The following is a 55,770-nucleotide window of genomic DNA, read 5'->3' as shown; positions in this document are numbered from 1 at the left end:
CCAGGGCCTGCCACAACATCTGCAACAGCCGCGTGAACTGCTCTGGCGCAATGCGCGCGCGTGGCTCCGCCAGCAGTTCGGGGGTAATGCCCAGTTGCTGCAACAGCGTCGAGCAGTCGTAGCCGGCCCGACGCGCTCCGCCCAAGGCTGCACGGGCGTAATGACTGGCGATGGTGCGTTCGCGCATGCAGGGGCCTCGTCCATTGAGTGGCCGATGGTAGCCATCAGACCTTGGGTGGACAAGGCGGATATCCGCCAAATTGTAGGACGAGATCAGGGTGCTGGGCGGATATCCGCCACCGTTTCCAACCAGGCAAACACCCCTGAAAAGGCGTCAGCCCCCTTGGTCCAAGGGCTCCAGGGCTTTTAAGGAAAGTGGCACGCCGTTTGCGATAGGGAGTACAGACCTGCCAGCCAGCAGCTCGCCAAAACAAATCCCTCCAGTGCAGGAGGGTTCGCAATTCAAGTGTCGTGGGCAATGGCGGATATTTGCCCCACGGGACTCTTGAGGAAACTTTGCAATGACGACTCGTCAGCCGTTCTACAAAACCCTGTACTTCCAGGTAATCGTTGCCATCGTTATCGGTATCCTGCTCGGTCACTTCTACCCGCAGACCGGCGTGGCCCTCAAGCCACTGGGTGACGGCTTTATCAAGCTGATCAAAATGGTCATCGCCCCGATCATCTTCTGTACCGTTGTCAGCGGCATCGCCGGCATGCAGAGCATGAAGTCGGTGGGCAAGACCGGTGGCTACGCGCTGCTGTACTTCGAAATCGTGTCCACCATCGCCCTGTTGATCGGCCTGGTCGTGGTCAACGTGGTGCAGCCAGGCGCTGGCATGCACATCGACGTCGCTACCCTGGACGCCTCGAAAGTCGCGGCCTACGTCACCGCCGGTAAAGACCAGAGCATCGTCGGCTTTATCCTCAACGTGATCCCGAACACCATCGTCGGCGCCTTCGCCAACGGCGATATCCTGCAAGTGCTGATGTTCTCGGTGATCTTCGGTTTCGCCCTGCACCGCCTGGGTGCCTACGGCAAGCCGGTGCTGGACTTCATCGATCGCTTCGCCCACGTGATGTTCAACATCATCAACATGATCATGAAGCTCGCGCCAATCGGTGCCCTGGGCGCCATGGCGTTCACCATCGGTGCCTACGGTGTGGGCTCGCTGGTGCAACTGGGTCAGTTGATGATCTGCTTCTACATCACCTGCATCCTGTTCGTGCTGGTCGTACTGGGTGGCATCTGCCGCGCCCACGGTTTCAGCGTGCTGAAGCTGGTGCGCTACATCCGTGAAGAACTGTTGATCGTACTGGGTACTTCGTCTTCCGAATCCGCACTGCCGCGCATGCTGATCAAGATGGAGCGCCTGGGGGCGAAGAAATCGGTGGTTGGCCTGGTTATCCCGACTGGCTACTCCTTCAACCTCGACGGTACTTCGATCTACCTGACCATGGCTGCCGTGTTCATCGCCCAGGCGACTGACACTCACATGGACATCACCCACCAGATCACCCTGTTGCTGGTGCTGCTGCTGTCCTCCAAAGGCGCTGCTGGCGTGACCGGTAGTGGTTTCATCGTACTGGCCGCGACCCTGTCGGCTGTTGGCCACCTGCCGGTTGCCGGTCTGGCGCTGATCCTCGGTATTGACCGCTTCATGTCCGAAGCCCGCGCCCTGACCAACCTGGTCGGTAACGCTGTAGCGACCATCGTCGTGGCCAAGTGGGTCAAGGAACTGGACACCGACAAGCTGCAAAGCGAGCTGGCTTCCGGCGGTACCGGTATCTCCGAAACCCGCGAACTGGATGACCTGGGCGTGGCCGAAGGCCCGGCGCCAGCGATCAAGTAAACGCTGACGCGGTACTGAAAAAACCATCTTCGGATGGTTTTTTTGTGGGCGGGCGAGCGCAACGGTCACTGTCGATGATGGTTCCGGTAATTGCCGCTGGCGCCCAAGGCTGACTACTCTGTGCCCCATCGAACTGGAATCGGAGCTCCCATGTCAGGCCCCTTGGCGTCCCTCAAAGTGCTGGATTTCTCGACCTTGTTGCCGGGGCCTTTCGCTTCGCTGCTGTTGGCGGACATGGGCGCCGAAGTCTTGCGCATCGAATCCCCCACGCGCATGGACCTGCTGCGGGTGTTGCCGCCCCACGACCGTGGCGTGTCGGCCAGCCATGCCTACCTCAATCGCAACAAGCGCAGCCTGGCCCTGGACCTCAAGCAGCCCGAGGCGCTGGAGATCGTGCGGCAACTGGTGGCCGACTACGACATCGTGCTGGAGCAGTTCCGCCCCGGGGTCATGGAGCGCCTGGGCTTGGGTTATGAAGCGTTGAAGGCGATCAACCCGAAGCTGATCTACGTGTCCATCACCGGCTATGGCCAGACTGGCCCCTACAAGGACCGCGCCGGGCATGACATCAATTACCTGGCACTGTCCGGCATCGCCAGCTACACCGGGCGCCAGGACAGCGGGCCGCTCCCCTTGGGCGTGCAAGTGGCGGATGTGGGCGGTGGTTCGTTGCATGCAGTGGTCGGCTTGCTGGCGGCGGTGATTGCACGGCAGCACAGCGGGGTGGGCCAGTATCTGGATGTGAGCATGACCGACTGCGCCTTCAGCCTCAACGCCATGGCGGGCGCGGCCTACCTGGCTTGTGGCGTGGCGCCGGGGAGGGAAGACCAGGTGCTCAATGGCGGCAGTTTCTACGATTACTACCGCTCGCGGGACGGGCGCTGGTTATCCGTCGGCAGCCTCGAACCTGGGTTTATGCAGCAACTGTGCATCGCGCTGGGACGCCCTGAGTTGGCGGCCCAGGGGTTATTGCCCAAGCCCGAGCAGCAGAAGGCACTCAAGCAGGCGTTGCAGGTGGAGTTTGAGCGGCACAGTTTTGAAGAGCTGTGTGCAATGTTTGCCGGGGTCGATGCCTGCGTGGAACCGGTGCTCAGTGTGGGCGAAGCCCTGGAACACCCGCAATTGCAGGCCCGGGAGCTGGTGAGCCAGGTGCCGCGTGGGGATGGCTCGTTCCAGGCGCAGATGGCGTGCCCGCTGAAGTTTTCCGAGGGGTTGCCGGAGCCGAGGCATATTGGGGTGGCGGTGGGGGCGCATAGTGAGCAGGTATTGGATGAGCTGGGGTTCAGCGCTCAGCGGATAGCCGAGTTGCGGGGTGCCAAGGTGGTTGGATAACGCCTGTTCGGGCCCCATCGCAGGCAAGCCAGCTCCCACATTGAAGGTATTCACAAATCAAAATGTGGGAGCGGGCTTGCCCGCGATGGGGCCAGTGAAACCACCCCAAAACCTCACTCGACCCGCGTTTCCCCAGTAAACACCAACGTCTCCCGGCAGCGCCGGCACAAATACCGCCGCCCCTGATTCACCAACCCATGACGCTGGGCCGAGAACGGAAAGTCACTCTCGGCACACGGGCACCGGTAGATATAGCGCGTCACGCGCCGCCGCTGGATCTCATAGGTGTGGCACCGATCAGGCGGCAGTTCGTAGACCCCGCGCATGATCAACTGCCATTCCTCACCATGGGGCTGGATGCGTTCGCCAAACAATTGGTGGGCAATCAAGTGCGCCACTTCGTGGGCGACCGTCTGTTTGAGGAAATGTTGGCTGTTTTCCCGGTACAGCTGGGGGTTGAAGCGCAGCAGGTTCTCGTGCAAATGCGCGACACCGGCTTTCTGGCCGCGGAGCTTGAGGCTGACCTTCGGGCGTTTGAAACTTCGTTTGAAAAAGGATTCGGCTTGCAGGAAACAATCTTCGACGCGGGTATTGAGTTGCTCGGGCATGCTGTACATATCTCCAGAGATGTCCAGTATGCCGCATCTAGGGGTGTTTCCGAATCTGCCAGGCGCCGAATGGTCATGCATAACGCACAAAGCCACCTTTCGGTGGCTATTCCTGCGGTTGAAAGCGCGTCAGTTGGTGTAGATCGGTCCTACGCCCAGGCCCCAGACAATCACGGTAAACGCCATGATCGCCACCAGTACCACCAGGCCTACCGCCAGCACCGAGCTGGAAAACAGGAAGCCTTCGTCCGGGTCGATGCTCATGAAGGTCGGTAGCCCCACATACAGCAGGTAAACGGTGTAGCAAATAGCCGCCGTGCCCACCACCATTCCCAGCCACATATGCGGATACAGCGCCGCCAGCCCGCCGATAAACAAGGGAGTCGCGGTGTAGGTGGCGAATGCCACGCAGCGCGCCATGCTCGGATTGGCGTCATAAGTGCGCGCCATCCAGTGAATGAAGGCGCCCATTACCGCAACGCCGCCGAGCATTGCCAGGTACGACATGATGGTCATCCACAACGCACTTTCCTGGGTCAGCATGACCGGGGCGCGACTGCCGATGACCCAGCCGACCTGGGTCGTGCCGATAAAGGCTGATACGGCGGGGATCGCCGCGAGTATCAGCGTGTGAGTGAGGTACATGTGGCTGATGCTTTCTTCTTTATCGCCACGAATTTCCCGCCATTCCTGGTCGGGATGGGTGAAAAGCCCCACGACGTGATGGATCATGCCAGTCACTCCTGTCGTTATTACCATCGCCCCCCAAGCGGAGCGCCCGCCGGCCAAGTGGCCTGAAAGGTCTGGATATATGTGCGACCTTATGTCGCAGTATAGGAAGTGATGACCGGAAAAACTGTAGGGCTTTAGAGCAAATCGCGCTGTAAACACGGGGCTTAATCGCGGCGAGGTCTGTCGATGGCGATGAATTGCAATGTGAAAGGGTACAAGTCCCTCCCACATTGGAACTCGGTGCTCCATACCGCTAAAATACCCGGCTTTTCGTCAGACACCTTTTCGCGGATCCAAGCGCCATGGGCACTCTTACCGTCAATCAGAACAAACTGCAAAAACGCCTGCGTCGCTTGGCCGGTGAGGCCGTCGCTGACTTCAACATGATCGAGGAGGGCGACAAGGTCATGGTCTGCCTGTCCGGCGGCAAGGACAGCTACACCCTGCTGGACGTGCTGATGCACCTGCAAAAGGTCGCACCGATCAAGTTCGACATCGTCGCCGTGAACATGGACCAGAAGCAGCCCGGTTTCCCCGAGGATGTGCTGCCGGCCTACCTCAAGACCCTCGGCATCGAATACCACATCGTCGAGAAAGACACCTATTCGGTGGTCAAGGAACTGATTCCGGAAGGCAAGACCACCTGCTCGCTGTGCTCGCGCCTGCGTCGTGGCACGCTGTACACCTTTGCCGATGAAATCGGCGCGACCAAGATGGCTCTGGGTCATCACCGCGATGACATCGTCGAAACCTTCTTTCTCAACATGTTCTTCAACGGCTCCCTCAAGGCCATGCCGCCCAAGCTGCGCGCCGATGATGGGCGCAACGTGGTGATCCGGCCGCTGGCGTATTGCAACGAGAAGGACATCCAGGCCTACTCCGACTTCAAGCAATTCCCGATCATCCCCTGCAACCTCTGCGGCTCCCAGGAAAACCTGCAGCGCCAGGTGGTCAAGGACATGCTTCAGGACTGGGACCGCAAGACGCCGGGGCGCACCGAAAGCATCTTCCGCAGCCTGCAGAATGTGATTCCGTCGCAGTTGGCCGATCGCAACCTGTTCGACTTCACCAGCCTGCGTATCGATGAAACCGCCGCTTCGCGCTTCGTCAATATTGTGAACCTCTGAGCCTTTTTCACGCTCTGACAGACGGCGCTCATGGGCGCCGTTTTCATTTCAACCCGTAGGAGAGGGCATGCGCGATTACAAATGGCTGCACGAATACTGTCTGAATCGCTTTGGTTCGGCGGCCGAGTTGGAAGCCCACCTGCCTGTGCCCAAGACGCCGGCGCAATTGCGTCAGATCAGCGATGACCGCTACCTGTCGACCCTGTCGCTGCGGGTGTTTCGCGCCGGTCTCAAACACAGTGTGGTGGACGCCAAGTGGCCAGCGTTCGAGCAGGTGTTCTTCGGCTTCGACCCGGAAAAAGTGGTGTTGATGGGGGCCGAGCACCTGGAGCGCCTGATGCAGGACACGCGGATCATCCGCCACCTGGGCAAGCTCAAGAGCGTGCCGCGCAATGCGCAGATGATCCTCGACGTCGCGCAGGAAAAGGGCAGCTTCGGCGCACTGATCGCCGATTGGCCGGTGACGGATATTGTCGGACTGTGGAAATACCTGAGCAAACACGGACACCAACTGGGCGGGCTGTCAGCCCCACGCTTTTTGCGCATGGTCGGCAAGGACACCTTTGTGCCGAGCTATGACGTGGTCGCGGCGCTGAATGCGCAGAAGATTGTCGACAAGGCCCCTACCAGCCTGCGTGACCTGGCGACGGTGCAGGCGGCGTTCAACCAGTGGCACGCCGAAAGTGGGCGGCCGATGTGCCAGTTGTCGATGATGCTGGCCTACACCGTCAACCATTGACCTCTAGGAGCGAGCTTGCTCGCGAAGAACCTGAGGGCGCCGCGTGCATTCTGAATGCCCGCGTCATCGTTAACGTTTTTCGCGAGCAAGCTCGCTTCTACATGGCCAACCGCCGATTCAGCTGGAACCGCCAGCGCACATACAACAACGCTGTGCAGAACACCGCCAGGCTCGCCAGCATCTCCAGCACGCCAAACCACTGGCGGTTTGGGTCATAGGCCGCCAGGGCGCCCTTGATGAAGTACAGGTTCACCACAAAGCACATCCACGAATGCCCGCGCGCACTGCCCATGAGCATGCCTGGCGCGAGGATCAGCAGCGGCACCAGTTCGATCAGCAGGATCACCCAGGGCCGGGCGCCATGCAGGTCGGCGACCAGCAGGTAATAAACGCAGAGCAACCCCACCAAGCCCAGGAACGCCAGCAGGCTCAAGACCCGCGCCACCTTGACCCGAGGCTCCAGCCAGGCCTGGGGCGGCAGGACTTTAGGCTTCTTGGCCACGGCCACTCTCCAGTTTTGCTGCCGTCTTCGCCAGGCGCAGGCCGAGGGCGCGGCACAGGGCGATTTCATGAGGGTCCAGGGCACGCTTGCCGTCAGCGCCGGAATGGTGGCTGGCGCCGTAGGGCGTACCGCCGCCCTGAGTGTCGAGCAAGGCCTGTTCGCTGTAGGGCAGGCCGGTGATCAGCATGCCGTGGTGCAGCAGCGGCAGCAGCATCGACATCAAGGTGGTTTCCTGGCCGCCGTGCAGGCTGGCGGTCGAGGTGAAGACACCGGCGGGCTTGCCGACGAGGGCACCGGTCAGCCACAGGTTGCTGGTGCCGTCGAGAAAATACTTCAGCGGCGCGGCCATGTTGCCAAAACGCGTCGGGCTGCCCAGGGCCAGGCCCGCGCAGTTCTTCAGGTCGTCGAGGCTGGCGTACAACGCGCCTTCGGCCGGGATGCTTGGCGCTACGGCCTCACACTCGCTGGAGATGGCCGGCACGGTCCGCAGGCGCGCTTCCAGGCCGCCTTGTTCGATGCCCCGGGCAATCTGCCGGGCCATTTCGCTGACCGAGCCGTTGCGGCTGTAATACAGCACCAGGACGTAGGGCGCGCTCACGGCAGGATCTCCAGGATTTTTTCCGGCGGACGGCCAATCACGGCCTTGTCGGCGGTGGCCAGGATCGGTCGTTCCATCAACTTGGGATGGGCGGCGATGGCGGCAATCAATTGCGCTTCGCTGAGGCTGGCGTCGGTCAGGTTGAGCGTCTTGTATTCGTCTTCGCCGGTGCGCAGCAGTTGCCGGGCGCTGATCCCCAGTTTGCCGAGCAGGGCTTTAAGCTGCGCGGCGTCCAGCGGGGTTTCCAGATAGCGCACGACGTTGGGCGTCAGGCCACGGGCCTCTAACAGTTGGAGCGCACCGCGGGATTTCGAGCAGCGCGGGTTGTGATAAAGCGTCAGATCGGTCATGTGCGGGTCGCATCTTGCGTAAGGTGGCGGGTATTCTACCTGCGCTGTGGCGTGTCCTTAAACCGTAAGAGGCGATAGGCCGCAGCCCACGTTCATTTTTGCTAAGGATTACCCCATGACACGGCGACTGATAGGCGCACTGGCAGTTATCACTACACTCCTGCTCAGCGGCTGCGGCAATGATTATGGCGTTGACCAATACGGCCAGAAAGTCGCGTCCGAACGCGTCGACAAGCAATGGCTGGTGATCAACTACTGGGCCGAATGGTGTGGCCCATGCCGCATCGAAATCCCTGAGCTGAACGCTCTGGCCGAGCAGCTCAAGGGCCAGCCGGTGAGTGTATTTGGCGTCAACTTCGACAATGTGCAGGGCGAAGAACTCAAGAGCGCCAGCGAGAAGCTGGGCATCAAGTTCACCGTATTGGCACAGAACCCCGAGCTGATTTTTGATATCCCACGCAGCGAAGCGTTGCCGGTGACCTACATCATCGATGACAAGGGCAAGGTGCGGGCGCAGATGTTGGGCGAGCAGACGGCGGCGGGGGTACTGGCCAAGCTCAAGGAGTTGCGCGGCTAATCCCTCGCGATCCCTGTAGGAGCGAGCTTGCTCGCGAAGCACTCACAGGCACCGCGTTCATCCTGGATGCACGCGTTTTCGTTGACGCTCTTCGCGAGCAAGCTCGCTCCTACAAGACGTTGGATCAGCCTTCTTCCAGCCACAGGCGCAGTGGCTTGCCCTGGGCAGGCCAGAAGCGGGTTTGCTCGATGGGTGAGATATCCCAGCGCTGCACCGTCTCCAGGGCCTTGAAGAAGCGATGCTCCTGCTCCATCAGGGCTTCGGCGCACAGTTTGCGGGTGCTGCCGATCTTGCCGAAGCTGAGCTTGTCACCGTCCAGGGTGTATGGCGCGAACCAGTGGTTGCAGCCGCCATTGCCATAGGCCCGGCCATCGGTGCCGAGGGTCACGGTCAGGTGGGCGTAATCCATCAGTGGCCGTTCGCCGATCCATTCCACGATATAGCTGTGATCCTGCTTGAGCGTGACCTCATCGCTGGCGCAGCCGGCAAGGCCGACGCCCAGCGCGGCGAGCACCAGCAGGCGCTTCATTGCGCAGCCTTCTGGCATTTCGGGCAACGGTGTTTATCACCGACAGTGGCCCAGCCCAGTTCGCTAATGCGCGCAGTGGCCGCCGGTTGCAGCGGCTCCTTGGTCAGCTTGGTCTCGACCGAGAACTCAAACTCCAGCACGGCGTCGCAGCTGTCGCAGTTGACCTTCCAGGTGTGAATTTCCAGCTCGCCGAACTTCGGCCCTTGCGCCATGGCGACCCATTGGCCGGCCGGGCGGATCGAGTAGCGCGCATCGCCTTCGACGGTCAGGCGCATCGACAGGGTCTTGCTGCCGCGCAAGGTGACGATCAGCACATCGCCATGCTTGATCGAGCCACCATTGCCGGTGACTTGGTAACGACCCGGCACCAGGGCGCGGCATTCGATCAGGGTGTGTTGTGGGCTCAGCAAACTGAAGCGGAAATCGTGTTCGGCCATGGATCCTCCAAATAGGTGCGGCATCCTATCACGCTCGCCTGCTCATCATGAGCCCGGTATGTGACCGCTGATCATCCGTGTACCAGGTTTTGTGGCTGGCCGTTGGCCCAGGCCTGGATATTGGCCAGGGTGGTCCCGGCAATCGCCGCCAGGGCTTCGCGCGTCAGGAACGCCTGATGCGCAGTGATGATCACGTTGGGGAAGGTCAGCAGGCGTGCCAGCACGTCGTCCTGCAAGGGCAGGTCCGAGCGGTCCTCAAAAAACAGCTGGGCTTCTTCCTCGTACACATCCAGGCCCAGGTAGCCCAATTGCCCGTCCTTGAGCGCTTCAATCAGTGCCGGCGTGTCCACCAGGCCGCCGCGCCCGGTATTGATCAGCATCGCACCCGGCTGCATATGGGCCAGGGATTGGGCATTGATCAAGTGCTTGCTGTCGGCGGTCAGCGGGCAGTGCAGGCTGATGATCTGCGCCTCGGCCAACAACTGGGGCAGGTCGACATAGCGCGCGCCGAGGGCTTCGACCTGCGGATTAGGGTAGGGGTCGTAGGCCAGCAACGTGCAGCCGAAACCCGCCATGATCTTGGCAAAGGTCGCGCCGATCTGCCCGGTGCCTACTACGCCAACGGTCTTGCCCACCAGGTCGAAGCCGGTCAGGCCGTGCAGGCTGAAGTCGCCGTCGCGGGTGCGGTTGTAGGCGCGGTGCAGGCGACGGTTGAGGGCCAATATCAGGGCCACGGCATGTTCGGCCACCGCATGGGGCGAGTACGCCGGCACCCGCACGATGGTCAGGCCCAGGCGCTTGGCGGCAGCCAGGTCCACATGGTTGTAGCCGGCCGAACGCAGGGCAATCAGGCGTGTGCCACCGGCGGCGAGGTGTTCGAGCACTGGGGTGCCGAGGTCGTCGTTGATAAAGGCACAGACCACTTCGTGCTTGTCGGCCAGGGCCACGGTATCGAGGTTCAGGCGTGCCGGTTGGAATTGCAGTTCCAGGCCGGCGGGCAAGGGTTCGGCGAGGAAGCTGTCACGGTCATAGGTCTGGCTGCTGAATAGAATGATGCGCATTGGAGGGCTCCCTGCAAAATGGCGTGTTGTGCTGTGTCAGGCGTTGACCCGTGCCTCGCTGGCAAGGCGGGCAATGGCCATGTCCAGCTCATCGAGGGCGGCCATGGCCTTGGCGTCATCCTGCTTGAGCAAGGTTTCGGCCCGCTGGCAGGCGGCCCGGAGTTGCGGCACGCCGCAGTAGCGGGTAGCGCCGTGCAGGCGATGGACCCGTTCGATCAACGCGTTATTGTCGCAGGCTTCGCGGGCGATACAGACCGCCTCGCGGTCGGCTTCCAGGGAGGCCAACAGCATGGCCAGCATATCGGCGGCCAAGTCAGCCTTGCCGGCCGCCAGGCGCAGGCCTTCTTCATGGTCCAGCACCGGCAGTTGCGCGGCAGGGCCGTGGCCCTCGGCAGCGCGTTCCGGGCCTTGATTGCGCAAGGCCAGGCCGGTCCATTTCAGTACCACCTGGGCCAGTTGCCGTTCGCTGATGGGTTTGGTCAGGTAGTCATCCATGCCGCTTTGCAGCAGGGCGCGCTTTTCATTGGCCATGGCATGGGCCGTCAGCGCGACGATAGGCAGCGGCGTACCATGACGCTCGCTTTCCCACTGACGAATCGCTTCGGTGCTCTGGCGCCCGTCCATGCCGGGCATCTGCACGTCCATCAACACCAGGTCGAAGGCTTCCTTCTTCACCGCTTCGATGGCGGTATAGCCGCTTTCCACGGCCTGGACCTTGGCGCCCATGTCTTCGAGCAGGGTCTGTACCAGCAGCAGGTTGGCCGGGTTGTCGTCGACACACAACACCCGTGGCGCGCGGCTGGACAACGGCTCGCCCGGTTCGCTGCGCAATGGCCGAGGGCTGATCAGGTCGGACAGTGCCCGGCGCAATTTGCGGGTGCAGGCCGGCTTGGCCTGCAACTGGCTATTGGGGTTGGGCACCGACAGGTTGAACAGCATCTGTTCGGTGGTCGGGCACAGCACCAGGACTTTGCAACCCAGGTGTTCAAGGTCCCAGAGATGTTGGTTGAGGCGTTCCGGCGGAATATCGTTGGCGGTGATGCCCAGTACGGCCAGGTCGATGGCCTGCTCGGTCTGGTGCGCGCTGGTAATGCCGTTGGTCAGGTTCTCCAGGCTGTTGAACGGCGTGACTTCAAGGCCGCAGTCTTCCAACTGATGTTGCAGGGCCTGGCGCGCCAACTCGTGATTCTCCAGCACGGCCACACGCCGGCCCAGCAGCGGCGGGGCCGGCAGGTCTTCGATATCGTCGCGGGTCTTCGGCAGGTTGAGGCTGATCCAGAATTCCGAACCTTGGCCTGGCGTGCTGTCGACGCCGATTTCGCCGCCCATCTGCTCGATCAGGCGCTTGGAAATCACCAGCCCCAGGCCCGTGCCGCCCGGTTGGCGTGACAGCGAGTTATCCGCCTGGCTGAAGGCCTGGAACAGCGCCCGCACATCCTGGTTGGACAGGCCGATGCCGGTGTCCTGCACACTGATGCGCAGTTGCACGCTGTCTTCCTGCTCGTCTTCGAGCATGGCCCGGGCAACGATGGTGCCTTCGCGGGTGAACTTAATGGCATTGCTGACCAGGTTGGTCAGGATCTGCTTGAGTCGCAGCGGGTCGCCTACCAGCGACAGCGGCGTATCGCGGTAGACCAGGCTCACCAGTTCCAGCTGTTTGGCGTGGGCGGCCGGGGCGAGGATGGTCAGGGTGTCTTGCAGCAAGTCGCGCAGGTTGAACGGAATATTGTCGAGTACCAGCTTGCCGGCTTCGATTTTCGAGAAGTCGAGAATTTCGTTGATGATGCCCAGCAGGTTGTCGGCGGACTTTTCGATGGTGCCCAGGTAATCCAACTGGCGGGGCGAGAGCTCGCTTTTCTGCAACAGGTGGGTGAAACCGAGGATGCCGTTGAGCGGCGTGCGGATTTCATGGCTCATATTGGCCAGGAACTCTGACTTGATGCGGCTGGCTTCCAAAGCCTCCTTGCGGGCCAGGTCCAGCTCGATGTTCTGGATCTCGATGGTTTCCAGGTTCTGGCGCACATCTTCGGTGGCCTGGTCGATGCTGTGTTGCAATTCTTCCTGGGCGTTTTGCAAGGTATCGGCCATGCGGTTGATGCCGGATGCCAACTGATCCAGCTCCTGGCTGCCCAGCGGTGGCAAACGGGTTTCCAGGTTGCCATCCTTGAGCTGTGCCACGGCTTGCTTGATCTGGCCGATGGGCGAGTTGATCGTGCGGCTAATGCGCAAGGCCAGGGCGGCGGTGCAGATCAGGCCGATGGCGATCAACAGCAAACTGGCAAACAGGCTGCGATAGCCGCGCAACAGCATGCCATTGTGGGACAACTCCAGCTCGACCCAGCCCAGCAGGCGATCGGCCTCATCGGGAATCAGCTCGCCGGCAAGGTTGCGATGGCGGCCGAACACCGGCAGCAGGTAGCGGGTGGCGTCATTGCCCGTGCGCTGCAACAGATGGGAGCTGTTGCCGATGGGCGATTGGTTGAGCATGGTCGGGCCGGCATGGGCCAGGGGCGAGCGGTCGGGCGCCAGGAAGGACACGGCGCGTACATCGACTTGCTCCAGGGACTGGGTGGCGATGCGTTCCAGCAGATCGGTGTTCTTGTTGCCCAGTGCCGGGGCTACCAGTGGCGCCAGTTGCTCGGCAATCATCTCGCCGCGATTGAGCAATTGGGTTTGCAGGTCCGAGAGCTGCATCCAGGTGAAATAACCGCCCAAAAGCAATGCCATCAGGCTGGTAGGCAACAAGGTCAGCAACAGTACGCGGCCTTTTATCCCCATTCTTCTAAGCACGCCACTCTCCCACTACCACACTGTTGTCGACATTCTACGCAGGCATCCGGCCCGCGCTACCTGCGCAGTGTAGCCATATGAGGGGTTTGGAATCTTGCAAAAGATGATTGAGGGGACGATGGCGGGATTATTGAGCTGCGGTAACGGCGGGTATCGGTTCCGCCCTGACAGCCGACCTTATCGTCGAAGCGTGCGCATACTCCTGTAGGAGCTGGCTTGCCGACGATGGCGCCAGCCGGGACACCTCTGCTTCTAAACAGAGGAGGCCGCCTTCTACCGATTACGCTGCTGGCGCTTTTTCCACTGATGACCCACCCACCACCGCCAATAGAGCATGGTCAGGCAGTACGCCAGCGCGCCCAATACCAGGCCCATCACCACCGAACCCAGCAGGAACGGCTGCCACATGGTCGACAGTTGCCCACTGATCCATTCCCAAGTCAGCTCATCGGGCAGGGTGCGGGCCGGGATGTTCATCAGCCAGGTGCCGGTCATGTAGGTGCAGAAGAACACTACCGGCATGGTAATCGGGTTGGTCAGCCATACCAGGCTCACGGCGATGGGCATATTGCCGCGCACGGAGATGGCGAGCACGGCTGCCAGCAACATTTGCAAGGGAATGGGAATGAAAGCAGCAAACAGGCCGACAGCCATGGCCCGGGCAACGGAGTGCCGGTTCAGGTGCCAGAGGTTCGGGTCATGGAGCAACTTGCCGAGAAAGCGTAAGGACTTGTGTTCCCTGATGCTGGTCGGATCGGGCATGTACCGTTTGAATAAGCGCCGTGGCATAAGGGGTCCAGGTCAGTTCGAGGGGCAAGTATGCCCGTATTCTACGAACGGGAAATTCAGACTTTGTGACAAAAAATAATAGTTCGCCCTGAACCGCTCGGCTAACACTCCTGGGTCACTTTCAAGGAATGGCCCATGCGTACAGGGATGTTTGCGCTGGCGTTGGGGCTGCTGGCATTGCGCCTGCTGCCCGTCTTGCCGCCGGTCGGTTGGTTGCTGGTGTTGCCGGTGGTGGCGTTGATGCTGCTGCCGTTTCGTACTTATCCGCTGGCGTTTTTTCTACTGGGCTTGGCGTGGGCCTGTTTCAGTGCGCAACGGGCACTGGACGACCGGCTAACTGTCGCGCTGGATGGCCAGACTCGTTGGCTGGAAGGGCGCGTCAGTGGGCTGCCGCAACAGGGCAATGGGGTCGTGCGGTTTGAGCTGAGCGACAGCCGGTCACGCCAGGACCGGCTACCTCAACGCATCCGCGTGAGCTGGCAGGGCGGCCCGCCAGTACACAGCGGTGAGCGCTGGCGTTTGGCCGTCACCCTCAAGCGTCCGCCTGGCCTGCTGAATTTCCATGGATTCGACCAGGAAGCCTGGCTATTGGCCCAGCGTGTGGGCGCGACCGGCTCGGTCAAGGATGGCCAACGCCTGGCGCCTGCCCGACAGGCCTGGCGCGACGGGATCCGCCAGCAGCTACTGGCGGTCGATGCCCAGGGTCGTGAAGCCGGGCTGGCCGCATTGGTACTGGGTGACGGCTCCGGCTTGGCCGCCGAGGACTGGCGCATTTTGCAGGGCACCGGCACCGTACATTTATTGGTCATCTCTGGCCAACACATCGGCCTGTTGTCGGGGTTGATCTATGCACTGGTGGCCGGGTTGGCGCGCTATGGCTGCTGGCCCAGACGCTTGCCTTGGCTGCCTTGGGCCTGCGGCCTGGCATTTGCCGCGGCGCTGGCTTATGGCTTGCTGGCCGGTTTTGAGGTGCCGGTGCAGCGGGCCTGTGTGATGGTCGGGCTGGTGTTGCTGTGGCGCCTGCGGTTTCGCCATCTGGGGATCTGGTGGCCGCTGCTGCTGGCCCTGAATGCGGTGTTGATCCTTGAACCCTTGGCCAGTCTGCAGCCGGGTTTCTGGCTGTCATTTGCCGCCGTGGCCGTGTTGGTGCTGGCCTTCAGCGGCCGCTTGGGCCCCTGGCGTATGTGGCAGGCCTGGACCCGCGCCCAATGGCTGATCGCTATTGGGCTGTTTCCGTTACTACTGATCCTTGGTTTACCGATCAGCTTGAGTGCACCTCTGGCCAATTTGTTTGCGGTGCCGTGGATCAGCCTGCTGGTGCTGCCGCTGGCGTTGGCGGGCACGTTGTTGCTGGCGGTGCCAGGGCTGGGCAGTGGCTTGCTGTGGCTGGCGGGCGGGGCGCTGGATTGGCTGTTCAAGGCCCTGGCCTTGCTGGCCGGACAGGTGCCAGTGTGGATGCCTGCCGAGGTGCCCGTCGGTTACTGGCTACTGAGCCTGCTGGGGGCGCTGCTGTTATTGATGCCCAAGGGCATTCCTTTTCGTCTGCTGGGGTGGCCCCTGTTGCTGCTGGCGGTGTTCCCGCCCCGTGAATCGATCCCGCTGGGCCAGGTGGCAGTGGAGCAACTGGATGTCGGCCAGGGCCTGGCGGTGGTGTTACGTACCCGTCACCACACGCTGTTGTATGACGCCGGGCCGCGCTTCGGGGATTTTGATATCGGCGCGCGCGTGGTACTGCCGACACTGCGCAAACTGGGAGTTACTCAACTGGACCTGATGCTGCTCAGCCACGCCGACGCGGATCATGCCGGTGGCGCGGCGGCGGTAGCGCGTGGGTTGCCGGTCAAGCGGGTGGTGGGCGGGGAAACCCAGGGGCTGCCGGCATCCCTCGGCGCCCTGGCCTGTGTCAGTGGCGAGCGCTGGGAGTGGGATGGCGTGGTGTTTCAGTTATGGCAATGGGCCGATGCCCGCAACGGCAATGCGAAGTCGTGCGTGCTACAGGTCCAGGCCAGTGGCGAACGGCTACTGCTGACCGGCGATATTGACCGCGAGGCCGAACGGGCCTTGCTCACCACGCCATTGGCGGTGCCCACGGATTGGCTGCAAGTGCCCCATCATGGCAGCCGCAGTTCCTCGTCATGGCCGTTTGTCCAGCAGTTGGCGCCCAAGGCCGTGCTGATCTCCCGGGGGCGCGGCAATGGCTTTGGCCATCCGCACCCGCAAGTGCTGGCGCGTTATCAGCATTTTGGCAGCGCTATTTATGACAGCGCTGAACAGGGCGCCATACGTCTGCGCCTGGGGGCATTCCAGGCCCCGGTGATGGCGCGCAGCCAGCGCCGTTTCTGGCGCACGCCAGCAATTGACGCTTACCAAAGGCCGGTACCTGCGACATGATGGCTGTCGGCGGGCAGGCCCTTCCTCGCCAGCCTATATGCTAAAGTGGCGCACTTTTTCGAGGGGGCATTCACTGTGTGGGAATTGGTCAAATCCGGCGGCTGGATGATGTTGCCGATCATTCTGAGCTCCATCGCCGCACTCGGCATCGTTGCCGAACGCCTGTGGACCCTGCGCGCCAGCCGTGTGACCCCTGATCATCTGCTGGGGCAGGTCTGGCGCTGGATCAAGGACAAGCAACTGGACAAGGAGAAACTCAAGGAGCTGCGGGCCAATTCGCCCCTTGGGGAGATCCTCGCTGCCGGCCTTGCCAACTCCAAGCATGGTCGCGAGATCATGAAGGAATGCATTGAAGAAGCCGCCGCCCGAGTGATCCACGAGCTGGAGCGCTATATCAATGCCCTGGGCACCATCGCGGCAATGGCACCGTTGCTCGGCCTGCTCGGCACCGTGCTGGGCATGATCGATATCTTCAGCGCCTTCACCGGTTCCGGCATGACCACTAACGCCTCGGTGTTGGCCGGAGGGATTTCCAAGGCCCTGATCACCACGGCGGCGGGCCTGATGGTGGGGATCCCGGCGGTATTCTTCCACCGTTTCCTGCAGCGCCGTATCGATGAGTTGGTGGTGGGCATGGAGCAGGAAGCCATCAAGCTGGTGGAAGTGGTCCAGGGCGACCGTGATGTCGATCTGGTCGAGGGCAAAGCGTGAAATTTCGCCGCAAGCCCCGGGAAAGCGTCGATATCAACCTGGCGTCATTGATCGATGTGGTGTTCATCCTGTTGCTGTTTTTTGTCGTCACCACCACCTTTACCCGGGAAACCCAACTGCGGGTCGAACTGCCGGAAGCCGTCAGCGGCTCGCCGGCCGAGGACCAGCAGCTCAAGCAACTGGACATCACCATCAGCGCCGAAGGGGTGTTTTCAGTGAACAACCAGTTGCTGGAGAAAAACGACGTGGCCAGCGTGATGGATGCGCTGCAGAAGGAGTCTGGCGGTGATACGCAAATGCCGCTGTCCATCAGCGCCGATGGCAAGACCCCGCACCAGGCCGTGATCACCGCGATGGATGCTGCCGGCAAGCTCGGTTTCAGCCATTTGCGCATGACCACCGTCGAGGCGGCGGGGCAGCCCTGATGGCCTTGTCCGATCGTTTGCTCAAGGCCTGGTACGACGGCCATCCGGCGCTCAAGCTCCTGCAACCGCTGGAGGCACTCTATCGCCGGGTGGTAACACGCAAGCGCGAGCGTTTCCTGGCGGGAGAAGGGACGATCTACCAATCACCGGTGCCCATCGTTGTCGTCGGCAATATCACCGTGGGCGGCACGGGCAAGACGCCGTTGATCCTGTGGTTGATCGACCATTGCCAGCGCAGCGGCTTGCGGGTGGGGGTGGTCAGCCGTGGCTACGGTGCCAAGCCGCCGCAATTGCCATGGCGGGTGCAAGCCAGCGATAGCGCCCAGGTGGCCGGTGACGAACCCTTGTTGATTGTGCAGCGCAGCGGCGTCCCCCTGATGATCGACCCTGATCGTAGCCGTGCGGTGCAGGCACTGTTGGCCAGCGAAACCCTGGACCTGATCCTGTCCGACGACGGCTTGCAACATTACCGCCTGGCCCGTGACCTTGAACTGGTGCTGATCGACAACGCCCGTGGCCTGGGCAATCGCCGTTGCCTGCCCGCCGGGCCGCTGCGCGAGCCGGTCGAGCGCCTGCAAAGCGTCGATGCCGTGTTGTACAACGGTGCCGGAGCCGACCGCGAGGATGGCTTCGCCTTCCGTCTTTTACCGACCACGCTGGTCAACCTGTCAACCGGCGAGCGCCAGCCGCTGGACCATTTTCCCGTGGGGCAGCAGGTGCATGCGGTCGCCGGCATCGGCAACCCGCAACGTTTCTTCAATACCCTTGAAACGCTACACTGGCTGCCAATACCCCATGCGTTTGCCGACCATGCACCCTACAGTGCAGAGGTCCTGAATTTCACGCCGTCACTGCCGCTGGTCATGACCGAAAAGGACGCGGTGAAGTGCCGCGCCTTTGCCCAGGCACACTGGTGGTACCTTGCAGTCGATGCGGCACCGTCACCGGCGTTTATCGCCTGGTTCGACACGCAGTTGATGCGCCTGTTGCCGGCTCGCCTTTTGCCTTAAACCGCTTTTATCCAGGAAATCCTCATGGACACCAAACTGCTCGATATCCTCGCTTGCCCGATCTGCAAAGGCCCGCTCAAGCTCAGCGCTGACAAGACCGAACTGATCAGCAAAGGCGCCGGCCTGGCGTACCCGATCCGCGACGGCATCCCGGTGATGCTGGAAAGCGAAGCCCGTACCCTGACCACCGACGAGCGCCTGGATAAATGACCACTGCCTTCACTGTTGTCATTCCATCGCGCTACGCCTCCACCCGCCTGCCCGGCAAACCGCTGCAAATGATCGGCGACAAGCCGATGATCCAGTTGGTCTGGGAGCAGGCCTGCAAAAGCAGCGCCCAGCGCGTGGTGGTGGCCACTGATGACCTGCGGATCATCGAGGCCTGCAAGGGGTTTGGCGCCGAAGCGGTGCTGACCCGTGAAGATCACAACTCCGGCACCGACCGCCTGGCCGAAGTCGCCACGCACCTGGGCCTGGCGCCGGACGCCATTGTGGTCAACGTGCAAGGCGACGAGCCGCTGATCCCGCCGAGTGTCATCGATCAGGTCGCCGCCAACCTGGCCGCCCATCCTGAAGCACGCATGGCGACCCTGGCCGAACCGATCGAAGACATCCAGACCCTGTTCAATCCGAACGTGGTGAAGGTGGTCAGCGACATCAATGGCCTGGCCCTGACGTTCAGCCGTTCGACCCTGCCCTGGGCGCGCGATGAATTCGCCAAGCAGCGTGACGTATTGCCGGCCGGCGTGCCGTATCGCCGCCATATCGGCATTTACGCCTACCGCGCCGGCTTCCTGCATGATTTCGTCAGCTGGGGCCCGTGCTGGCTGGAGAACACCGAGGCCCTGGAGCAACTGCGGGCCCTGTGGCATGGCGTGCGGATTCATGTCGACGATGCCATGCAAGCCCCACCAGCCGGCGTCGATACCCAGGAAGACCTTGAGCGCGTACGCCGGTTGCTGGGGGTTTGATGGAAGTCCTGTTTGTGTGCCTGGGCAATATCTGCCGCTCGCCCACCGCCGAAGGCGTCCTGCGCCATAAATTGCGGGCCGCCGGGTTGGCGGATCGGGTCGAGGTGGCCTCGGCCGGTACCGGCGAATGGCATATCGGCAAGGCACCGGACAAGCGCAGCCAGCAGGCAGCATTGCGTCGCGGCTACGACTTGTCGGCCCAGCGTGCGCAGCAGGTGTCGCGTGCCGACTTTGCACGCTACGACCTGATCCTGGCCATGGACCAGAGCAACCTGCGTAACCTCAAGGCCATGCAACCGGCCAAGGGCAAGGCAGAGTTGGACCTGTTCCTGCGCCGCTACGATTCGGCGGTGGATGAAGTGCCGGATCCGTATTACGACGGCGAGCAAGGTTTCGAACAGGTCCTGGACCTGATCGAGGCCGCTTGTGATTTGCTGGTGATCGAATTGAAGGGGCGTTTATGAGCCTGGATGTACAGCCCCAGGTTTCCCTGAAGGCCTTCAACAGTTTTGGTATCGATGTGCGAGCGCAGTTGTTCGCCGAAGCCCATAGCGACGCAGATGTGCGCGAGGCCCTGGCCTATGCAGCCGCACAACAGCTGCCGTTGCTGGTGATCGGGGGCGGTAGCAACCTGCTGCTGACCCAGGATATCGCGGCGCTGGTGTTGCGCATGGCGACCCGTGGGATTCGGGTCCTGCACGATGATGGCCAGCAGGTTGTGGTGGAGGCTGAAGCGGGCGAAGCCTGGCATCCTTTTGTGCTGTGGACCCTTGAGCAAGGGTTCTCTGGCCTGGAAAACCTCAGCCTGATTCCCGGTACCGTCGGTGCCGCGCCGATGCAGAACATCGGTGCCTACGGGGTCGAGATCAAGGATGTGTTCGCCGGCCTGACCGCCCTCGACCGCCAGACCGGCGAGCTGCGGGATTTCAGCCTGCAAGAATGCAACTTCGCCTACCGTGACAGCCTGTTCAAGCACGAAGTGGGACGCTGGCTGATCCTGCGGGTGCGCTTTGCCCTGAACCGTGTCGCGCACCTCAAGTTGGGTTATGGCCCGGTGCAGCAACGCCTGGCCGAACAAGGCATCACCCAGGCGACGCCGAGCGATGTCAGCCGGGCCATTTGCAGCATCCGCAGTGAAAAGCTGCCCGACCCTGCGGTCTTGGGCAATGCCGGCAGTTTCTTCAAGAACCCGCTGGTATCCCAGGTTCTGGCTGCGCAATTGCAGCTGCAATATCCCGATCTGGTGGCCTATCCCCAGGCTGATGGCCAAGTGAAACTGGCGGCGGGCTGGTTGATTGACAAGGCTGGCTGGAAGGGCTTTCGTGACGGCGATGCCGGCGTACACCGCTTGCAGGCGCTGGTGCTGGTCAATTATGGCGCGGCCACGGGCCTGGAAATTTCGAGCCTGGCGCAACGTATCCAGCGCGATATCGCCGAGCGCTTCCAGGTCGATCTGGAAATGGAGCCCAATCGTTATTGAGCTACGCTTCTAGCGTGTTGAACAAAGCCCTGCATTGCAGGGCTTTTTTGTTAATGCTGGGTTAACTTAGCAGGCTAACGATGCCTGTTTATTGTTCGATCGATGCTGTTTATCAAAGGCCCGGTGAAAGGCTGGTGTTGTTCGCGCAGGGAATTGTAGGCACATTCCCTGACGCAAAACCTGTCTTCACAAGAGAGCCCGATTAGCCTGAGCCATCTGCGTGAACCGACTCCGCTTCCTTAAAAGCGGCAGATAGCTCGACCCCATAATCCAATCACTATGCGGGCGTGCCCATGATTACTCTCAAGCTCAACGGTCAAGATCATCCACTGGACGCCACCGAGGACATGCCCCTGCTGTGGGCGATCCGTGACGTGGCGGGTTACAACGGTACCAAGTTCGGTTGTGGCATGGGCTTGTGCGGCGCCTGCACCATCCATATCGATGGGGCGCCGGCACGCAGTTGCATCACGCCCATTGGCTCGGTCAAGGGGCAGAACGTCAGCACTATCGACAACCTGCACAATGATCCAGTCGGTCAAGTGGTACAGCAGGCGTGGCTGGACACGGCGGTGGCCCAATGCGGTTACTGCCAGGGCGGGCAGATCATGTCGGCCACCGCGCTGCTGAAAACCAACCCCAACCCCAGTGATGCGCAGATTGAAGAGGCGATGGTCGGCAATATCTGCCGTTGTGGCACCTACAATCGGATCAAGACCGCGATCCGCCAGGCTGCCACCCACCTGCAGGAGGCCAAGGCATGAGCCAGTTGCCTGCTGATTTCGTCCTGAACAACCTCAGCCGTCGCGGCTTTCTCAAGGGTGTTGGCGCGACCGGCGCCCTGGTAGTGGCTGCCAGTTGGGGCTTGCCCGATGCCTTTGCCGAAGAAGTGAAGAAGTACGGCGCCCAAGCCATGCCCAATGGCGTGATCGACGACCCCAAGGTCTACGTCAGTATTGCCGCCGACGGCAGCGTGACCGTGGTCTGCAACCGCTCGGAGATGGGCCAGGGCGTGCGCACCAGCCTGGCCATGGTGGTGGCCGACGAACTGGAAGCCGACTGGGCCAGGGTCAAAGTCGAACAGGCGCCCGGTGACGAAGTGCGCTTTGGGAACCAGGACACTGATGGCTCGCGCAGCATGCGCCATTGGTACGAGCCAATGCGTCGTTGCGGTGCTGCCGCGCGGACCATGCTGGAACAGGCGGCCGCCGAGCAGTGGAAAGTCCCGCTGGGTGAGTGTCGTGCACAGCTGCATAAAGTGATTCACCAGCCCAGCGGTCGTGAACTGGGCTATGGCGCCCTGGCCGCTGCCGCCGCAGCACTGGCAGTACCGGCGCGGGACAGCCTGCGGCTCAAGCAACCGTCGGAGTTTCGTTATATCGGCAAAGAAGCGAGCAAGGCTATCGACGGTGTCGATATCGTCAACGGTCGGGCGGTGTACGGCGCCGATGTGCATTTTGACGGCATGCTGTTCGCCACTGTCGCGCGGCCCAAGGTGTATGGCGGCAAGGTCAAATCATTTGATGCCAGCGCGGCGTTGAAAGTGCCGGGTGTGATCAAGGTCCTGGAGATCGAGAGCCGCCCCATACCCTCGGAGTTCCAGCCATTGGGCGGCGTGGCGGTGGTCGCCAGCAACACCTGGGCGGCAATCAAGGGGCGTGAGGCGCTGCAGATTGTCTGGGACGACGGCGCCAATGCCGGCTACAACTCCACCGACTATCGCAAGACTCTGGAAGCCGCCGCCCTCAAACCCGGCAAAGTGGTGCGCAATACCGGCAGTATCGACCAGGCCCTGAGCGATGCCGACAGCACTTTCGACGCGGCGTATTACTTGCCACACCTGGCGCAGTCGCCGATGGAGCCGATGGTGGCGGTGGCCCGTTATCAGGACGGGCAATGCGAGGCCTGGGCGCCGAGCCAGGCACCGCAGGTCACGCGGGAGCGGGTCGCCGAGCGCCTTGGCCTGCCGTTCGACAACGTCACAATCCACGTCACCCTGTTGGGCGGTGGTTTTGGACGCAAATCGAAACCGGACTTTATCGTCGAAGCCGCGATCCTGGCCAAGGAGTTCCCCGGCAAGGCCGTGCGCGTGCAGTGGACCCGTGAAGACGATATCCACAACTCCTACTTTCATACCGTGTCCGCCGAGTATCTCAAGGCCGGCCTGAACAAGGATGGCCTGCCGTCGGGCTGGTTGCATCGCACCGTGGCCCCGAGCATCACCGCGTTGTTTGCGCCGGGCATGAACCACGAGGCCGCATTTGAACTGGGCATGGGCTTTACCAACATGGCCTACGCCATCCCCAACGTGCGCCTGGAAAACCCCGAGGCCGCCGCCCACACCCGCGTGGGTTGGTACCGCTCGGTGTCAAACATCCCCCATGGTTTTGCGATTCAGAGCTTTGTCGATGAATTGGCCCACAAGGCCGGCCAGGATCCGCTGAAGTACCAACTCAAACTGCTGGGCCCGGACCGTCAGATTGATCCGCGAACCTTGAGTGAAGAGTGGAACTACGGCGAGTCGCCCGAGCGCTATCCGATCGACACCGCTCGTATGCGTGGCGTATTGGAAACCGCGGCCAAGGCTGCTGGCTGGGGTCGTACATTGCCCAAGGGGCGTGGCCTGGGGTTGGCGGTGCATTACAGTTTCGTCACTTATGTGGCGGCGGTGATTGAGGTGGAGGTCAAGGATGACGGCACGCTGATCGTACACAAGGCCGATATTGCCGTGGACTGCGGCCCGCAGATCAACCCGGAGCGCATTCGCTCGCAGTTCGAGGGCGCCTGCGTCATGGGCCTGGGCAACGCGGTGCTGGGGGAAATCAGCTTCAAGGATGGCAAGGTCCAGCAGGACAACTTCCATATGTATGAAGTGGCGCGCATGTCCCTGGCGCCCAGGGAAATTGCCATTCATTTGGTCACGCCCAAGGGCGAGGTGCCTCTGGGCGGCGTCGGTGAGCCGGGCGTGCCGCCGATTGCGCCAGCACTGTGCAATGCGATTTTTGCGGCGACTGGCAAGCGCATCCGCAGCTTGCCGGTGCGTTATCAGTTGCAGGGCTGGCAGCAGGAGGCGAAGGCCTGATGGACAGCGTTGATCTGAATGTCTTGCGCAGCGTGCTGGAGTGGCGCCGCGCAGGGCACCGGGTGGTGCTGTACAGCGTGGTCCAGACCTGGGGCAGCGCACCACGGCCGCCGGGGGCGATGCTGGCCCTGCGCGGCGATGGCGTGGTGATTGGCTCGGTGTCCGGTGGTTGCATCGAGGACGATCTGATCGCCCGTCTGTACGATGGTCGGTTGCTCGACGATGGACCACCGGTGCAACTGGTGACCTATGGCGTTACCCGGGATGAAGCCGCGCGCTTTGGCCTGCCGTGCGGCGGCACCTTGCGCCTGACGCAGGAGCGGGTCGGTGATCCTGCGTGGGTCGCCGAGTTGCTGGCGCGTTGTGAGGCCCATGAAATTGTTGCGCGGGAGTTGGATTTGGCGACGGGCTCCGTGTGTTTAAGCGCGGCGAACAAGTCTGACATTGTCACGTTTGATGGTGAGCGCTTACGGGCCATTTATGGTCCGCGCTGGCGCCTGCTGTTGATCGGCGCGGGCCAGTTGTCGCGCTATGTGGCAGAAATGGCGCGCCTGCTGGACTTTGAAGTGTTGATCTGCGACCCGCGCCAGGAGTTTGTCCATGGCTGGGAAGAGCAGCATGGACGCTTTGTGCCGGGAATGCCCGATGAGGCCGTGCTCACTATCCAGACGGACGAGCGCACGGCCATTGTTGCCCTGACCCACGATCCGCGCCTGGACGATATGGCGTTGTTGACCGCATTGAACTCCCGGGCGTTCTACATCGGTGCCCTGGGTTCACGGGTCAATAGCCGCAAGCGCCGGGAGAACCTGGCGGTGTTGGGGTTGGGGGCCGAGGCGATTGCGCGGCTGCATGGCCCGATTGGCATTCATATCGGCAGTCATACGCCGGCAGAGATTGCCTTGTCGCTGATGGCGCATATCGTCGCGGTCAAGAACGGTGTGGAGCTGTTACAGAAGAACCCCGTACGGGAGGCGGTCAGTTGACGAGCGCGATCACTGCGATCGTCCTCGCGGCGGGGCAGGGCAGTCGTTTCCGTGCGCAAAATGGCCAGGACAAGCTATTGGCCCCTTGTGTGGGGCGTGATGGGGTGATGCGACCGGTCTTCGAGCAGGTATTGGTCAATTTACCGGCCAGTATCTCCCGGCGTTGGGTCGTCACGTCGCCTGGGCGCAGCGAGGTCATTCGTCTGGCCAGGGATTATGGATGCGAAGTACTGCTTCTGGATGCTGCGGGTATGGGCGACAGCCTTGCAGCGGCAGTGGCGGCCAGTGGCCCAAGTGCCGGTTGGCTGGTGGTGCTGGGGGATATGCCGTTTATTCAGTCGTCGAGCATTGAGCGGGTGATAGAACGCGTGGAGGGCATCAGTGTGCCGGTACATGCTGGGCAGTATGGCCATCCCGTTGCGTTTGGCCGGGCTCTAGGGCCCGCCTTGATGGAACTGACTGGGGACCGTGGCGCCAAGCCCCTGTTTGCCCAGGCTGATGTGCGGGAAGTGCCGGTGGATGATCCCGGGGTGTTGTGGGATGTGGATGTACCGCAAATGCTCAAGTTCCCACAACCCCTATAGGAGCCCATCCCTCTCTACCGCCATCGCAGGCAAGCCAGCTCCCACTTTTGATTGTTGTAGCTGCATGGAACGCATAAAAAAGCCCCGCCTGATTGCTCAGGCGGGGCTTTTTAGTTGCCGTTGGAATCAGGCGAGGGGTTTAGGCTCGTGCTCTTCTTCCAGGGCTTTTGGGTTGTGCTCTACCACTTCCTCAACGGAACGCAGGTTCTCGTCGATGGCTGGGGCCGCGTGCTCAACTTCTGCTTCGATCGCCGGTGCTTCGACAACCTCGGCAACCACCGGTGCGGCTTCGACTACGGCCGGAGCCGCCGCCGCTGCTTCTTCGGCTTCTTTCTGCAGACGCTCGGCTTCACGCTTGCGGCGACGCACTTCACGCGGGTCGTTCGGCGCACGGCCGTTTTCGGTCAGGGCGCTGGCCGGGGCTTCAACCACCGGGGCGGCCACTTCGGCAACCACTGGTGCTTCCACGACCACCGGGGCAGGTTCTGCAACCACAACCGGTTCTACTGCAACCACGACGGCTTCGGCGATCACCACTTCAGCGACCGGTGCAGGCGCTTCTTCTACCGGCGCTTGCGCGGGTGCTGGTTCGGCAGTCCACTGGAAGGCGGTCTGTTCTTCGCGAACTTCACGCACTTGTGGGGTTGGCTCGGCGGCTGGCGTTTCGACTGGCGCTTCGACAACGGCTTCAACCACAGGCTGTGGCTCAACCACGTCCGCAGGTGCAGCAACTGCTTGCGCTTCAGGCTGGGCTTCGCGAACCGGTGCAACTTCCACTTCTGGAGCAGCAGGTGTTTCGACCACGGTGGTGGCTTCGACAGCGGGTGCTTCAACGACGGCAGTTTCCTGCACGGCAGCGGTGGCACGTTCGGCCTGCTGGTTGGCTTCGGCTTCGGCAGGGGCGCTGATGACCGCGCTGGCAACGGCAGCGGTCACGGCCAGGCCAGCAGCCAGTTCGGTGCTGGTTGGCTCGTTGTTGGCGGTTTCTTCAGTGGCTTCGCCGGTCTCTTCCGAGCCTTCGATCACATTGCCGTTGGCGTCACGCTGACGCTCACGACGGTTGCTGCGACGACGCTGGCCACGGGAGCGGCGGCGTGGACGATCGCCTTCGGCGTTGTCCTGGCCATCTTCCTGTTGCTGCTCTTCGTTGGTCAGCAGTTCTTCTTCGCTGGCGGCAACGGCCTGCTCGGCGCGTGGTTGACGCTCTTCACGCGGTGGGCGTGGGGCGCGTTCCTCGCGCGGCTGGCGGGCCGGGCGTTCTTCAGTAGCGGCATCAACGGCAGCGGCGGCAACCGCCGGGACGGCGTCCAATGGCTCGCGCAGTTCACGTACACGTTCTTCACGCTCGCCACGCGGCTTGCGATCTTCACGCGGGGCGCGAGGTGCGCGCGGTGCACGTTCTTCACGTGGTGCACGCTCTTCACGCGGAGCACGTTCTTCACGGGCTACGGCCGGGGTTTCTTCACGGGCTTCGCGCGGTTGGCGCTCTTCGCGTGGTGCGCGTTCTTCACGCGGTGCACGCTCTTCGCGAGGCTTGCGCTCTTCATCACGGCGACCGTTGCGGTTACGGCTCTGCTGGCGACCGTTGCGACGCTCTTCATTGCGTGCAGGACGTTCAGCGGCAGGCTTCTCGACCACGGCAGGAGCTACCGGCTCTTCCTTGGTGGCGAACAGGCTGACCAGCGACTTCACCAGGCCCTTGAACAGGCTTGGCTCCGGCAGGGAGGCAGGAGCGGCAACCGGGGCTGCGGCTTCAGTCGGTACCGGTGCGTTGGCACGGGCCGGTGCGGTCTTGACGGCAGCTTCCTGGCGAACCAGGGTGCGGGTCGCGGCGGCTGGCTGGACTTCTTCGACTTCGGCAGCAGCAGCGGCGATTTCGTAGCTGGACTGGCCGCTGTGGGCTTCCGGGCTGTCATCACGCAGGCGTTGCACTTCGAAGTGCGGCGTTTCGAGATGATCGTTCGGCAGGATCACGATGCGGGCACGGGTGCGCAGTTCGATCTTGGTGATCGAGTTGCGTTTCTCGTTGAGCAGGAAGGCTGCAACCGGGATTGGCACTTGCGCGCGGACTTCGGCGGTGCGGTCTTTCAGGGCTTCTTCTTCGATCAGGCGCAGGATCGCCAGGGACAGCGATTCGACATCACGGATGATGCCGGTGCCATTGCAACGCGGGCAGACGATGCCGCTGCTTTCGCCCAGGGACGGACGCAGGCGCTGACGGGACATTTCCAGCAGGCCGAAGCGCGAGATGCGGCCGACTTGCACGCGGGCACGGTCGGCTTCCAGGCATTCGCGGACTTTTTCTTCCACGGCGCGCTGGTTCTTGGCAGGCGTCATGTCGATGAAGTCGATCACGATCAGGCCGCCGATATCACGCAGGCGCAGTTGGCGGGCGATTTCTTCAGCCGCTTCCAGGTTGGTCTGCAGGGCGGTTTCTTCGATGTCGCTGCCTTTGGTAGCGCGCGCCGAGTTGATGTCGATGGACACCAGGGCTTCGGTCGGATCGATGACGATGGAACCACCGGAAGGCAGTTCGACCACGCGCTGGAAGGCGGTTTCGATCTGGCTTTCGATCTGGAAACGGTTGAACAGCGGCACGCTGTCTTCGTACAGCTTGATCTTGCTGGCGTACTGCGGCATCACCTGGCGGATGAAGGTCAGGGCTTCGTCCTGGGCTTCAACGCTGTCGATCAGCACTTCGCCGATGTCCTGGCGCAGGTAGTCGCGGATGGCGCGGATGATCACGTTGCTTTCCTGATAGATCAGGAATGGCGCGGAGCGGTCCAGGGATGCTTCTTTAATAGCAGTCCACAGTTGCAGCAGGTAGTCGAGGTCCCACTGCATTTCTTCGCTGCTGCGGCCAAGGCCTGCAGTGCGCACGATCAGGCCCATGTCGGCCGGGGCGATCAGGCCGTTCAGCGCTTCACGCAGTTCGTTGCGCTCTTCGCCTTCGATACGACGGGAGATGCCGCCGGCACGCGGGTTGTTCGGCATCAGGACCAGGTAACGGCCAGCCAGGCTGATGAAGGTGGTCAGGGCTGCGCCCTTGTTGCCACGTTCTTCTTTTTCGACCTGGACGATGACTTCCTGGCCTTCGCTCAGGACGTCCTTGATGTTCACGCGGCCTTCAGGGGCTTTCTTGAAGTATTCGCGGGAGATTTCCTTGAGGGGCAGGAAGCCATGGCGCTCAGAGCCAAAATCGACAAAGGCAGCCTCAAGGCTCGGCTCGATACGAGTAATCCGGCCTTTATAGATGTTGGCCTTCTTCTGCTCGCGTGCACCGGACTCGATGTCCAGGTCGTAGAGGCGTTGGCCATCTACCAGTGCAACACGCAACTCTTCGGGTTGAGTTGCGTTAATCAGCATTCTTTTCATGTTGTACCGTCGGTTTCCGGGCTGCCGGAAACGGCGTTCGGCACACACGACTTCTCACGGTCGGTGTCAGGTGCGTCAAGAGTGGTTGGCCACTCCAGTGTCCAGCAATACCGGCCAATTGGGCTGGTATCGCGACTTACGCGTCCTGCTTGCTGTGGTGACTTAATAAGCACTCAGTCAGGAGGAGGAATCAACCGGCGACTGTGGACGAGATGAAGCGTCTAAATATAAGCCTAGTGCTACACAGTCCGACGGTTGTGCATCTCCACCCTACACGTATCCCTGATAATTCGGGTGCTGCCGCGCGCAGAATCCGCAGCGGGTTGGCATTTACCGTGTTCTCCAATGGGGAGTTCACGCTCATGGCTAATAACAGGCGTTGTTTCCGAAGCATTCGCCGTGGTCTGGTACAAGACTGACTGCACTTTGTGAACTGGCCGTAAATATCGGCGCAAGAGACGAGTAATCACTCTGTTTCCTGCACTCGCTTCAGGCCTCATGTCACCTGCGCTTGTTACAATCTTGAGCCTTCCAGTGTGGCAAGAGCCCCGTAGGACGGCCTCGCGTCCTGATGAATTGCGATGGTCAGGGGCGGCAGTTTGCCGCGAGTCCTCTGTCCAGGCCGCTTTTGGCGGCGTTCGCGACTATAGCAGCAATGATTAAGTGCTTCAATTCCATAAAAAATTGTTATCATTCCCGACATGACGACTACCGCCCCCCCGACCCCCAGCGTCCAGCTGCTTGAGGTCTCGCCGGAATATGCCGGCCAACGCATCGACAATTTTCTTCTGGCCAGGCTCAAGGGCGTGCCCAAGACCTTGATTTATCGCATTTTGCGTAAAGGCGAAGTGCGGGTGAACAAAGGCCGGATCAAGCCCGAGTACAAGCTGCAGGCGGGCGATATCGTCCGGGTGCCGCCTGTGCGGGTGCCTGAACGTGACGAGCCCGTGCCGCTGGCCCAGGGCCTGTTGCAGCGCCTTGAGGCGTCGATTGTCTTCGAAGACAGCAAGCTGATCGTGATCAATAAGCCATGTGGCATTGCGGTTCACGGCGGCAGCGGCCTGAATTTCGGGGTGATCGAAGCCTTTCGTCAGTTGCGTCCGGACGCCAAGGAGCTGGAGCTGGTCCATCGCCTGGACCGTGACACTTCCGGCCTGTTGATGATCGCCAAGAAGCGCAGCATGTTGCGCCACTTGCATACCGCCCTGCGCGGCGATGGCGTGGACAAGCGCTACATGGCCCTGGTGCGTGGCAATTGGGCCTCTTCGATCAAGAGCGTGCGTGCGCCGTTGCAGAAGAGCAACCTGCGCTCCGGCGAGCGTATGGTCGAGGTGGACGAGGAGGGCAAGGAGGCGCTGACCCTGTTCAAGGTGCTACGGCGTTTTGGTGACTTCGCAACCATGGTCGAGGCCAAGCCGGTGACCGGGCGTACCCACCAGATTCGCGTGCATACCCTGCATGCTGGCCACTGCATTGCCGGTGATACCAAGTACGGCGACGAGGGCTTCTCCAAGGAAATTCGCGACCTTGGCGGCAAGCGCCTGTTCCTGCATGCCTACATGCTGACGGTACCGTTGCCCGATGGTGGTGAATTGAAGTTGCAGGCCCCTGTCGATGAAATGTGGGCCAAGACCGTGGAGCGCCTGAGTGTCGCGCCCTGACTACAAGCTGCTGATTTTTGACTGGGATGGCACCCTGTGCGATTCCATTGGTCGGATTGTCGAGTCCATGCACATGGCCTCGACCCGTTCCGGCTTCGAGCTGTGCAGCGACCTGGCGGTCAAGGGCATTATTGGCCTGGGTTTGCCGGAAGCCATTCGCACCTTGTATCCGCAGATCACTGACAGCGAGCTGGTCGCGTTTCGCGAGCATTACGCTGATCACTACATTGCCCTGGAAGCTGAGCCTTCACCCTTGTTTGAGGGTGTGGTGCAGTCCCTGGCGGCATTGCGCGAGCAGGGCTATCACCTGGCAGTGGCCACCGGCAAGGCGCGGCGCGGCCTGGATCGGGTACTCAAGGCCAATGGTTGGGAAGATTATTTCGATATCACCCGCGCCGCTGATGAAACCGCGAGCAAGCCCCATCCCTTGATGCTGGAGCAGATCATGGCGCACTGCGGGGTTTCTGCCCGCGAGTCGTTGATGGTCGGTGATGCCTCGTTCGATTTGCTGATGGCGCGCAATGCTGGCATGGACAGTGTTGCGGTCAGCTACGGTGCCCAGTCCCCCGAAGCCTTGCAGGCGTACGAGCCGCGACTGACGATTGATCGGTTTTCTCAATTGCACGCCTGGCTCAACCAGGCCCGTTAAGTTTTTGCTGGGGTAGATGGCATGACCGATGAGTGGAAGGCGCCGAGCAAGGCCGGTGTCGATAATGGCGATGATAAAAGCTGGAAATTGCTGGAAAAGACCCTGCTGGCGGGCGTCCAGGAACAGCGTCGCGCCCGGCGCTGGGGGATCTTCTTCAAGCTCCTGACCTTTACCTACCTGATTGGCATGCTGGTGCTGTTCAGTCCTCTGGTGGACATGGAAAAAAGCGCCGTGCGCAGCGCCAACTACACCGCACTGATCGAGGTGCGCGGGGTGATTGCCGACAAGGAGTCCGCCAGCGCCGACAACATTGTCAGCAGTCTGCGCACGGCTTTCGAGGATCCCAAGGTCAAGGGTGTGGTGCTGCGCATCAACAGTCCGGGCGGCAGTCCGGTGCAGTCGGGGTATGTCTATGACGAGATCCGTCGTCTACGCGCGCTGCATCCGGACACCAAGCTGTATGCGGTGATTTCTGACCTGGGGGCTTCGGGCGCCTATTACATTGCCAGCGCTGCCGATCAGATCTACGCCGATAAGGCCAGCCTGGTGGGGTCCATTGGTGTAACGGCGGCCGGTTACGGTTTTGTCGGTGCCATGGAGAAGCTGGGTGTCGAGCGTCGTACTTATACGTCGGGCGAGCACAAGTCGTTCCTTGATCCGTTCCAGCCGCAAAAGGCTGAAGAAACCCAGTTCTGGCAGAGCGTGCTCGACACCACTCATCGCCAGTTCATTGCCAGCGTCAAGCAAGGGCGTGGTGAGCGACTCAAGGATAAAGAGCATCCGGAGTTGTTCTCCGGCTTGATCTGGTCGGGTGAGCAGGCATTGCCGTTGGGCTTGATCGACGGCCTGGGCAGTGCCAGCTCCGTGGCGCGGGATGTGATTGGCGAGAAAGAGTTGGTGGACTTCACCGTCCAGGAATCGCCGTTCGATCGCTTCTCCAAGCGTCTGGGTGCCAGTGTGGCGGAGAAGCTGGCGCTGTATATGGGCTTCCAGGGTCCGACCCTGCGCTGATCTCAGGGTTGGCATCGATCAAAATGTGGGGGCGAGCAAGCCCGCTCCCACATTGGGTTTTGTGGTGTTCTACGGTACCTGCACGCCTTCGGCCAGCAGCATATCCACCAGGCGAATCAGCGGTAGGCCGACGAGGCTGGTGGCGTCCGGCCCTTCGGTGCTCTGAAACAAGCTCACCCCCAGCCCTTCGGCCTTGAAGCTGCCAGCGCAATCGTAGGGCTGCTCGATCCGCAGGTAGCGCTCGATCTGTGCCGGGTTCAGCTGTCGCATGGTGACGGTAAAGGGGATGCAGTCCACCTGGCAATGCCCTGTTTCGCTATTGAGCAGCGCCAGGCCGGTCAGGAAGCTGACCTGCCTGCCGCTGGCGGCGAGCAATTGTTCGCGGGCCTTTTCGAAGGTGTGGGGCTTGCCGATGATCTGGTCGTCGAGCGTCGCCACCTGGTCCGAGCCGATGATCAGGTGTCCAGGGTGGCTGCTGGCGAGGGCGCGAGCCTTTTCCTCGGCCAGGCGCTTGACCAGCTCGACAGCAGGCTCGTTTTTACGGTGGCTTTCGTCGATATCCGGGGAGCTGCAGATGAACGGCAGGTGCAGGCGATTGAGCAGTTCCCGGCGATAAACCGAGCTGGAAGCGAGTAATAAAGGCAACATGTGGCTCTCCTCAAGGCAGTTGCGGATTCTAGCGAGCGGGCAGTCTGGCGCACAGGGCTGAATTTCCTTTGACATGGCCGGGTGCATCCCTATAATGCTGCGCCTATGTTGAATGACCCGATTCCACCTCACGTTGACCCGCGCAAATTGGCTGATCGTGGCACCACCCTCCAAGGTGAAGTGTTGCTGGCCGATTTGGAGAGACTCTGCGACCCGCTTTCCGACAATGTCGGTACGGTGCAGGCTAAATTCGTTTTTGAACGAGATGAACGTAAATCTGTGGTAATCCACAGTTTTATCGACACCGAGGTCAAAATGGTTTGCCAGCGTTGTCTTGAGCTGGTCACCCTGCCGATCCACAGCGAATGCAGTTATGCTGTGGTGAAAGAGGGTGCGAATACCCAGTCGTTGCCGAAAGGTTATGACGTGCTGGAACTGGGCGAAGATCCTTTGGATCTGCATGCACTGATCGAGGAAGAGCTTTTGCTCGCCTTGCCCATTGTGCCTGCTCATCATCCGGAAGAATGCCAGCAGCCGGCGGGGCTCGATGACGAGTCCGAACCGAGCGAGGACGAGGTAACGCGGTCCAACCCGTTCAGTGTATTGGCGCAGTTAAAGCGTGACCCAAACGTTTAGGAGTTAATCAATTATGGCTGTTCAGCAGAACAAAAAATCCCGCTCTGCCCGTGACATGCGTCGTTCGCACGATGCCCTGACGGCAAGCACTCTGTCTGTAGAAAAAACCACCGGTGAAATTCACCTGCGTCACCACGTATCGCCAGAAGGCGTATACCGTGGCCGTAAAGTGATCGACAAGGGCGCTGACGAGTAATCACTTGTCTGCTCAAGTCATCGCGATTGACGCAATGGGCGGGGACTTCGGTCCCCGCAGCATTGTTCAGGCCTGCATTGCCAGCCTGTCTGCAACGCCCTCGCTGCACCTGACCCTTGTCGGTCAACCTTCCCTACTTGAAGAACTGATTGCCAGTCATCCGGCTGTGGATCGCGCGCGCCTGACGATAATGCCGGCCAGCGAAACCATCGGCATGGACGAAAAACCGGCCCAGGCCCTGCGTGGCAAACCCGACTCTTCCATGCGCGTGGCCCTTGAGCTGCTGCGTGACGGCAAGGTCCAGGCGTGTGTCAGTGCGGGCAATACCGGGGCGCTGATGGCGTTGTCTCGTCATGTGCTGAAAACCTTGCCGGGGATTGACCGGCCTGCGATGGTCGCGGCGATCCCGACCCAGCGTGGCTATTGCCAGTTGCTGGACCTGGGGGCGAATGTCGATTGCAGTGCCGAGCACCTGTTGCACTTTGCCCTGATGGGTTCGGTGGCGGCTGAAGCGCTGGGTGTGGTGCGGCCCCGGGTCGCCTTGCTCAATATCGGCACCGAGGACATCAAGGGCAACCAGCAGGTCAAGTTGGCCGCCAGCCTGCTGCAGCAGGCGCGGGGGTTGAACTACATCGGGTTTATCGAAGGTGATGGGTTATATCGTGGCGAGGCCGATGTGGTGGTTTGCGACGGTTTTGTCGGCAATATCCTACTCAAATCCAGCGAAGGCCTGGCTACGATGATTGCTGCTCGCATTGAGGCCTTGTTCAAGCAGGGCATCGCCTCGCGACTGGTGGGTGCCTTGGCGCTGCCGTTGATGCGGCGCCTGCAGGCCGATTTGGCTCCGGCTCGGCATAACGGCGCCAGCTTTCTCGGTTTGCAGGGCATTGTGGTAAAAAGCCACGGTTCGGCGGGTGTCCAGGGCTTTCAGAGTGCTATTGCGCGTGCCCAGATCGAGATCCAGGAGAACCTGCCGCAACGCTTGCATGGCCGTCTTGAGGATCTGTTGTCTTAGGCGAATTGGTCCGGGAATGCTTAAATGTGACCGGCCAGTTCAATTGACCATCCAATCTGTCAGTTTCTTGCGCTCCCAGCTGTGGGGCGTCAATTCACCGACGACCAGATCATTAGGGGCTTGTTACATGTCTACATCCCTCGCATTCGTCTTTCCAGGGCAGGGTTCGCAGTCCCTCGGCATGTTGGCCGAGCTGGGCGCGCAATACCCGCTAGTCCTGGAAACATTCAAGGAAGCTTCCGCTGCCTTGGGCTACGACCTTTGGGCTTTGACCCAGGACGGGCCGGAAGAACTGCTCAATCAAACCGATAAAACCCAGCCGGCCATCCTGACGGCTTCCATCGCGCTGTGGCGCGTCTGGTTGGCCGAAGGCGGCGCACGCCCGGCTTTTGTTGCCGGTCACAGCCTGGGCGAATACAGCGCCTTGGTCGCGGCAGGCAGCCTGACCCTTGCTGAGGCGGTCAAGCTGGTAGAGCGCCGTGGCCAACTGATGCAAGAAGCGGTTCCGGCCGGGCAGGGCGGCATGGCCGCTATCCTGGGCCTGGACGACGCGGTGGTGATCGAAGCCTGTGCCGAATCGGCCCAGGGTGAAGTGGTCAGCGCGGTGAACTTCAACTCCCCTGGCCAGGTGGTGATCGCCGGTGCCAAGGCGGCAGTTGAGCGTGCCATCGAAGGCTGCAAGGCCCGTGGGGCCAAGCGCGCATTGCCGCTGCCGGTCAGCGTGCCGTCCCATTGCGAGCTGATGCGCCCGGCCGCCGAGCGGTTTGCCGAGTCCATCGCCGCCATCAACTGGCAGGCACCGCAGATCCCGCTGGTGCAAAACGTCAGCGCCGACGTGGCGCCGGACCTGGACATCCTCAAGCGCGACCTGCTGGAGCAGCTGTACAAGCCGGTGCGCTGGGTTGAATCGGTCCAGACCCTGGCTGCCAAGGGCGCTACCCAACTGGTTGAGTGTGGTCCGGGCAAAGTCCTGGCCGGTCTCAACAAGCGTTGCGCCGAAGGCGTGTCGACGTCCAATCTCAATACCCCGGATGGCTTCGTAGCCGCCCGCGCCGCACTGGCCTGAACTAAGGAGAAGCCTGCATGAGTCTGCAAGGTAAAGTTGCACTGGTTACCGGCGCAAGCCGTGGCATTGGCCAGGCGATCGCCCTGGAGCTGGGTCGTCAGGGTGCCATCGTGATCGGTACTGCCACCTCCGCCTCGGGCGCCGAGCGTATCGCCGCGACCCTGAAGGAAAATGGCGTGCAGGGCACCGGTCTTGAACTCAACGTGACCAGCGATGAGTCCGTGGCTGCTGTCTTGGCCCAGATCACTGCACAGTTCGGTGTGCCGGCTATTCTGGTGAACAACGCCGGGATTACCCGTGACAACCTGATGATGCGCATGAAAGACGACGAGTGGTACGACGTGGTCGATACCAACTTGAACAGTCTGTTTCGCCTGTCCAAGGGTGTTTTGCGCGGCATGACCAAGGCGCGTTGGGGGCGAATTATCAATATTGGCTCCGTAGTGGGTGCCATGGGCAACGCAGGCCAAGTAAACTACGCCTCTGCCAAGGCCGGCCTGGAAGGTTTCAGCCGTGCCCTGGCACGTGAAGTCGGCTCGCGGTCGATTACGGTCAACTCGGTAGCTCCAGGGTTTATCGATACCGATATGACCCGTGAGTTGCCTGAAGCGCAACGTGAAGCGTTGCTGACGCAAATTCCGCTGGGCCGTCTGGGCCAGGCCCAAGAGATCGCCAATGTGGTCTCTTTCCTGGCGTCTGACGGTGCGGCATACGTGACTGGGGCTACAATCCCGGTGAACGGCGGGATGTACATGAGTTAAATTGTGACGGATCGCTTCAAAAAAATGTCATACGAGCTGTCTAAAATCCGTTATAAAGCTGCAATCTATTTATAGGCAGGTGGTCGGTAGGGTACGAGGGTGAAGCTTTCAGTTGAAAAGCTGAAAAGCCTTTCTATACACTTACCCACTGGCCAGCTGCCTGAATTTGTCCATTAGGAGTTAAACAAGGTATGAGCACCATCGAAGAGCGCGTCAAGAAAATCGTCGCCGAGCAACTGGGCGTTAAAGAAGAAGAAGTGGTCAACACTGCTTCCTTCGTAGAAGACCTGGGTGCCGATTCCCTTGACACCGTTGAGCTGGTGATGGCTCTGGAAGAGGAATTCGAGACCGAAATCCCGGACGAAGAAGCTGAAAAAATCACTACTGTTCAAGCTGCTATCGACTACGTTACTAGCCACCAGGCGTAATAGTTTGTAATCGTCGCTTGCTGTTATGGAAAAACCGCACTGCTGTAACGGCGTGCGGTTTTTTCTTTAGCTCTGATGAAAAATGAGCTGTGAAGCAAAGTGTCGTCATTAGAAAAAGGAGAGTGCTGTGTCGCGTAGACGCGTCGTAGTCACCGGTATGGGTATGTTGTCGCCACTGGGTACGGATGTGCCGAGCAGTTGGCAGGGCATTCTGGCTGGCCACAGTGGTATTGGTCTGATCGAGCATACGGACCTTTCTGCCTATTCCACCCGTTTTGGCGGCTCGGTAAAGGGCTTCAACGTCGAGGAATATCTCTCGATCAAGGAATCCCGAAAACTCGACCTGTTCATTCAATACGGCTTGGCGGCCGGTTTTCAGGCAGTGCGTAATGCCGGCCTGGAAGTCACCGATGCCAACCGTGATCGCATTGGCGTGGCCATGGGCTCGGGTATTGGTGGTCTGACCAATATCGAAGAAACCAGCCGCACGCTGCACGACTCCGGCCCTCGTCGAATTTCACCGTTCTTCGTCCCGGGCTCGATCATCAATATGATTTCCGGTTTCCTGTCCATCCATCTGGGTGCCCAGGGGCCTAACTACGCCATTTCCACGGCGTGCACCACGGGCACTCACTGCATCGGCATGGCGGCGCGCAATATCGCCTATGACGAAGCTGACGTGATGATCGCCGGTGGCGCCGAAATGGCCGCCTGTGGCCTGGGCATGGGCGGCTTCGGCGCGTCGCGTGCGCTGTCTACACGCAATGACGAGCCGACCCGCGCCAGTCGTCCGTGGGACAAGGGCCGTGATGGCTTTGTGCTGTCCGACGGCGCCGGTGCCCTGGTTCTCGAAGAGCTGGAGCACGCCAAGGCCCGCGGCGCGACGATCTATGCCGAGCTGATCGGTTTTGGCATGAGTGGCGATGCTTACCACATGACCTCGCCACCCGCCGACGGCGCGGGCGCTGCGCGTTGCATCAGCAATGCCCTGCGCGACGCGAAGATCAATGTCGATCAGGTGCAGTACATCAACGCCCACGGCACCTCGACGCCCACGGGTGACCTGGCGGAAGCGCAGGCCATCAAGTCGGTATTCGGTGAGCACGCCTACAAGCTGGCGGTCAGTTCCACCAAGTCCATGACCGGTCACCTGTTGGGTGCGGCAGGTGCGGTCGAAGCGATTTTCAGCGTGCTGGCGATCAAGGATCAGGTCGCGCCGCCGACCATCAACCTTGATGAGCCGGATGAGGGCTGCGACCTGAACTTCGTGCCTCACGAGCCGCAGAAAATGCCGATCGACGTGGTGTTGTCCAACTCGTTCGGCTTTGGTGGTACCAACGGTTCCCTGGTGTTCCGCCGGTTCGCCGAGTGATGCACAGCTGGGTCGACGGTCAGCCAGCGGATACCGTGCCGCTCAAAGATCGCGGCCTGGCCTACGGCGATGGTTTGTTTGAAACCATCGCGGTCAAGGCCGGGCAGCCCGTGCTGCTTGACCGCCACCTGCAACGCCTTGACGAAGGTTGCAGGCGCCTGGCGCTTACCGTCGACCAGGCACTGATCCGCCACGAGTTGCTGGCCTACGCGGCAGCCCTCGGTGACGGCGTGCTCAAGTTGATTCTCACCCGTGGCGATAGCTTGCGCGGTTATGGCATCAACCCAGGCGCCCCGGCGCGCCGTATCCTGCAAGGCAGCCCGCCTGCCACCTATCCCGAGGCTCATGGATCATCAGGCGTGCGCCTGTTTCCATGTGCCACCCGTTTGTCCGAGCAACCCTTGCTCGCCGGTCTCAAACACCTCAACCGCCTCGAACAGGTCCTGGCTCGCGCCGAGTGGCAAGATGCCGATCATGCTGAAGGATTGATGCTGGATATGTCCGGGCGCGTCATCGAAGGCGTGTTCAGCAATCTGTTCCTGGTGCGTGACGGCCAGTTGCTGACCGCCGACCTGAGCCGCTGTGGCGTGGCCGGCGTCATGCGCGCCGAGCTGTTGAGCAGGGCCGAGGCGTTGGGCATTGTCACCACCGTTGCCGATATCAGCCTTGCGCAGTTGCAGCAGGCCGATGAAGTGTTCGTCTGCAACAGCGTATATGGCATTTGGCCGGTGCTTGGATGTGGGCCAATGAGCTGGTCGGCCGGGCCACTCACCCGTAAACTGCAAGGCATTGTTCGCGCGCTATTGGGTGTTTGATTTGAGACGTAAAATTGTATTGCTGCTGGAGATCGGTCTGGTCCTGGCGGGTTTGCTGCTGGGCTTTTCGGCCTGGAAGCTGGACTCGGCCTTGAAGCAGCCACTGAATCTGTCCCAGGAGCAATTGCTGGATGTAGCGACCGGCGCGACGCCTACGGGCACCTTCAACCGTCTGCAAGCGGATGGCGTACTTGAGGATGCCTTTTGGCTGCGTCTGTACTGGCGCTTCAACCTTGATGGCCAGCCGCTGCACAGTGGCGAATACCGCATGACGCCAGGCCTGACGGCCCAGGGGCTGATCGGCCTGTGGCAGCGCGGTGAAGTGGTGCAGTACAGCCTGACGCTGGTGGAAGGCTGGAATTTCCGCCAGGTGCGCAGTGCGCTGGCCAAGCACGAAAAGATCGAGCAGACCCTGTCGGGCTTGAGTGACCGCGAGGTGATGGAGAAGATCGGTCATCCCGACGTGTTCCCGGAAGGGCGGTTCTTCCCTGATACCTACCGTTTCGTACGCGGTATGACCGATGTCGAGTTCCTCAAGAAAGCCTACAACCGCCTGGACGATGTCCTTGAGCAGGAATGGAGCCGACGCGCCCCGGATGCGCCCTATACCGATCCCTACCAGGCGCTGATCATGGCATCGCTGGTCGAGAAGGAAACCGGCGTGCCTGAAGAGCGTGGGCAGATTGCCGGGGTGTTTGTGCGGCGCCTGAAGATCGGCATGCTGCTGCAAACCGATCCCACCGTGATCTACGGCATGGGCGAGCGCTACAACGGCAAGTTGACGCGCGCGCACCTGAAAGAAGCCACGCCCTATAACACCTACATGATCAGCGGCCTGCCGCCGACGCCGATTGCCATGGTCGGCCGCGAGGCGATCCATGCCGCGTTGAATCCGGTGCCGGGCAGCAGCCTGTATTTTGTGGCCCGGGGCGATGGCAGCCACATTTTCTCCGATAGCCTGGATGCCCATAATGCGGCGGTGCGCGAGTACCAACTCAAGCGTCGCGCCGACTATCGCTCCAGCCCTGCGCCGGCCGCACCCGCGACCGTTGAGCCTGTCGCGCCTGACGCTGCGCCCGCGCAAAGCCCGCAATGACTCTGACTAAGGACTGCCTGTGACTGGCTTGTTTATTACCCTGGAAGGCCCGGAAGGCGCCGGTAAGAGTACCAACCGTGAATACCTGGCCGAACACTTGCGGGCCGAAGGGATCGAGGTGTTGCTGACCCGCGAGCCTGGCGGCACGCCTCTGGCGGAGAAGATTCGCGAAGTGCTGCTGGCCACTGGCGATGAGGTCATGGACCCGGACACCGAACTGTTGCTGGTGTTTGCTGCCCGTGCCCAGCACTTGGCGCAAGTGATTCGCCCGGCGCTGGCCCGTGGCGCGGTGGTGATCTGCGACCGCTTCACCGATTCCACCTACGCCTATCAGGGCGCGGGGCGCGGCTTGTCCCTGGAGCGCATCGCGACCCTGGAGACCTTCGTCCAGGGCGACCTGCGCCCGCACCTGACCCTGGTCTTCGACCTGCCGGTTGATGTCGGCCTGGCCCGGGCCAGCGCCCGTGGTCGCCTGGATCGCTTCGAGTTGGAAGGTCGGGCATTTTTTGAAGCAGTGCGTGCGGCTTATCTCCAGCGTGCCGCAGCTGCACCCTCGCGCTACTGCCTGCTGGATGCCGCGCAGCCGCTCAAGCAGGTGCAGCAGGCTATCGATGCGCTGCTACCCAAACTGTTGGAGCTTTACCGTGGCTGAAGCCTACCCGTGGCAGGACAGCCTGTGGCAGCAATTGGCCGGGCGTGCCCAGCACGCCCATGCCTACCTGCTCCATGGGCCGGCAGGCATCGGCAAGCGCGCCTTGGCCGAACGCTTGATGGCGCGCCTGCTGTGCCAGCGGCCGGCAGGGCTGGAGGCGTGCGGGCAATGCAAGTCGTGCCTGTTGCTCAAGGCCGGCAGCCATCCGGACAACTACGTGCTGGAACCTGAAGAAGCCGACAAGGCGATCAAGGTCGACCAGGTGCGGGACTTGGTGAGTTTTGTGGTGCAGACCGCGCAGATGGGCGGCCGCAAGGTGGTGCTGATCGAACCGGTGGAATCGATGAACATCAACGCCGCCAACGCCTTGCTCAAGAGCCTGGAAGAGCCGTCCGGCGATACCGTGCTGTTGCTGGTCAGCCACCAGTCCAGCCGTCTGCTGCCGACCATTCGCAGCCGCTGCGTGCAACAGGCCTGCCCGCTGCCGAGCGAGGCCATGAGCTTGCAGTGGCTGGGCCAGGCCTTGCCGGAGTGCAGTGAGCAAGAGCGAATCGAATTGTTGACCCTGGCCGCCGGCTCGCCCTTGGCGGCGGTCAGCCTGCAGGCCCAGGGCGTGCGCGAGCAGCGTGCGCTGGTGGTCGACGGGGTGAAAAAACTACTCAAGCAGGAGCAGTCGGCCACGCAACTGGCCGAAGGCTGGAAAGACGTGCCGTTGTTGCTGCTGTTTGACTGGTTTTGCGACTGGTCCAGCCTGATCCTGCGCTATCAACTGACCCAGGACGAGAACGGCCTGGGTTTGATGGACATGCGCAAGGTCGTGCAATACCTGGCGCAGAAGAGTGCCCAGGACAAGGTTTTGAACATTCAGGACTGGATCCTTGCCCAGCGCCAGAAGGTCTTGGGCAAGGCCAACCTGAACCGGGTGCTGTTGCTTGAGGCATTGCTGGTGCAATGGGTCGGGTTGCTCGGCCGACGTTGATATTCTCGGGGCCGACGGATGTCTCGTTGGCCAGACACTTCCTGTGACGCAAGTTGTAACTTCCTATGCTCGTAGATTCCCATTGCCACCTTGATCGCCTCGACCTCGCCGCTCACAACGGCTCCCTGGATGCAGCGCTCGACGCTGCGCGCCAGCGTGGCGTCGGGCACTTCCTGTGTATCGGCGTCAGCGCCGAGAATGCCGCCGACGTCAAGGCCCTGGCCGAGCGCTATGCCGATGTCGATTGCTCGGTGGGCATCCACCCCCTGGATCTCAAACCCGGCGAAGCCCCGGCCCTTGAGTGGCTGCTGGACGAGCTCAATCACCCACGGGTGGTGGCCATCGGTGAAACCGGCCTGGATTACCATTACGAGCCAGAAGCCGCCGACTTGCAGCAGGCCTCGTTCCGCCTGCACCTGCAGGCGGCGCAGCAGACCGGCAAGCCAGTGATCGTACACACCCGTGGCGCCCGGGCCGACACCCTGGCCTTGCTGCGCGAAGCGGCGCTGCCCCAGGCGGGTGTGTTGCACTGCTTTACCGAAGATTGGGAGATGGCCAAGGCGGCCCTCGACCTGGGCTTCTATATTTCCCTGTCGGGCATCGTCACCTTCCGCAACGCCGAGGCCCTGCGCGATGTGGCGCGCCAGGTGCCGGCTGACCGCCTGCTGGTGGAAACCGATTCGCCTTACCTGGCGCCAATCCCTCATCGTGGCAAGCCGAACCTGCCGGAATATGTGCGGGATGTGGCGGATTACCTGGCAATGTTGCGAGGGGAGTCGGTGGAGCGTTTTGCCGAGCAGACCACCGAAAACTTCAAGCGTCTGTTCCCGCTGGCGCACGTTGGCTGAATCCCAGGCAAAAAAAACCCGGGTTCTGGGGGGTGAATCCGGGTTAAGACCATTAGGAGTAAACAAAGGTACGCGGTCCGTTGGTACCCATATCGGTGTGTCACTTGGGGGAGATGTCACACCGACAGATGAAGTATTGATCAGTATCCCGTGCAGTCCAGCCGCATCTGATCGTTTTTTAAACAGATTTGGAATACGTGCGCTTCGCTTGAGTTCTCATTGACGGCAATACATTGCGTGAATCAGTGTTTTATTTCTGACCCGTATCGCCTGATTCGTTGGCGTGCTGTAAGTTTAGTGTGTGGGTTGTTCATATAGACGTTGCCCAACGACCGCCCAGTCGGGATAATCCCTCGCACCGGGTAAAACGTTCCGTCATCGGGGCATCCCACCCTTCCAATACTGACCTCTGCAGACCTCTTTCTATGCACAAAGAACCCCGTAAGGTCCGTGAGTTTCGCCGCCGTGAGCAGGAAATTCTCGACACCGCGCTCAAATTGTTCCTCGAACAGGGTGAAGACAGCGTCACCGTCGAGATGATTGCGGATGCCGTGGGTATCGGCAAAGGCACCATCTATAAACACTTCAAGTCCAAGGCCGAGATCTATCTGCGCCTGATGCTCGACTACGAGCGCGACTTGAACGAGTTGCTGCACTCGGCTGATGTCGACAAGGACAAGGAAGCGCTGTCCCGGGCGTACTTCGAGTTTCGCATGCGTGATCCGCAGCGTTACCGCTTGTTCGACCGCCTGGAAGAGAAAGTGGTCAAGGGCCACCAGGTGCCGGAAATGGTCGAGGAGTTGCACAAGATCCGTGCCTCGAACTTCGAACGCCTGACCCTGCTGATCAAGGGGCGGATCAGCGAAGGCAAGCTGGAAGACGTGCCGCCTTATTTCCACTACTGCGCCGCCTGGGCGTTGGTGCATGGCGCCGTGGCGTTGTACCACTCGCCATTCTGGAGCAACGTGCTGGAGGATCAGGAAGGCTTCTTCCAGTTCCTGATGGACATCGGCGTGCGCATGGGCAACAAGCGCAAGCACAGCACCGACCTGCCGAACCCCGAGACGCCTGCTACATAAGGCATTCATCGGCACAATGGTGTGCTGATTTACTGCCGTATGTGATAACCCAGGAATATACTCAGGCAAGGACCTTGCTAAAATCTGATTTATAAGTCAGGTTTTAGCGCGCCCGAATTATCCTCTGCCGGAGTGATCCATGATCGTTGATCGTCAAGGCAGGCGTTTTCGCAATTTGCGGATCAGCCTGACCTCAGCCTGCAATTATGCCTGTACCTACTGCGTGCCCAACGGCAAGCGGCTGGTGGCTGCGCAGGACGAACTCTCGGCTGAGGCCATGGCCCGTGGCGTGGCCTACCTGATCGAGGCGGCCGGTATTGATCGCCTGCGCATTACTGGCGGCGAGCCGCTGGTCAGCCCCAAGCTCGAAACCTTCATGCAGGCCGTCGGGCAGATGGGCTTGAGCGATATCAGCCTGACCACCAATGGCCAGTTACTGGCGCGCAAGTTGCCCTTGCTGGTGGATGCCGGAATCCGTCGTATCAATGTGTCCCTCGACACCCTCGATGCCGATGCCTTTCGTGGGATCGCCCGTGGTGGCGACTTGGCTACAGTCCTCGATGGCATGGACCAGGCGCGTGCGGCGGGGATCAAGATCAAGGTCAATATGGTGCCGCTGCGCGGGCAGAACCTCGATCAGGTCATGCCGCTGCTGGAGTATTGCCTGGCGCGCGGCTATGAGCTGCGTTTTATCGAGTTGATGCGCATGGGCCACCTGGCCAGTGACTCCAACGCCTTCCTGCAACAATTCGTCAGCCTGCAACAACTGTTGAGCCTGATTGGCGACCATCACGAATACTTGCAGGCCGACGCCCCGGTAGATGCCACGGCCGTGCGCTATGAAATTCCCGGCCAGGGCTTTTTCGGCGTGATCGCCAATGAAAGCGTGCCATTTTGCCGAACCTGTTCGCGCCTGCGCCTGTCCTCCACCGGCTGGCTGCACGGCTGCTTGTCTTCGAGCAACCGCCATTACGTCGGCGACCTGTTGGACAAACCGCGGCACCAGGCTTTGCCTGCGTTGCAGCGCCTGCTGGTCAAGGCCTTGGGCGACAAACAGGAAGTGGCATTTTCGGGCGGCGCTACGGTGATGAAGATTATTGGTGGCTGACGCCAAGCTATAGGCGTGCAGCTGCTTCTATGGCCCAAAATCTGCATCTCGTGCCCATTCGCCGGTTTTCCGTCACCGGCTTCTGGAGGATAGGATGCGTAGTCTGGTTTTGTTGCTGGCGTCGTTCGCGCTGGGTGGCTGCATGACAGTCAGCGATATGGCCGAAGGCACTCGCTATCAGATGAGCGATGCCGGTTTGCTGGATCATAGCGACACCCGTCGTTCCAACTCGGTTCGCATACAGCCCGATTCCTTTGTGTTTATCGCCCAGGGCGCATTCACGCCGCCGGGCAGTGCCTATCCGCGTCCCAATGTGGTGGCCGAAGAAGCCTTCAACGGTTTTATCGAATACTTCCCCATGGTCCGCCGCGCCCGTGCCCCGGAAGGCCTGGAGCAAGCCATGGCCGAGGCCCGTGAAGTCGGGGCGCATTACCTGTTGTACACGCGGTTCGCCAAGGCCGATGATCGCATTGGCAATGCCGATGAGTGGGCGGATCAGGAGGCCCTTGATCGGCTGGGAGTGGACAGCGGGGTTATCCAGATCATGTTGATCGAGACCAGCACCCAGTATTTGATCGATACTGCACGGATTCGCAGTCGTGGCGGTTTACTGACGTTCCACGACAATAAGCCCGAGGAGCTGCTTGGCCCACCGTTGCGGCAGTACGCCCGCACCTTGCTGGGCATGAGCGACCAGTAATTCAAAGGAGAACAGCATGACGGGTTCGGCCAAGGCCAATGATTTGTTGGCACAGTTGCCCAAGGGCAAGGGACCGGCACCGGTTCACCTGTGGAACCCGGATTTCTGTGGTGATATCGACATGCGCATCGCCCGTGATGGCACTTGGTATTACCTGGGCACGCCTATCGGGCGCAAACCGATGGTCAAGCTGTTCTCCAATATCATCCGCCGCGATGGCGATGATTACTTCTTGATCACGCCGGTGGAAAAGGTCGGGATCAAGGTGGATGACGCGCCCTTTGTGGCGGTGGTGCTGAAGGTCGAAGGGCAGGGTGAGAGCCAGCTGCTGCGGTTTACTTCCAATGTCGATGATCCGATCGAGGCCGGCCCGGCGCATCCGCTGCGGGTGGTGATCGACGCACACACCCAGGAGCCTTCGCCCTACGTGCTGGTGCGCAACAACCTTGAGGCGCTGGTCCATCGCAACGTGTTCTACCAGTTGGTGGAGCTGGCGGTGACGCGCCTGATCGATGGCCAGCGTTGGCTGGGGGTTTGGAGTGGCGGGGTGTTCTTCCCGATCGGCCTGGAACCCGAGGGCTGATCCCGGCTATAGGGTTGAACGACACACCGCCATCTCTGGCAAGCCGACTCCTACATTGGTTTGGAGTGTGCGTCTGTCGGTTGATGGCTCAAGGCTGCTTCGGCGCACCGGGCAGGTTGTCATCGTTGCCGCTTGGGGTGGCATTCTTGCCTGGGCCGATCTTGCCGTTCTCGACATCGGTGCCCAGGCCCTGACGGTTGCCGTCATTACCCTGGGTGCGAGGGTCGGCGCCGTCCTGGATGATGGCACCGCCATTGGTGTCCAGGCCGGTGCCCATGGAATTCTTGGTTTCTTCGGTTGCCGGGTTGGGTGGGCTGCCAATCGGGTCGGTCTTGCCGGTGGAGTGGTCGGATGCGGCAAAGCTGCCAAGCGAAAACGCAGACAGCAAACCGGTGAGGGCAAGGGCAGTCATTTTGCGAGTATTCATGGTGGAGCCTCCATAGAAATAAGGTCCTTACCTTCTATTGGTCAGCCCATCTTTGTGGTTGGTGCCTGGGGCGCGACGAACGGTGTCAGGTCACCTGTAGGATTTTGTTTTGCGAAACCCGGCGCCAGATCAGGCGCGCCACCGTGATCAACCAATTGAGCAGGGCGATCCCCAGGACACTGGCCAGCAGGGCCGGCATGCCTTGCTCGACGATCAGCTTGCCTGCCAGCAGCGGAAACCCGAACACGCCGATAAAGTACGACAGGCTGAATAACAGCAAGGCCTGGGGCATGCTGGCGCTCGGTGCTTCGTTGGCGGCCAGGCCGTTGATCACCGAATAGGTCAGGCCGTAACCCACCCCCAAGGTCATGGCCGCCAGCAAGTAGCTGAAGCTGTCATGTACGCCGACGCTGAACATCAGGATCGACACCACCATCAATCCGGACAATACACAGGCCGACCAATAGGCATCGCGCCTGACCACCACGCTGGCAATCAGCAAGCGACTGGTAATGGCTGCCCCCATGAAGCCAAGAAAGAACCACGAATAATCCAGCCCACGGCTTGCCGCATAACTGGTCTGGAAACTCGACAGCCCACCAAATACGCAGCCGCCCAGGCCCACCATGATGATTGCGAATACCGCCTTGGACCCGAGTACCTGCCGGGTGCTGGCCCAGGAGATTTTCGAGACGGTGCCGGCGCCCAGCAGGTTGGGTTGCCGCTTGAAATGGCTGCCCAGGCGCCAGAAGATCAGCACGCCCGCCAGGCTGGCGAGGGCTGCGATGTAGAACGCGGTTTCAAGGGGCAGGCCCAAGGCGCTGGCCACTCGCCCCAGCAAGGGACCTGAACCGATCCCGGTCATCATGCTGCCCGACAGCCAGGCAAAATACTTGGCCCTTTGGCTGGGCTCCACCAGCATCGCCACAATGATCGGGCCCAGGGTATAGAACACGCCCCAGCCCAGCCCGAGTGCCAGGCCGAACAGCATCAGGCCCTGGCCAAAGCCCGGCGTCAGGGCAAAACCCAGGCAGGCCGTCACCAACAGCATCCCCAGGCAGGCAATCGAGCGCGCGGCACCCAGGGCATCGGCCAGGTGCCCGGACGCCATTACCGCGATAAACGTACTGAGCATTGCCATGGCGATCACGCTACCGGCGTCGTGCTCGTTGCCGCCTCTGGAGTCGATCAGCAGCGACAATAAAAACGTCGAGCCATACGACAGTGATAACAGGTAGCTGGCAAGGCAGAGCAGGGCGAAGAGTTTTCCGTCAACCGAAGCAGTGGGGCGCATGGGCAAGCCTGGGAGTCTGTTGGATTTATGACGGACTTTTTACCACGCACCACCGTGTGGTTTGTTCTGTGGTTACTGGTGCCAGCATTGCTGGGCAGCGGAGTAACCGCGTGCATAAAACCCTGCAAGCGGTCATCAAAGCGCCTTAGTATGTGTCCTTTCTTTTTTAGCAGCAGGCCTGTTCATGACCATCGAGATTCGTCCCGCCGTGCCCAGCGATGCTGCGCAGATCCTGACCTTCATCACGGAGCTGGCCGAGTACGAAAAAGCCCGCCACGAAGTGATCGCCAGCGTGGTGGATATCGAGCGCAGCCTGTTCAGTGAAGGCGCTACCGCCCATGGCCTGATCTGCCTGCGTGATGGCTTGCCGATCGGTTTTGCGGTGTTCTTCTTCAGCTATTCCACTTGGCTTGGCAGCAACTGCCTGTACCTGGAAGACCTGTACATCAACCCGGAACAGCGTGGCGGCGGGGCGGGCAAGAAATTGCTGCGCCACCTGGCGAAGATTGCCTACGACAATGGCTGTGGGCGCTTCGAATGGAGCGTGCTGGACTGGAACGAGCCGGCCATTGCGTTCTACAAATCCATCGGTGCCCAGCCCCAGGAAGAATGGGTGCGCTACCGCATGGAAGGCGATGCGTTGCGTGAGTTTGCCCAGGGCTGAGATCGGTCCTGTCTTGAGGCCTGGCATTTGCCATAATGGCCGCCGCTTTCGTACGACACATAGGCTCCCGACATGCAGGAAAACGCCCCAACGCCCGTCAAAGATCCTGCCCCCACGGGCACCCAGACCCTGTTGCGCGGCCTGGGCGTGGTGCAGGCGGTGGCTAGCGGTGCGCGGGATCTCAAGGAGATTGCCCGGCGCATCGGCACCACCCGCAGCACCACGCACCGCCTGGCCAGTTGCCTGGTGGACGAGCGCTACCTGCGGGTGGTGCCGCAAGTCGGCTATCTGTTGGGGCCGAAGTTGATCGAGCTGGGCTTCCAGGCGCGGGAAGAACTGCCGCTGGTGACGCTGGCGATGCCTTATCTGGATGAGCTGTCGGCGCTGACTGGCGACACCATCCACCTGGCGATCCGTGAATACGACGATGTGCTGTACCTGCACAAGAACCCTGGGCGCAATGGCCCGGAAATGCGCTCGCGGGTCGGCCACCGCATGCCCCTGGCACGCACCGGGATCGGCAAGGCCTTGTTGCTCGATGACACGCAAGAGGAATGGCAGCGCCTGTATCAGGCCAGCTTGCCGGTAGGCGGGAAAAACCTGCACTGGCCGCAGCACCCGGAACAATCCTGGGAGCAGTTCGAGCAACGCATGCGCGACTATGTCGCGGGCGGCTATGCGTTCGACCTGGAAGACAACGAACCGTCGATCCGCTGTGTGGCCGCACCCGTGCGCGATGCCAGCCGGCGGATTGTCGCCGGCATCAGCATCGCCAGTACGGTGCCCTACATGCCGCTGGAAAAAATGGCCGAGCTGATCCCTGTGGTCAAACAGGTCGCAGCACGGCTGTCAGCGGAGTTGGGGGCGAAGGCCTGATCAAGCCTTCAAGGTGGTCATGTCGATCACGAAGCGGTATTTCACGTCGCCAGCAATCATGCGCGCATAGGCTTCGTTGATCTGACGGATATCAAGCATTTCGATATCGCAGGTAATGCCGTGCTCGGCGCAGAAATCCAGGACTTCCTGGGTTTCTGCAATACCGCCGATCATTGAGCCGGCCAGCACTTTACGGCCCACTACCAGCTTGGCGGCGTTGACCGGAGGGTCGACCGGCTCGATCAAACCCACCAGGATATGCACGCCGTCAAAGCGCAGGGTATCGAGGTAGGGGTTGAGGTCGTGCTGCACCGGAATGGTGTCCAGCAGGAAGTCGAAACTGCCGGCTGCGGCCTTCATCTGCTCGGCATCAGTGGACACGATCACATGATCGGCGCCCTGGCGACGGCCTTCTTCTGCCTTGCTCGCCGAGCGGGTGAACAGTGTCACTTCGGCGCCCATGGCCTTGGCAAACTTGATCCCCATGTGGCCCAGGCCGCCCATGCCAAGGATCCCGACCTTGTCGCCGGCCTTGACTCCATAGTGCTTGAACGGCGAGTAGGTGGTGATGCCTGCGCAGAGGATCGGTGCGGCGCTGGCCAGGTCGAGCTTGGCCGGAATCTTCACCACGAAGTGCTCGCTGACCACGATGCTATCGGAGTAGCCGCCCATGGTGTTGCTGCCGTCCACGCGATCCGGGGTGGCATAGGTCATGGTCGGGCCTTCGAGGCAGTATTGCTCCAGGTCCGATTTGCAGGCTTCGCAGTGGCGGCACGAATCCACCATGCAGCCCACGCCGACCAGGTCGCCGACTTTATGCGCGCTGACGCTGGCGCCGACGGCCGTGACCTTGCCGACAATCTCATGGCCCGGCATCAGCGGGTAGACGGCGATGCCCCATTCGTTGCGTGCCTGGTGGATGTCGGAGTGGCAGACGCCGCAGTAGAGAATCTCGATCGCCACGTCATCGGCCCGCGGGCTGCGGCGCTCGAACGACATGGGGGCGAGGGGAGTGGTGGCCGACTGGGCGGCGTAACCGATGGCGGTGTACATGGTGAAAACCTCGCAAAAGCTTGGACGGGAGAGGTGACGAATTCTGCGCGTGGACCCGGTGGGCGAACATGGCAAATGCTCCGAGTCTTATGCCTAAAGCTCCGAAGGAGCAGCCAAAAGCAGCAAGCTTCAAGCGCCAAGCTATAAACTCCACACTCTCTTGTAGCGTGTGGCTTGAAGCTTGTCCCGCTGCATCCGGTCGTGAATTTCCCGAGAACTGCTTTTATGTTGTTGACCCGCCATCTTGATGCCAACGCCACGCTGGTTGCCTTGATTGAGCAGCTCACGCCCTGCGACGGTTTTTCCCCGACTCACCTGGCGGGCGTGCAGGTGTTGCGCGCCAGTTGCGACGTGGCGCGCGGGCCGCAGATCTACGAACCCAGCTTGATGTTCGTGGCCCAGGGCAGCAAGGTCGCCTACCTGGGGCCCCGGACGCTGGAGTATGGCGCCGGGCATTACCTGATCCAGGCAATGCCGGTGCCCTTTGAGTGCGAGACGTTTGCCATGGCCGCCGATGCCCCGCTGTATGGGGTGACTGTGGGTATTGACCGGGTGGTGTTGGGCGAGTTGGTGGTGGCCATGGGCATGCAGGCCGGGCCACCGCCGACAGCGCAGACCCTGGAGTCGATGAGTTCGGTGGTGCTCGATGACGCGATGCGCGGCGCCGTGGAGCGGCTGTTGCAGTGCCTGCACGATCCACTGGAAAGTCGGATCATGGGACCGGCGCGGGTGCGGGAATTGTTGTTCACCGCGCTGCGTGGGCCCCAGGCCGATGTACTGCGCGCGCTGGTGGAACAGCAGGGGCAGTTTTCGCGGATTGCCACGTCATTGAACCACCTGCATGCCCATTACGCCGAGCCGCTGAACATCGAGACCCTGGCTGGGTATGCGCATATGAGTGCGTCGACCTTTCATGAGCACTTCAAGCGCTGCACCTTGTTGTCGCCGGTGCAGTACCTCAAGCGCTTGCGATTGCTCAAGGCCCAGCAGTTGTTGCTGGTCGAAGGCATGGGCGTGGCGCAGGCGGCGCATAACGTGGGGTATCAGAGTACGTCGCAGTTCAGTCGCGAATATAAGCGCTACTTCCTGCGCAACCCGGGCGAAGAGCGTACTGCGTAAATCTCCCAGAGATACCAGGATCCAAATGTGGGAGCGAGCAAGCCCGCTCCCACACTAGATTTGTGTTGGCTATAAAAAAGGCTCTCCAGTGGAGAGCCTCATGTTCAAGCAGATGACTTACATATTCGGGTAAGTCGGCCCGCCCGCGCCTTCCGGCGTCACCCAGGTGATGTTCTGCGAAGGGTCCTTGATGTCACAGGTCTTGCAGTGCACGCAGTTCTGGGCGTTGATCTGGAAGCGCTTCTCGCCGTCTTCCTGGGTGATGACTTCGTACACGCCCGCCGGGCAGTAGCGCTGCGCCGGTTCATCGTAGAGCGGCAGGTTGGTGCCGATCGGGATGCTCGGGTCCTTGAGTTTCAAGTGGCACGGCTGTTCTTCTTCATGGTTGGTGCTGGAGAGGAACACCGAGCTCAGCTTGTCGAAGCTCAACTTGCCGTCGGGTTTGGGGTAGTCGATCTTCTGGCTGTCCTTGGCCAGCTTGAGGCAGGCGTAGTCCGGCTTGGTGTCATGCAGGGTGAACGGCATTTTGCCGCCGAGGATGTTCTGGTCGAACCAGTTGAAGCCAGCACCGATGATCGGGCCGAACTTGTGCATCGCCGGGCCGAAGTTGCGGGTGGCGAACAGTTCTTCGTAGAGCCAGCTGGCTTTGAAGCTGTCGACGTAGGCGGTCAGTTCATCGCCGCCTTCGGACTCGGCGAACAGGCGATCAGCCACGGCGTCTGCGGCGAGCATGCCGGACTTCATCGCGGTGTGGCTGCCCTTGATCTTGGCCACGTTCATGGTGCCCAGGTCGCAACCGATCAAGGCGCCGCCCTTGAATACCATCTTCGGCAGCGAGTTGATGCCGCCCTTGGCCAGGGCTCGCGCGCCGTAGCTGATGCGCTTGCCGCCTTCCAGATATTGGGCCAGCACCGGGTGATGCTTGAGGCGCTGGAACTCATCGAATGGCGACAGGAAGGTATTGCTGTAGGACAGGTCGACGATCAGGCCGACCACCACCTGGTTGTTTTCCAAGTGATAGAGGAACGAACCACCGGTGTTCTCGTTGCTCATGATGTCCAGCGGCCAGCCGGCGGTGTGGACCACCAGGCCTGGCTGATGCTTGGCCGGGTCGATTTCCCAGATTTCCTTGAGGCCGATGCCGTAGTGCTGCACGTCGGCGTCGCTGTCCAGGTTGAAGCGCTGGATCAGTTGCTTGCCCAGATGCCCACGGCAGCCTTCGGCGAACAGCGTGTACTTGCCGCGCAGTTCCATGCCTGGGGTGTACAGGCCGTCTTTTGGGTGGCCTTCACGGTCGACACCGAGGTCGCCAGTGATGATTCCGCGTACTACGCCGTTCTCGTCGAACAGCACTTCCTGGGCGGCGAAGCCTGGGTAGATTTCCACGCCCAGGTTCTCGGCCTGCTGGGCCAGCCAGCGGCACAGGTTGCCCAGGGAGATGATGTAGTTGCCTTCGTTGTGCATGGTCTTGGGCACAAAGAAGTCTGGAACCTTGGTGGAGCTGTCGCTGCTGCGCAGTACATAGATGTCGTCGCGCACCACGGGAGTGTTGAGCGGGGCGCCGAGTTCTTTCCAGTCCGGGAACAATTCATTCAGGGCGCGTGGTTCAAACACGGCACCGGACAGGATGTGTGCGCCGACTTCGGAGCCTTTTTCGACCACGCAGACGCTGATTTCCTTACCGGCTTCGGCGGCCTTCTGCTTCAGTCGGCAGGCGGCAGACAGGCCTGACGGCCCTGCGCCGACGATGACCACGTCGAATTCCATGTATTCGCGTTCCACAGGCTATCTCCTACTCAAGGCTCAACAGTTTTTTTTCTAATGGGTGGAGGTTCGGTGTTTTATCTGTCGTCATCTGCGTAAATTTCTTACGAAGGGCAGGGGACGACCCACCTTTCTCTCTGGGTGGCGCATTATATCTACACCACTCTCAGCGTCCAATACAAACGTTTGTTTGAATTGCCCGCGCGCTAGATAAATCAAAGCAGCGCGGCTTATATCTGACCATTTTGCTGTATTGACCGGAAAAGGCGTTCCGGTCAATATACGGTCGGTTTTGCGCTTCCCGTAGGCGGACTGCCGGTTTCAAGGCCACGTCCAAAGACAAGGCACTGCTCCATGCAGGTTGACGCGCACGTAATGCTGGTGCGCAGTTTACACGTTGCGACGATGAATGACTTGTCAGTCACCCCTGACGAACGGTCTTTATTATTGAGTACGTGCAACGTTATCTGTCATGACGGCCTGCGTTTTTAGAGGTGCCCTTGTGCGCCGTTGAGCATCTACCGCCAGGTTTATCCGGGCGGCTTCCTTTTCACCGGAGAGTAACGAGGAATCCATGAAGGTTCTTGTAGCTGTCAAACGCGTTGTCGATTACAACGTGAAAGTTCGCGTCAAGGCGGACAATTCCGGCGTCGATCTGGCTAACGTCAAAATGTCGATGAACCCCTTCTGCGAAATCGCTGTGGAAGAAGCCGTACGCCTGAAAGAAAAAGGTGTTGTGACTGAAATCGTCGTCGTTTCCGTAGGGCCATCCACTGCTCAAGAGCAGCTGCGTACCGCTCTGGCGCTGGGTGCCGACCGCGCGGTGCTCGTCGAATCCGCTGAAGAACTGACCTCGCTGGCCGTTGCCAAGCTGCTCAAAGCCGTTGTCGACAAGGAGCAGCCACAACTGGTGATCCTCGGTAAACAGGCGATCGACAGCGACAACAACCAGACTGGCCAGATGCTGGCTGCACTGACCGGTTATGGCCAGGGCACCTTCGCCTCGAAAGTCGAAGTCAGCGGCGACAGCGTTGCCGTGACCCGCGAAATCGACGGCGGCGCACAGACGGTTTCCCTGAAACTGCCGGCCATCGTCACCACCGACCTGCGTTTGAACGAGCCGCGTTATGCGTCCCTGCCAAACATCATGAAAGCCAAGAAAAAGCCTCTTGAAGTGCTGACTCCTGATGCTTTGGGCGTTTCCACCGCCTCCACCAACAAGACCGTCAAAGTCGAAGCGCCAGCTGCACGCAGCGCGGGGATCAAGGTCAAGTCGGTGGCTGAACTGGTCGAGAAACTGAAAAACGAAGCGAAGGTGATCTGATCATGACTATCCTCGTAATCGCCGAACACGATAACAAGGTGCTGGCCCCGGCCACCCTGAACACCGTTGCTGCCGCCGCCAAAATCGGTGGCGACATCCACGTACTGGTCGCCGGTCAAGGCGCTGGCGCCGTGGCTGAAGCCGCAGCAAAAGTAGCTGGCGTGAGCAAAGTACTGCTGGCTGACAACGCTGCCTACGCGCACCAACTGCCGGAAAACGTCGCGCCTCTGGTTGCAGAGCTTGGCGCTTCCTACAGCCACATCCTGGCTGCCGCTACCTCCAACGGCAAAAACATCCTGCCACGCGTTGCCGCGCAGCTGGACGTCGACCAGATCTCCGAGATCGTTTCGGTGGAAAGCGCCGACACCTTCAAGCGCCCGATCTACGCCGGTAACGCCATTGCCACCGTGCAATCGACAGCTGCCGTCAAAGTCATCACCGTACGCGCCACCGGCTTCGACCCGGTTGTCGCGGAAGGGGGTTCGGCTGCCGTTGAAGCCGTTGCGGCTGTGCACAATGCTGGCACTTCCAGCTTTGTTGGCGAAGAACTGGCCAAGTCGGACCGCCCTGAGCTGACCGCTGCCAAGATCGTCGTTTCCGGCGGTCGTGGCATGCAGAACGGTGACAACTTCAAGCACCTGTACGCCCTGGCCGACAAGCTGGGCGCGGCGGTCGGCGCTTCGCGCGCGGCGGTCGACGCAGGCTTCGTACCCAACGACATGCAGGTCGGCCAGACCGGCAAGATCGTTGCGCCACAGCTGTACATCGCGGTCGGTATCTCCGGCGCGATCCAGCATTTGGCCGGTATGAAAGACTCCAAAGTGATCGTTGCGATCAACAAGGACGAAGAAGCGCCGATCTTCCAGGTGGCTGATTACGGCCTGGTGGCGGACTTGTTCGAGGCGGT

The 55,770-nt window shown here is 61.1% G+C and carries 58 protein-coding genes and 1 pseudogene (1 of these 59 only partly in view); 41 read left to right on the top strand and 18 right to left on the bottom strand.

The window, feature by feature from the left end:
- Nucleotides 1-187, bottom strand: the 5' portion of a protein-coding gene (locus BFQ03_RS16320) for an AraC family transcriptional regulator (RefSeq protein ID WP_065943564.1). Its footprint begins 812 nt before the window's first position; only the first 187 of its 999 coding nucleotides appear in the window; its start codon is at nt 185-187; the stop codon falls past the left edge of the window.
- A gap of 334 nt (nt 188-521) precedes the next feature.
- On the opposite strand from BFQ03_RS16320, the gene BFQ03_RS16315 reads away from it, so the two are divergent.
- Entirely contained in the window at nt 522-1,853 is a 1,332-nt protein-coding gene (locus tag BFQ03_RS16315; RefSeq protein ID WP_029300714.1) for a dicarboxylate/amino acid:cation symporter, read from the top strand.
- A 150-nt stretch (nt 1,854-2,003) separates the two neighbouring features.
- Entirely contained in the window at nt 2,004-3,185 is a 1,182-nt protein-coding gene (locus BFQ03_RS16310) for a CaiB/BaiF CoA transferase family protein (protein WP_065943563.1), read from the top strand.
- Between the two features lie 113 nt (nt 3,186-3,298).
- Here BFQ03_RS16310 and BFQ03_RS16305 read toward each other — a convergent pair whose 3' ends face one another.
- Together BFQ03_RS16305 and BFQ03_RS16300 are read right to left on the bottom strand one after the other, a co-directional pair.
- Nucleotides 3,299-3,793 (bottom strand): SprT family zinc-dependent metalloprotease, encoded by a 495-nt coding sequence (locus BFQ03_RS16305; protein ID WP_032861595.1) that lies wholly within the window; start codon nt 3,791-3,793, stop codon nt 3,299-3,301.
- 129 nt (nt 3,794-3,922) lie between these two features.
- Complete coding sequence (locus tag BFQ03_RS16300; protein WP_032861542.1) at nt 3,923-4,525, bottom strand: Yip1 family protein; 603 nt, start codon at nt 4,523-4,525, stop codon at nt 3,923-3,925.
- A 302-nt stretch (nt 4,526-4,827) separates the two neighbouring features.
- Between BFQ03_RS16300 and ttcA the strand changes: the two genes are divergently transcribed.
- Nucleotides 4,828-5,652, top strand: a complete 825-nt coding sequence (gene ttcA, locus BFQ03_RS16295) for a tRNA 2-thiocytidine(32) synthetase TtcA (protein WP_032861541.1) — start codon at nt 4,828-4,830, stop codon at nt 5,650-5,652.
- Nucleotides 5,653-5,719: 67 nt separating this feature from the next.
- The gene (locus tag BFQ03_RS16290; RefSeq protein ID WP_032861540.1) at nt 5,720-6,391 is read left to right on the top strand and encodes a DNA-3-methyladenine glycosylase I; all 672 of its coding nucleotides are present in this window, start codon (nt 5,720-5,722) and stop codon (nt 6,389-6,391) included.
- Between the two features lie 5 nt (nt 6,392-6,396).
- On the opposite strand, the pseudogene BFQ03_RS30690 reads toward BFQ03_RS16290, so the two are convergent.
- From BFQ03_RS30690 to arsC, 4 genes and pseudogenes are all read right to left on the bottom strand, one after another.
- Nucleotides 6,397-6,480: pseudogene (locus tag BFQ03_RS30690) on the bottom strand (outer membrane lipoprotein carrier protein LolA); the annotation flags it as partial.
- An 8-nt stretch (nt 6,481-6,488) separates the two neighbouring features.
- Complete coding sequence (locus BFQ03_RS16285; RefSeq protein ID WP_032861538.1) at nt 6,489-6,893, bottom strand: DUF2069 domain-containing protein; 405 nt, start codon at nt 6,891-6,893, stop codon at nt 6,489-6,491.
- Nucleotides 6,877-7,491 (bottom strand): NAD(P)H:quinone oxidoreductase, encoded by a 615-nt coding sequence (wrbA, locus tag BFQ03_RS16280; RefSeq protein ID WP_029299742.1) that lies wholly within the window; start codon nt 7,489-7,491, stop codon nt 6,877-6,879. Before wrbA ends, BFQ03_RS16285 begins: the two co-directional genes overlap by 17 nt.
- Entirely contained in the window at nt 7,488-7,841 is a 354-nt protein-coding gene (arsC, locus tag BFQ03_RS16275) for an arsenate reductase (glutaredoxin) (protein ID WP_032861537.1), read from the bottom strand. Before arsC ends, wrbA begins: the two co-directional genes overlap by 4 nt.
- Before the next feature lie 115 nt (nt 7,842-7,956).
- Between arsC and BFQ03_RS16270 the strand changes: the two genes are divergently transcribed.
- On the top strand, nt 7,957-8,418 hold the full coding sequence (locus tag BFQ03_RS16270) for a TlpA disulfide reductase family protein (protein ID WP_032861536.1): 462 nt from the start codon (nt 7,957-7,959) through the stop codon (nt 8,416-8,418).
- A 124-nt stretch (nt 8,419-8,542) separates the two neighbouring features.
- Here BFQ03_RS16270 and BFQ03_RS16265 read toward each other — a convergent pair whose 3' ends face one another.
- From BFQ03_RS16265 to BFQ03_RS16245, 5 genes are all read right to left on the bottom strand, one after another.
- Entirely contained in the window at nt 8,543-8,947 is a 405-nt protein-coding gene (locus BFQ03_RS16265; protein WP_065943562.1) for an META domain-containing protein, read from the bottom strand.
- Nucleotides 8,944-9,384, bottom strand: a complete 441-nt coding sequence (locus BFQ03_RS16260) for a hypothetical protein (RefSeq protein WP_032861534.1) — start codon at nt 9,382-9,384, stop codon at nt 8,944-8,946. The genes BFQ03_RS16265 and BFQ03_RS16260 overlap by 4 nt, the downstream gene beginning before the upstream one ends.
- Before the next feature lie 71 nt (nt 9,385-9,455).
- Nucleotides 9,456-10,445, bottom strand: coding sequence for a 2-hydroxyacid dehydrogenase (locus tag BFQ03_RS16255; RefSeq protein WP_065943561.1), 990 nt, complete (start codon nt 10,443-10,445; stop codon nt 9,456-9,458).
- Between the two features lie 36 nt (nt 10,446-10,481).
- Nucleotides 10,482-13,235 (bottom strand): response regulator, encoded by a 2,754-nt coding sequence (locus BFQ03_RS16250; RefSeq protein WP_032861532.1) that lies wholly within the window; start codon nt 13,233-13,235, stop codon nt 10,482-10,484.
- Nucleotides 13,236-13,508: 273 nt separating this feature from the next.
- Nucleotides 13,509-14,024, bottom strand: coding sequence for a DUF2062 domain-containing protein (locus BFQ03_RS16245; RefSeq protein WP_032861531.1), 516 nt, complete (start codon nt 14,022-14,024; stop codon nt 13,509-13,511).
- 135 nt (nt 14,025-14,159) lie between these two features.
- On the opposite strand from BFQ03_RS16245, the gene BFQ03_RS16240 reads away from it, so the two are divergent.
- The 12 genes from BFQ03_RS16240 to BFQ03_RS16185 all read left to right on the top strand — a co-directional run bounded on the left by BFQ03_RS16240 (nt 14,160) and on the right by BFQ03_RS16185 (nt 25,664).
- Entirely contained in the window at nt 14,160-16,415 is a 2,256-nt protein-coding gene (locus tag BFQ03_RS16240; RefSeq protein WP_239695249.1) for a DNA internalization-related competence protein ComEC/Rec2, read from the top strand.
- A 75-nt stretch (nt 16,416-16,490) separates the two neighbouring features.
- Nucleotides 16,491-17,126: a MotA/TolQ/ExbB proton channel family protein gene (locus BFQ03_RS16235; RefSeq protein ID WP_029299724.1), complete on the top strand. Its 636-nt coding sequence runs from the start codon at nt 16,491-16,493 to the stop codon at nt 17,124-17,126.
- Nucleotides 17,123-17,551 carry an ExbD/TolR family protein gene (locus tag BFQ03_RS16230; protein WP_032861529.1) on the top strand — a complete coding sequence of 143 codons (429 nt, stop codon included), beginning with the start codon at nt 17,123-17,125 and terminating at the stop codon, nt 17,549-17,551. The genes BFQ03_RS16235 and BFQ03_RS16230 overlap by 4 nt, the downstream gene beginning before the upstream one ends.
- Nucleotides 17,551-18,561 (top strand): tetraacyldisaccharide 4'-kinase, encoded by a 1,011-nt coding sequence (lpxK, locus tag BFQ03_RS16225; RefSeq protein WP_065943560.1) that lies wholly within the window; start codon nt 17,551-17,553, stop codon nt 18,559-18,561. Before BFQ03_RS16230 ends, lpxK begins: the two co-directional genes overlap by 1 nt.
- Nucleotides 18,562-18,585: 24 nt before the next feature.
- On the top strand, nt 18,586-18,771 hold the full coding sequence (locus BFQ03_RS16220) for a Trm112 family protein (protein WP_003174668.1): 186 nt from the start codon (nt 18,586-18,588) through the stop codon (nt 18,769-18,771).
- A complete protein-coding gene (gene kdsB / locus BFQ03_RS16215; RefSeq protein ID WP_032861524.1) occupies nt 18,768-19,532 on the top strand; it encodes a 3-deoxy-manno-octulosonate cytidylyltransferase in 765 nt (254 codons plus the stop codon). Before BFQ03_RS16220 ends, kdsB begins: the two co-directional genes overlap by 4 nt.
- The gene (locus BFQ03_RS16210; RefSeq protein ID WP_032861522.1) at nt 19,532-19,996 is read left to right on the top strand and encodes a low molecular weight protein-tyrosine-phosphatase; all 465 of its coding nucleotides are present in this window, start codon (nt 19,532-19,534) and stop codon (nt 19,994-19,996) included. The genes kdsB and BFQ03_RS16210 overlap by 1 nt, the downstream gene beginning before the upstream one ends.
- Nucleotides 19,993-21,012 carry a UDP-N-acetylmuramate dehydrogenase gene (murB, locus tag BFQ03_RS16205; RefSeq protein WP_032861521.1) on the top strand — a complete coding sequence of 340 codons (1,020 nt, stop codon included), beginning with the start codon at nt 19,993-19,995 and terminating at the stop codon, nt 21,010-21,012. The genes BFQ03_RS16210 and murB overlap by 4 nt, the downstream gene beginning before the upstream one ends.
- A 293-nt stretch (nt 21,013-21,305) precedes the next feature.
- Complete coding sequence (locus BFQ03_RS16200) at nt 21,306-21,776, top strand: (2Fe-2S)-binding protein (protein ID WP_032861520.1); 471 nt, start codon at nt 21,306-21,308, stop codon at nt 21,774-21,776.
- On the top strand, nt 21,773-24,094 hold the full coding sequence (locus BFQ03_RS16195) for a xanthine dehydrogenase family protein molybdopterin-binding subunit (RefSeq protein WP_032861519.1): 2,322 nt from the start codon (nt 21,773-21,775) through the stop codon (nt 24,092-24,094). Before BFQ03_RS16200 ends, BFQ03_RS16195 begins: the two co-directional genes overlap by 4 nt.
- Complete coding sequence (locus BFQ03_RS16190) at nt 24,094-25,080, top strand: XdhC family protein (RefSeq protein ID WP_065943559.1); 987 nt, start codon at nt 24,094-24,096, stop codon at nt 25,078-25,080. Before BFQ03_RS16195 ends, BFQ03_RS16190 begins: the two co-directional genes overlap by 1 nt.
- Complete coding sequence (locus BFQ03_RS16185; RefSeq protein WP_032861516.1) at nt 25,077-25,664, top strand: nucleotidyltransferase family protein; 588 nt, start codon at nt 25,077-25,079, stop codon at nt 25,662-25,664. The genes BFQ03_RS16190 and BFQ03_RS16185 overlap by 4 nt, the downstream gene beginning before the upstream one ends.
- A gap of 126 nt (nt 25,665-25,790) precedes the next feature.
- Here BFQ03_RS16185 and rne read toward each other — a convergent pair whose 3' ends face one another.
- Nucleotides 25,791-29,039 (bottom strand): ribonuclease E, encoded by a 3,249-nt coding sequence (gene rne / locus BFQ03_RS16180; RefSeq protein WP_032861515.1) that lies wholly within the window; start codon nt 29,037-29,039, stop codon nt 25,791-25,793.
- Nucleotides 29,040-29,740: 701 nt separating this feature from the next.
- On the opposite strand from rne, the gene rluC reads away from it, so the two are divergent.
- From rluC to sppA, 3 genes are read left to right on the top strand one after another with little or no spacing between them, the layout of a single operon-like run.
- Entirely contained in the window at nt 29,741-30,700 is a 960-nt protein-coding gene (gene rluC / locus BFQ03_RS16175) for a 23S rRNA pseudouridine(955/2504/2580) synthase RluC (protein ID WP_032861514.1), read from the top strand.
- Nucleotides 30,687-31,349: an HAD-IIIA family hydrolase gene (locus BFQ03_RS16170; RefSeq protein WP_065943558.1), complete on the top strand. Its 663-nt coding sequence runs from the start codon at nt 30,687-30,689 to the stop codon at nt 31,347-31,349. The genes rluC and BFQ03_RS16170 overlap by 14 nt, the downstream gene beginning before the upstream one ends.
- Nucleotides 31,350-31,370: 21 nt before the next feature.
- A complete protein-coding gene (gene sppA / locus BFQ03_RS16165) occupies nt 31,371-32,360 on the top strand; it encodes a signal peptide peptidase SppA (protein WP_065943557.1) in 990 nt (329 codons plus the stop codon).
- Between the two features lie 69 nt (nt 32,361-32,429).
- Here sppA and BFQ03_RS16160 read toward each other — a convergent pair whose 3' ends face one another.
- Nucleotides 32,430-33,008, bottom strand: a complete 579-nt coding sequence (locus tag BFQ03_RS16160) for a Maf family protein (RefSeq protein ID WP_032861510.1) — start codon at nt 33,006-33,008, stop codon at nt 32,430-32,432.
- Nucleotides 33,009-33,113: 105 nt separating this feature from the next.
- Between BFQ03_RS16160 and BFQ03_RS16155 the strand changes: the two genes are divergently transcribed.
- The 16 genes from BFQ03_RS16155 (at nt 33,114) to BFQ03_RS16080 (ending at nt 46,342) form a co-directional block, all read left to right on the top strand.
- The gene (locus BFQ03_RS16155; RefSeq protein ID WP_029299696.1) at nt 33,114-33,644 is read left to right on the top strand and encodes a YceD family protein; all 531 of its coding nucleotides are present in this window, start codon (nt 33,114-33,116) and stop codon (nt 33,642-33,644) included.
- Nucleotides 33,645-33,657: 13 nt separating this feature from the next.
- Nucleotides 33,658-33,840 carry a 50S ribosomal protein L32 gene (rpmF, locus tag BFQ03_RS16150; protein WP_008152339.1) on the top strand — a complete coding sequence of 61 codons (183 nt, stop codon included), beginning with the start codon at nt 33,658-33,660 and terminating at the stop codon, nt 33,838-33,840.
- A 4-nt stretch (nt 33,841-33,844) separates the two neighbouring features.
- Entirely contained in the window at nt 33,845-34,855 is a 1,011-nt protein-coding gene (gene plsX / locus BFQ03_RS16145; RefSeq protein ID WP_082445635.1) for a phosphate acyltransferase PlsX, read from the top strand.
- Between the two features lie 127 nt (nt 34,856-34,982).
- Nucleotides 34,983-35,921: an ACP S-malonyltransferase gene (gene fabD, locus BFQ03_RS16140; protein WP_065943556.1), complete on the top strand. Its 939-nt coding sequence runs from the start codon at nt 34,983-34,985 to the stop codon at nt 35,919-35,921.
- Between the two features lie 17 nt (nt 35,922-35,938).
- Nucleotides 35,939-36,682 carry a 3-oxoacyl-ACP reductase FabG gene (gene fabG / locus BFQ03_RS16135; protein ID WP_032861503.1) on the top strand — a complete coding sequence of 248 codons (744 nt, stop codon included), beginning with the start codon at nt 35,939-35,941 and terminating at the stop codon, nt 36,680-36,682.
- Between the two features lie 191 nt (nt 36,683-36,873).
- Entirely contained in the window at nt 36,874-37,110 is a 237-nt protein-coding gene (acpP, locus tag BFQ03_RS16130) for an acyl carrier protein (protein ID WP_003175607.1), read from the top strand.
- 127 nt (nt 37,111-37,237) lie between these two features.
- Nucleotides 37,238-38,482 (top strand): beta-ketoacyl-ACP synthase II, encoded by a 1,245-nt coding sequence (gene fabF, locus BFQ03_RS16125; RefSeq protein ID WP_032861501.1) that lies wholly within the window; start codon nt 37,238-37,240, stop codon nt 38,480-38,482.
- The gene (gene pabC / locus BFQ03_RS16120; protein WP_065943555.1) at nt 38,482-39,297 is read left to right on the top strand and encodes an aminodeoxychorismate lyase; all 816 of its coding nucleotides are present in this window, start codon (nt 38,482-38,484) and stop codon (nt 39,295-39,297) included. Before fabF ends, pabC begins: the two co-directional genes overlap by 1 nt.
- Nucleotide 39,298: 1 nt before the next feature.
- Nucleotides 39,299-40,393: an endolytic transglycosylase MltG gene (mltG, locus tag BFQ03_RS16115; protein ID WP_065943581.1), complete on the top strand. Its 1,095-nt coding sequence runs from the start codon at nt 39,299-39,301 to the stop codon at nt 40,391-40,393.
- Between the two features lie 19 nt (nt 40,394-40,412).
- The gene (gene tmk / locus BFQ03_RS16110) at nt 40,413-41,045 is read left to right on the top strand and encodes a dTMP kinase (RefSeq protein WP_065943554.1); all 633 of its coding nucleotides are present in this window, start codon (nt 40,413-40,415) and stop codon (nt 41,043-41,045) included.
- The gene (locus tag BFQ03_RS16105) at nt 41,038-42,024 is read left to right on the top strand and encodes a DNA polymerase III subunit delta' (RefSeq protein WP_065943553.1); all 987 of its coding nucleotides are present in this window, start codon (nt 41,038-41,040) and stop codon (nt 42,022-42,024) included. The genes tmk and BFQ03_RS16105 overlap by 8 nt, the downstream gene beginning before the upstream one ends.
- 65 nt (nt 42,025-42,089) lie before the next feature.
- Entirely contained in the window at nt 42,090-42,872 is a 783-nt protein-coding gene (locus BFQ03_RS16100) for a TatD family hydrolase (protein ID WP_065943552.1), read from the top strand.
- Nucleotides 42,873-43,297: 425 nt separating this feature from the next.
- Entirely contained in the window at nt 43,298-43,951 is a 654-nt protein-coding gene (locus BFQ03_RS16095; protein ID WP_029299679.1) for a TetR/AcrR family transcriptional regulator, read from the top strand.
- Nucleotides 43,952-44,090: 139 nt separating this feature from the next.
- Nucleotides 44,091-45,059 (top strand): GTP 3',8-cyclase MoaA, encoded by a 969-nt coding sequence (locus tag BFQ03_RS16090; protein WP_032861495.1) that lies wholly within the window; start codon nt 44,091-44,093, stop codon nt 45,057-45,059.
- Between the two features lie 94 nt (nt 45,060-45,153).
- Nucleotides 45,154-45,759, top strand: coding sequence for a DUF4823 domain-containing protein (locus BFQ03_RS16085; protein ID WP_065943551.1), 606 nt, complete (start codon nt 45,154-45,156; stop codon nt 45,757-45,759).
- A gap of 16 nt (nt 45,760-45,775) precedes the next feature.
- On the top strand, nt 45,776-46,342 hold the full coding sequence (locus tag BFQ03_RS16080; protein ID WP_065943550.1) for a DUF1285 domain-containing protein: 567 nt from the start codon (nt 45,776-45,778) through the stop codon (nt 46,340-46,342).
- A gap of 88 nt (nt 46,343-46,430) precedes the next feature.
- Here the strand turns inward: BFQ03_RS16080 and BFQ03_RS16075 are convergent, their stop codons facing one another.
- Nucleotides 46,431-46,769 carry a hypothetical protein gene (locus BFQ03_RS16075; protein ID WP_032861491.1) on the bottom strand — a complete coding sequence of 113 codons (339 nt, stop codon included), beginning with the start codon at nt 46,767-46,769 and terminating at the stop codon, nt 46,431-46,433.
- Between the two features lie 85 nt (nt 46,770-46,854).
- Nucleotides 46,855-48,063, bottom strand: a complete 1,209-nt coding sequence (locus BFQ03_RS16070) for an MFS transporter (protein ID WP_065943549.1) — start codon at nt 48,061-48,063, stop codon at nt 46,855-46,857.
- 184 nt (nt 48,064-48,247) lie between these two features.
- Between BFQ03_RS16070 and BFQ03_RS16065 the strand changes: the two genes are divergently transcribed.
- Together BFQ03_RS16065 and BFQ03_RS16060 are read left to right on the top strand one after the other, a co-directional pair.
- Nucleotides 48,248-48,727, top strand: a complete 480-nt coding sequence (locus BFQ03_RS16065) for a GNAT family N-acetyltransferase (RefSeq protein ID WP_029299666.1) — start codon at nt 48,248-48,250, stop codon at nt 48,725-48,727.
- Between the two features lie 72 nt (nt 48,728-48,799).
- Nucleotides 48,800-49,603 (top strand): IclR family transcriptional regulator, encoded by an 804-nt coding sequence (locus BFQ03_RS16060; protein ID WP_065943548.1) that lies wholly within the window; start codon nt 48,800-48,802, stop codon nt 49,601-49,603.
- On the opposite strand, the gene BFQ03_RS16055 is transcribed toward BFQ03_RS16060, so the two are convergent.
- Nucleotides 49,604-50,656 (bottom strand): NAD(P)-dependent alcohol dehydrogenase, encoded by a 1,053-nt coding sequence (locus BFQ03_RS16055; RefSeq protein WP_065943547.1) that lies wholly within the window; start codon nt 50,654-50,656, stop codon nt 49,604-49,606. It abuts the gene before it with no gap.
- A gap of 225 nt (nt 50,657-50,881) precedes the next feature.
- On the opposite strand from BFQ03_RS16055, the gene BFQ03_RS16050 reads away from it, so the two are divergent.
- Nucleotides 50,882-51,775: an AraC family transcriptional regulator gene (locus tag BFQ03_RS16050; RefSeq protein WP_065943546.1), complete on the top strand. Its 894-nt coding sequence runs from the start codon at nt 50,882-50,884 to the stop codon at nt 51,773-51,775.
- A gap of 117 nt (nt 51,776-51,892) precedes the next feature.
- Here BFQ03_RS16050 and BFQ03_RS16045 read toward each other — a convergent pair whose 3' ends face one another.
- On the bottom strand, nt 51,893-53,557 hold the full coding sequence (locus tag BFQ03_RS16045; RefSeq protein WP_032861486.1) for an electron transfer flavoprotein-ubiquinone oxidoreductase: 1,665 nt from the start codon (nt 53,555-53,557) through the stop codon (nt 51,893-51,895).
- A 556-nt stretch (nt 53,558-54,113) separates the two neighbouring features.
- Between BFQ03_RS16045 and BFQ03_RS16040 the strand changes: the two genes are divergently transcribed.
- Entirely contained in the window at nt 54,114-54,863 is a 750-nt protein-coding gene (locus tag BFQ03_RS16040; protein WP_029299657.1) for an electron transfer flavoprotein subunit beta/FixA family protein, read from the top strand.
- A 2-nt stretch (nt 54,864-54,865) separates the two neighbouring features.
- On the top strand, nt 54,866-55,770 hold a 905-nt coding region (locus BFQ03_RS16035), incomplete at its 3' end, for an electron transfer flavoprotein subunit alpha/FixB family protein (RefSeq protein WP_065943545.1).

Source organism: Pseudomonas sp. 25 R 14 (assembly GCF_900004755.1).
Taxonomy (GTDB): Bacteria; Pseudomonadota; Gammaproteobacteria; order Pseudomonadales; family Pseudomonadaceae; genus Aquipseudomonas; species Aquipseudomonas brenneri.
The sequence above is the reverse complement of the archived record's forward strand: the minus strand, read 5'-3'. Positions and strand labels throughout refer to the sequence as shown.

Excerpts from the sequence above, each read along its gene's own strand:
- BFQ03_RS16315 (WP_029300714.1), top strand. The coding sequence starts at position 522 with ATGACGACTCGTCAGCCGTTCTACAAAACCCTGTACTTCCAGGTAATC.
- BFQ03_RS16310 (WP_065943563.1), top strand. The coding sequence starts at position 2,004 with ATGTCAGGCCCCTTGGCGTCCCTCAAAGTGCTGGATTTCTCGACCTTG.
- BFQ03_RS16305 (WP_032861595.1), bottom strand. The coding sequence starts at position 3,793 with ATGCCCGAGCAACTCAATACCCGCGTCGAAGATTGTTTCCTGCAAGCC.
- BFQ03_RS16300 (WP_032861542.1), bottom strand. The coding sequence starts at position 4,525 with ATGATCCATCACGTCGTGGGGCTTTTCACCCATCCCGACCAGGAATGG.
- ttcA (WP_032861541.1), top strand. The coding sequence starts at position 4,828 with ATGGGCACTCTTACCGTCAATCAGAACAAACTGCAAAAACGCCTGCGT.
- BFQ03_RS16290 (WP_032861540.1), top strand. The coding sequence starts at position 5,720 with ATGCGCGATTACAAATGGCTGCACGAATACTGTCTGAATCGCTTTGGT.
- arsC (WP_032861537.1), bottom strand. The coding sequence starts at position 7,841 with ATGACCGATCTGACGCTTTATCACAACCCGCGCTGCTCGAAATCCCGC.
- BFQ03_RS16270 (WP_032861536.1), top strand. The coding sequence starts at position 7,957 with ATGACACGGCGACTGATAGGCGCACTGGCAGTTATCACTACACTCCTG.
- BFQ03_RS16265 (WP_065943562.1), bottom strand. The coding sequence starts at position 8,947 with ATGAAGCGCCTGCTGGTGCTCGCCGCGCTGGGCGTCGGCCTTGCCGGC.
- BFQ03_RS16260 (WP_032861534.1), bottom strand. The coding sequence starts at position 9,384 with ATGGCCGAACACGATTTCCGCTTCAGTTTGCTGAGCCCACAACACACC.
- BFQ03_RS16255 (WP_065943561.1), bottom strand. The coding sequence starts at position 10,445 with ATGCGCATCATTCTATTCAGCAGCCAGACCTATGACCGTGACAGCTTC.
- BFQ03_RS16245 (WP_032861531.1), bottom strand. The coding sequence starts at position 14,024 with ATGCCACGGCGCTTATTCAAACGGTACATGCCCGATCCGACCAGCATC.
- BFQ03_RS16240 (WP_239695249.1), top strand. The coding sequence starts at position 14,160 with ATGCGTACAGGGATGTTTGCGCTGGCGTTGGGGCTGCTGGCATTGCGC.
- lpxK (WP_065943560.1), top strand. The coding sequence starts at position 17,551 with ATGGCCTTGTCCGATCGTTTGCTCAAGGCCTGGTACGACGGCCATCCG.
- BFQ03_RS16220 (WP_003174668.1), top strand. The coding sequence starts at position 18,586 with ATGGACACCAAACTGCTCGATATCCTCGCTTGCCCGATCTGCAAAGGC.
- kdsB (WP_032861524.1), top strand. The coding sequence starts at position 18,768 with ATGACCACTGCCTTCACTGTTGTCATTCCATCGCGCTACGCCTCCACC.
- BFQ03_RS16210 (WP_032861522.1), top strand. The coding sequence starts at position 19,532 with ATGGAAGTCCTGTTTGTGTGCCTGGGCAATATCTGCCGCTCGCCCACC.
- murB (WP_032861521.1), top strand. The coding sequence starts at position 19,993 with ATGAGCCTGGATGTACAGCCCCAGGTTTCCCTGAAGGCCTTCAACAGT.
- BFQ03_RS16200 (WP_032861520.1), top strand. The coding sequence starts at position 21,306 with ATGATTACTCTCAAGCTCAACGGTCAAGATCATCCACTGGACGCCACC.
- BFQ03_RS16195 (WP_032861519.1), top strand. The coding sequence starts at position 21,773 with ATGAGCCAGTTGCCTGCTGATTTCGTCCTGAACAACCTCAGCCGTCGC.
- BFQ03_RS16190 (WP_065943559.1), top strand. The coding sequence starts at position 24,094 with ATGGACAGCGTTGATCTGAATGTCTTGCGCAGCGTGCTGGAGTGGCGC.
- rne (WP_032861515.1), bottom strand. The coding sequence starts at position 29,039 with ATGAAAAGAATGCTGATTAACGCAACTCAACCCGAAGAGTTGCGTGTT.
- rluC (WP_032861514.1), top strand. The coding sequence starts at position 29,741 with ATGACGACTACCGCCCCCCCGACCCCCAGCGTCCAGCTGCTTGAGGTC.
- sppA (WP_065943557.1), top strand. The coding sequence starts at position 31,371 with ATGACCGATGAGTGGAAGGCGCCGAGCAAGGCCGGTGTCGATAATGGC.
- BFQ03_RS16160 (WP_032861510.1), bottom strand. The coding sequence starts at position 33,008 with ATGTTGCCTTTATTACTCGCTTCCAGCTCGGTTTATCGCCGGGAACTG.
- BFQ03_RS16155 (WP_029299696.1), top strand. The coding sequence starts at position 33,114 with ATGTTGAATGACCCGATTCCACCTCACGTTGACCCGCGCAAATTGGCT.
- rpmF (WP_008152339.1), top strand. The coding sequence starts at position 33,658 with ATGGCTGTTCAGCAGAACAAAAAATCCCGCTCTGCCCGTGACATGCGT.
- fabD (WP_065943556.1), top strand. The coding sequence starts at position 34,983 with ATGTCTACATCCCTCGCATTCGTCTTTCCAGGGCAGGGTTCGCAGTCC.
- fabG (WP_032861503.1), top strand. The coding sequence starts at position 35,939 with ATGAGTCTGCAAGGTAAAGTTGCACTGGTTACCGGCGCAAGCCGTGGC.
- acpP (WP_003175607.1), top strand. The coding sequence starts at position 36,874 with ATGAGCACCATCGAAGAGCGCGTCAAGAAAATCGTCGCCGAGCAACTG.
- pabC (WP_065943555.1), top strand. The coding sequence starts at position 38,482 with ATGCACAGCTGGGTCGACGGTCAGCCAGCGGATACCGTGCCGCTCAAA.
- BFQ03_RS16100 (WP_065943552.1), top strand. The coding sequence starts at position 42,090 with ATGCTCGTAGATTCCCATTGCCACCTTGATCGCCTCGACCTCGCCGCT.
- BFQ03_RS16095 (WP_029299679.1), top strand. The coding sequence starts at position 43,298 with ATGCACAAAGAACCCCGTAAGGTCCGTGAGTTTCGCCGCCGTGAGCAG.
- BFQ03_RS16090 (WP_032861495.1), top strand. The coding sequence starts at position 44,091 with ATGATCGTTGATCGTCAAGGCAGGCGTTTTCGCAATTTGCGGATCAGC.
- BFQ03_RS16085 (WP_065943551.1), top strand. The coding sequence starts at position 45,154 with ATGCGTAGTCTGGTTTTGTTGCTGGCGTCGTTCGCGCTGGGTGGCTGC.
- BFQ03_RS16080 (WP_065943550.1), top strand. The coding sequence starts at position 45,776 with ATGACGGGTTCGGCCAAGGCCAATGATTTGTTGGCACAGTTGCCCAAG.
- BFQ03_RS16075 (WP_032861491.1), bottom strand. The coding sequence starts at position 46,769 with ATGAATACTCGCAAAATGACTGCCCTTGCCCTCACCGGTTTGCTGTCT.
- BFQ03_RS16070 (WP_065943549.1), bottom strand. The coding sequence starts at position 48,063 with ATGCGCCCCACTGCTTCGGTTGACGGAAAACTCTTCGCCCTGCTCTGC.
- BFQ03_RS16065 (WP_029299666.1), top strand. The coding sequence starts at position 48,248 with ATGACCATCGAGATTCGTCCCGCCGTGCCCAGCGATGCTGCGCAGATC.
- BFQ03_RS16060 (WP_065943548.1), top strand. The coding sequence starts at position 48,800 with ATGCAGGAAAACGCCCCAACGCCCGTCAAAGATCCTGCCCCCACGGGC.
- BFQ03_RS16055 (WP_065943547.1), bottom strand. The coding sequence starts at position 50,656 with ATGTACACCGCCATCGGTTACGCCGCCCAGTCGGCCACCACTCCCCTC.
- BFQ03_RS16050 (WP_065943546.1), top strand. The coding sequence starts at position 50,882 with ATGTTGTTGACCCGCCATCTTGATGCCAACGCCACGCTGGTTGCCTTG.
- BFQ03_RS16040 (WP_029299657.1), top strand. The coding sequence starts at position 54,114 with ATGAAGGTTCTTGTAGCTGTCAAACGCGTTGTCGATTACAACGTGAAA.